51 protein-coding genes (2 of these 51 cut by a window edge) are annotated in these 57500 nt (G+C 70.9%); 14 read left to right on the forward strand and 37 right to left on the reverse strand.

From position 1 onward, the window contains the following. The 3 genes from ACFWW9_RS03845 to ACFWW9_RS03855 form a co-directional block, all read right to left on the reverse strand. Positions 1-30, reverse strand: the 5' end (the start) of a protein-coding gene (locus ACFWW9_RS03845) for an NACHT domain-containing protein (protein WP_390371065.1). 1848 nt of this gene lie to the left of the window's left edge; only the first 30 of its 1878 coding nucleotides appear in the window; the start codon lies at positions 28-30; its stop codon lies beyond the left edge, outside the window. Then, positions 27-338, reverse strand: a complete 312-nt coding sequence (locus ACFWW9_RS03850) for a hypothetical protein (RefSeq protein ID WP_390371066.1) — start codon at positions 336-338, stop codon at positions 27-29. The genes ACFWW9_RS03845 and ACFWW9_RS03850 overlap by 4 nt, the downstream gene beginning before the upstream one ends. A 121-nt stretch (positions 339-459) precedes the next feature. Beyond that, entirely contained in the window at positions 460-636 is a 177-nt protein-coding gene (locus ACFWW9_RS03855; protein ID WP_390371067.1) for a CsbD family protein, read from the reverse strand. 271 nt (positions 637-907) lie between these two features. On the opposite strand from ACFWW9_RS03855, the gene ACFWW9_RS03860 reads away from it, so the two are divergent. After that, positions 908-1408 carry an ANTAR domain-containing protein gene (locus tag ACFWW9_RS03860; RefSeq protein WP_390371068.1) on the forward strand — a complete coding sequence of 167 codons (501 nt, stop codon included), beginning with the start codon at positions 908-910 and terminating at the stop codon, positions 1406-1408. Here ACFWW9_RS03860 and treZ read toward each other — a convergent pair. From treZ to ACFWW9_RS03890, 6 genes are all read right to left on the reverse strand, one after another. Next, on the reverse strand, positions 1348-3108 hold the full coding sequence (gene treZ, locus ACFWW9_RS03865) for a malto-oligosyltrehalose trehalohydrolase (protein ID WP_390371069.1): 1761 nt from the start codon (positions 3106-3108) through the stop codon (positions 1348-1350). The two genes, ACFWW9_RS03860 and treZ, sit on opposite strands and share 61 nt — an antisense overlap. Continuing rightward, positions 3105-5309, reverse strand: a complete 2205-nt coding sequence (gene treY / locus ACFWW9_RS03870) for a malto-oligosyltrehalose synthase (protein WP_390371071.1) — start codon at positions 5307-5309, stop codon at positions 3105-3107. The genes treZ and treY overlap by 4 nt, the downstream gene beginning before the upstream one ends. After that, positions 5306-7429, reverse strand: a complete 2124-nt coding sequence (gene glgX / locus ACFWW9_RS03875; protein WP_390371072.1) for a glycogen debranching protein GlgX — start codon at positions 7427-7429, stop codon at positions 5306-5308. Before glgX ends, treY begins: the two co-directional genes overlap by 4 nt. Positions 7430-7532: 103 nt before the next feature. Continuing rightward, entirely contained in the window at positions 7533-7871 is a 339-nt protein-coding gene (locus ACFWW9_RS03880) for a hypothetical protein (RefSeq protein WP_390371073.1), read from the reverse strand. Positions 7872-7971: 100 nt separating this feature from the next. Then, positions 7972-9867 (reverse strand): 4-alpha-glucanotransferase, encoded by a 1896-nt coding sequence (gene malQ, locus ACFWW9_RS03885; protein WP_390371075.1) that lies wholly within the window; start codon positions 9865-9867, stop codon positions 7972-7974. Positions 9868-9993: 126 nt separating this feature from the next. After that, positions 9994-10911: a LacI family DNA-binding transcriptional regulator gene (locus ACFWW9_RS03890; RefSeq protein WP_390371220.1), complete on the reverse strand. Its 918-nt coding sequence runs from the start codon at positions 10909-10911 to the stop codon at positions 9994-9996. 102 nt (positions 10912-11013) lie between these two features. Between ACFWW9_RS03890 and ACFWW9_RS03895 the strand changes: the two genes are divergently transcribed. Together ACFWW9_RS03895 and ACFWW9_RS03900 are read left to right on the forward strand one after the other, a co-directional pair. Continuing rightward, the gene (locus ACFWW9_RS03895) at positions 11014-11472 is read left to right on the forward strand and encodes a peroxiredoxin (RefSeq protein WP_390371076.1); all 459 of its coding nucleotides are present in this window, start codon (positions 11014-11016) and stop codon (positions 11470-11472) included. An 18-nt stretch (positions 11473-11490) separates the two neighbouring features. Then, positions 11491-11850: a VOC family protein gene (locus tag ACFWW9_RS03900; RefSeq protein ID WP_390371077.1), complete on the forward strand. Its 360-nt coding sequence runs from the start codon at positions 11491-11493 to the stop codon at positions 11848-11850. Between the two features lie 6 nt (positions 11851-11856). On the opposite strand, the gene ACFWW9_RS03905 is transcribed toward ACFWW9_RS03900, so the two are convergent. Together ACFWW9_RS03905 and ACFWW9_RS03910 are read right to left on the reverse strand one after the other, a co-directional pair. Further along, positions 11857-12453: a TetR/AcrR family transcriptional regulator gene (locus tag ACFWW9_RS03905; protein WP_390371079.1), complete on the reverse strand. Its 597-nt coding sequence runs from the start codon at positions 12451-12453 to the stop codon at positions 11857-11859. 4 nt (positions 12454-12457) lie between these two features. Continuing rightward, positions 12458-13408 carry an LLM class F420-dependent oxidoreductase gene (locus ACFWW9_RS03910; RefSeq protein WP_390371080.1) on the reverse strand — a complete coding sequence of 317 codons (951 nt, stop codon included), beginning with the start codon at positions 13406-13408 and terminating at the stop codon, positions 12458-12460. A 1319-nt stretch (positions 13409-14727) separates the two neighbouring features. Between ACFWW9_RS03910 and ACFWW9_RS03915 the strand changes: the two genes are divergently transcribed. Both ACFWW9_RS03915 and ACFWW9_RS03920 read left to right on the forward strand, forming a co-directional pair. Further along, complete coding sequence (locus ACFWW9_RS03915; RefSeq protein WP_390371082.1) at positions 14728-16839, forward strand: transglycosylase domain-containing protein; 2112 nt, start codon at positions 14728-14730, stop codon at positions 16837-16839. Positions 16840-17273: 434 nt separating this feature from the next. Then, positions 17274-18095 (forward strand): M23 family metallopeptidase, encoded by an 822-nt coding sequence (locus tag ACFWW9_RS03920; protein ID WP_390371083.1) that lies wholly within the window; start codon positions 17274-17276, stop codon positions 18093-18095. A 21-nt stretch (positions 18096-18116) separates the two neighbouring features. On the opposite strand, the gene ACFWW9_RS03925 is transcribed toward ACFWW9_RS03920, so the two are convergent. The 6 genes from ACFWW9_RS03925 to ACFWW9_RS03950 form a co-directional block, all read right to left on the reverse strand. Next, entirely contained in the window at positions 18117-18557 is a 441-nt protein-coding gene (locus tag ACFWW9_RS03925) for a hypothetical protein (protein WP_390371085.1), read from the reverse strand. A gap of 877 nt (positions 18558-19434) precedes the next feature. Continuing rightward, on the reverse strand, positions 19435-21033 hold the full coding sequence (locus tag ACFWW9_RS03930; RefSeq protein ID WP_390371087.1) for an AMP-binding protein: 1599 nt from the start codon (positions 21031-21033) through the stop codon (positions 19435-19437). A gap of 69 nt (positions 21034-21102) precedes the next feature. Continuing rightward, positions 21103-21903, reverse strand: coding sequence for a metallophosphoesterase family protein (locus tag ACFWW9_RS03935; protein WP_390371088.1), 801 nt, complete (start codon positions 21901-21903; stop codon positions 21103-21105). A 76-nt stretch (positions 21904-21979) separates the two neighbouring features. Beyond that, complete coding sequence (locus tag ACFWW9_RS03940; protein ID WP_390371090.1) at positions 21980-22699, reverse strand: maleylpyruvate isomerase family mycothiol-dependent enzyme; 720 nt, start codon at positions 22697-22699, stop codon at positions 21980-21982. Positions 22700-22746: 47 nt separating this feature from the next. Next, positions 22747-23529: an HAD-IIA family hydrolase gene (locus ACFWW9_RS03945; protein ID WP_390371092.1), complete on the reverse strand. Its 783-nt coding sequence runs from the start codon at positions 23527-23529 to the stop codon at positions 22747-22749. A 33-nt stretch (positions 23530-23562) separates the two neighbouring features. Next, the gene (locus ACFWW9_RS03950; RefSeq protein WP_390371094.1) at positions 23563-24024 is read right to left on the reverse strand and encodes a MarR family winged helix-turn-helix transcriptional regulator; all 462 of its coding nucleotides are present in this window, start codon (positions 24022-24024) and stop codon (positions 23563-23565) included. Between the two features lie 146 nt (positions 24025-24170). Here ACFWW9_RS03950 and moaA point away from each other — a divergent pair, with 146 nt between their 5' ends. Both moaA and ACFWW9_RS03960 read left to right on the forward strand, forming a co-directional pair. After that, the gene (gene moaA, locus ACFWW9_RS03955) at positions 24171-25229 is read left to right on the forward strand and encodes a GTP 3',8-cyclase MoaA (RefSeq protein WP_390371095.1); all 1059 of its coding nucleotides are present in this window, start codon (positions 24171-24173) and stop codon (positions 25227-25229) included. A 1-nt stretch (position 25230) separates the two neighbouring features. After that, entirely contained in the window at positions 25231-25485 is a 255-nt protein-coding gene (locus tag ACFWW9_RS03960; RefSeq protein ID WP_390371097.1) for a MoaD/ThiS family protein, read from the forward strand. 361 nt (positions 25486-25846) lie between these two features. On the opposite strand, the gene ACFWW9_RS03965 is transcribed toward ACFWW9_RS03960, so the two are convergent. After that, positions 25847-28534 (reverse strand): ATP-binding protein, encoded by a 2688-nt coding sequence (locus ACFWW9_RS03965; RefSeq protein WP_390371099.1) that lies wholly within the window; start codon positions 28532-28534, stop codon positions 25847-25849. A 414-nt stretch (positions 28535-28948) separates the two neighbouring features. On the opposite strand from ACFWW9_RS03965, the gene ACFWW9_RS03970 reads away from it, so the two are divergent. Further along, positions 28949-29614 (forward strand): transglycosylase family protein, encoded by a 666-nt coding sequence (locus tag ACFWW9_RS03970; RefSeq protein WP_390371222.1) that lies wholly within the window; start codon positions 28949-28951, stop codon positions 29612-29614. Positions 29615-29734: 120 nt separating this feature from the next. Further along, positions 29735-32446: a BTAD domain-containing putative transcriptional regulator gene (locus tag ACFWW9_RS03975; protein ID WP_390371101.1), complete on the forward strand. Its 2712-nt coding sequence runs from the start codon at positions 29735-29737 to the stop codon at positions 32444-32446. Here ACFWW9_RS03975 and ACFWW9_RS03980 read toward each other — a convergent pair. The 4 genes from ACFWW9_RS03980 to ACFWW9_RS03995 all read right to left on the reverse strand — a co-directional run bounded on the left by ACFWW9_RS03980 (position 32433) and on the right by ACFWW9_RS03995 (position 35551). After that, positions 32433-33359, reverse strand: coding sequence for a molybdenum cofactor biosynthesis protein MoaE (locus ACFWW9_RS03980; protein WP_390371102.1), 927 nt, complete (start codon positions 33357-33359; stop codon positions 32433-32435). The genes ACFWW9_RS03975 and ACFWW9_RS03980 overlap by 14 nt on opposite strands. After that, positions 33356-33838: a cyclic pyranopterin monophosphate synthase MoaC gene (moaC, locus tag ACFWW9_RS03985; RefSeq protein WP_390371104.1), complete on the reverse strand. Its 483-nt coding sequence runs from the start codon at positions 33836-33838 to the stop codon at positions 33356-33358. The genes ACFWW9_RS03980 and moaC overlap by 4 nt, the downstream gene beginning before the upstream one ends. A 16-nt stretch (positions 33839-33854) precedes the next feature. Then, on the reverse strand, positions 33855-35246 hold the full coding sequence (locus tag ACFWW9_RS03990; protein ID WP_390371106.1) for an NAD-dependent malic enzyme: 1392 nt from the start codon (positions 35244-35246) through the stop codon (positions 33855-33857). 119 nt (positions 35247-35365) lie between these two features. Further along, the gene (locus ACFWW9_RS03995; RefSeq protein WP_390371107.1) at positions 35366-35551 is read right to left on the reverse strand and encodes a hypothetical protein; all 186 of its coding nucleotides are present in this window, start codon (positions 35549-35551) and stop codon (positions 35366-35368) included. A 73-nt stretch (positions 35552-35624) separates the two neighbouring features. Between ACFWW9_RS03995 and ACFWW9_RS04000 the strand changes: the two genes are divergently transcribed. Then, positions 35625-37880, forward strand: coding sequence for a helicase-associated domain-containing protein (locus tag ACFWW9_RS04000; RefSeq protein WP_390371109.1), 2256 nt, complete (start codon positions 35625-35627; stop codon positions 37878-37880). A gap of 118 nt (positions 37881-37998) precedes the next feature. On the opposite strand, the gene ACFWW9_RS04005 is transcribed toward ACFWW9_RS04000, so the two are convergent. The 4 genes from ACFWW9_RS04005 to ACFWW9_RS04020 are packed head-to-tail and all read right to left on the reverse strand — an operon-like array spanning position 37999 to position 43103. Next, positions 37999-38604: an ATP/GTP-binding protein gene (locus tag ACFWW9_RS04005; protein WP_106185428.1), complete on the reverse strand. Its 606-nt coding sequence runs from the start codon at positions 38602-38604 to the stop codon at positions 37999-38001. Next, a complete protein-coding gene (locus ACFWW9_RS04010) occupies positions 38585-39361 on the reverse strand; it encodes a DUF742 domain-containing protein (RefSeq protein ID WP_390371111.1) in 777 nt (258 codons plus the stop codon). The genes ACFWW9_RS04005 and ACFWW9_RS04010 overlap by 20 nt, the downstream gene beginning before the upstream one ends. Positions 39362-39390: 29 nt before the next feature. Further along, entirely contained in the window at positions 39391-39810 is a 420-nt protein-coding gene (locus ACFWW9_RS04015; RefSeq protein WP_106185427.1) for a roadblock/LC7 domain-containing protein, read from the reverse strand. Next, complete coding sequence (locus ACFWW9_RS04020) at positions 39807-43103, reverse strand: nitrate- and nitrite sensing domain-containing protein (RefSeq protein ID WP_390371112.1); 3297 nt, start codon at positions 43101-43103, stop codon at positions 39807-39809. Before ACFWW9_RS04020 ends, ACFWW9_RS04015 begins: the two co-directional genes overlap by 4 nt. A 520-nt stretch (positions 43104-43623) precedes the next feature. Between ACFWW9_RS04020 and ACFWW9_RS04025 the strand changes: the two genes are divergently transcribed. Then, positions 43624-44613 (forward strand): ABC transporter substrate-binding protein, encoded by a 990-nt coding sequence (locus tag ACFWW9_RS04025; protein ID WP_390371114.1) that lies wholly within the window; start codon positions 43624-43626, stop codon positions 44611-44613. Between the two features lie 194 nt (positions 44614-44807). Here ACFWW9_RS04025 and ACFWW9_RS04030 read toward each other — a convergent pair whose 3' ends face one another. The 3 genes from ACFWW9_RS04030 to ACFWW9_RS04040 all read right to left on the reverse strand — a co-directional run bounded on the left by ACFWW9_RS04030 (position 44808) and on the right by ACFWW9_RS04040 (position 48005). Then, positions 44808-45593: a hypothetical protein gene (locus ACFWW9_RS04030; RefSeq protein ID WP_390371115.1), complete on the reverse strand. Its 786-nt coding sequence runs from the start codon at positions 45591-45593 to the stop codon at positions 44808-44810. A gap of 78 nt (positions 45594-45671) precedes the next feature. Beyond that, entirely contained in the window at positions 45672-46172 is a 501-nt protein-coding gene (locus ACFWW9_RS04035) for a hypothetical protein (protein WP_390371117.1), read from the reverse strand. Between the two features lie 114 nt (positions 46173-46286). Further along, on the reverse strand, positions 46287-48005 hold the full coding sequence (locus ACFWW9_RS04040) for a hypothetical protein (protein WP_390371119.1): 1719 nt from the start codon (positions 48003-48005) through the stop codon (positions 46287-46289). 197 nt (positions 48006-48202) lie between these two features. On the opposite strand from ACFWW9_RS04040, the gene ACFWW9_RS04045 reads away from it, so the two are divergent. Together ACFWW9_RS04045 and ACFWW9_RS04050 are read left to right on the forward strand one after the other, a co-directional pair. Beyond that, positions 48203-49864, forward strand: a complete 1662-nt coding sequence (locus ACFWW9_RS04045; RefSeq protein ID WP_390371121.1) for a DNA repair helicase XPB — start codon at positions 48203-48205, stop codon at positions 49862-49864. Positions 49865-49916: 52 nt separating this feature from the next. Beyond that, on the forward strand, positions 49917-50852 hold the full coding sequence (locus ACFWW9_RS04050) for an o-succinylbenzoate synthase (protein WP_390371224.1): 936 nt from the start codon (positions 49917-49919) through the stop codon (positions 50850-50852). Here ACFWW9_RS04050 and ACFWW9_RS04055 read toward each other — a convergent pair. The 5 genes from ACFWW9_RS04055 to ACFWW9_RS04075 form a co-directional block, all read right to left on the reverse strand. Further along, positions 50836-51333, reverse strand: coding sequence for a GNAT family N-acetyltransferase (locus tag ACFWW9_RS04055; protein ID WP_390371123.1), 498 nt, complete (start codon positions 51331-51333; stop codon positions 50836-50838). The two genes, ACFWW9_RS04050 and ACFWW9_RS04055, sit on opposite strands and share 17 nt — an antisense overlap. A 49-nt stretch (positions 51334-51382) precedes the next feature. Beyond that, complete coding sequence (locus ACFWW9_RS04060) at positions 51383-51769, reverse strand: hypothetical protein (protein WP_390371125.1); 387 nt, start codon at positions 51767-51769, stop codon at positions 51383-51385. Beyond that, positions 51759-52409: a DUF433 domain-containing protein gene (locus tag ACFWW9_RS04065; RefSeq protein ID WP_390371127.1), complete on the reverse strand. Its 651-nt coding sequence runs from the start codon at positions 52407-52409 to the stop codon at positions 51759-51761. Before ACFWW9_RS04065 ends, ACFWW9_RS04060 begins: the two co-directional genes overlap by 11 nt. 121 nt (positions 52410-52530) lie before the next feature. Next, the gene (locus ACFWW9_RS04070) at positions 52531-54180 is read right to left on the reverse strand and encodes a hypothetical protein (protein ID WP_390371129.1); all 1650 of its coding nucleotides are present in this window, start codon (positions 54178-54180) and stop codon (positions 52531-52533) included. A gap of 155 nt (positions 54181-54335) precedes the next feature. Beyond that, positions 54336-55370: a CapA family protein gene (locus ACFWW9_RS04075; RefSeq protein WP_390371131.1), complete on the reverse strand. Its 1035-nt coding sequence runs from the start codon at positions 55368-55370 to the stop codon at positions 54336-54338. Between ACFWW9_RS04075 and ACFWW9_RS04080 the strand changes: the two genes are divergently transcribed. Then, positions 55279-55467: a hypothetical protein gene (locus tag ACFWW9_RS04080; RefSeq protein ID WP_390371233.1), complete on the forward strand. Its 189-nt coding sequence runs from the start codon at positions 55279-55281 to the stop codon at positions 55465-55467. The genes ACFWW9_RS04075 and ACFWW9_RS04080 overlap by 92 nt on opposite strands. Here ACFWW9_RS04080 and ACFWW9_RS04085 read toward each other — a convergent pair. The 3 genes in view from ACFWW9_RS04085 to ACFWW9_RS04095 are tightly spaced (each overlapping or abutting the next) and all read right to left on the reverse strand, a layout consistent with a single transcriptional unit that may run on beyond the window. Beyond that, positions 55451-56104, reverse strand: a complete 654-nt coding sequence (locus ACFWW9_RS04085) for an SRPBCC family protein (RefSeq protein ID WP_390371133.1) — start codon at positions 56102-56104, stop codon at positions 55451-55453. The genes ACFWW9_RS04080 and ACFWW9_RS04085 overlap by 17 nt on opposite strands. Then, positions 56101-56955 carry an FAD binding domain-containing protein gene (locus ACFWW9_RS04090; protein WP_390371135.1) on the reverse strand — a complete coding sequence of 285 codons (855 nt, stop codon included), beginning with the start codon at positions 56953-56955 and terminating at the stop codon, positions 56101-56103. The genes ACFWW9_RS04085 and ACFWW9_RS04090 overlap by 4 nt, the downstream gene beginning before the upstream one ends. Next, positions 56952-57500: the 3' end of a xanthine dehydrogenase family protein molybdopterin-binding subunit gene (locus ACFWW9_RS04095; RefSeq protein ID WP_390371137.1), read on the reverse strand. 1887 nt of this gene lie beyond the right edge of the window; 549 of the gene's 2436 nt are visible here — the last part of the coding sequence; the start codon falls outside the window, past its right edge; the stop codon is at positions 56952-56954. The genes ACFWW9_RS04090 and ACFWW9_RS04095 overlap by 4 nt, the downstream gene beginning before the upstream one ends.

A 57500-nucleotide genomic window follows, 5' to 3' on the forward strand; every position in this document is an offset into this window, starting at 1 on the left:
CCGGCCGGAGAACCACCGCGGCCCGCTCACTCCACACCGGTGTTCGCGTCGCCACCGGCCCGCGCGTTCCCGGTGCGCTTCACCCGCGCCGACGTGGCACCGCGCACCCCCGTGTTCGCCCGCCCACCGGGCCCGGCGGTCGCGTCACCGGTGTCGGACACCACGATCCGGCCTCCGGTGCGCAACCCGGCCCACACGGCCACCCCGACCGCGGCGACGGCGGCCAACGCCGACGCGATCACCGCCACCTTGTTCGCCGAGTCCCACGACGCCACCGCGAACCAGACACCCAGTCCCGCCGTCACCAGGCAGGTGATCACCACCACCGCACGACCCATGCCAGCTCATCGCGCGGCCGGCCCACGGCGTGACGGTCCGCGCCGAATGTTCCACCCCACCTGGAAACGCCACAACGCCGCCGAACCCGGTGAACGGGCTCGACGGCGTCGGAGTTGGCGGTCAGTCCTTGCGGAAGGCGTCCTTGACCTTCTCGGCGGCCTGCTTCAGGTCGCCCTTGGCGCGCTCGACGCGGCCCTCGGCCTGCCACTGCTCGTTGCCCGTGGCGTCGCCGACAGCTTCCTTGGCCCGACCCTTGAGCTCCTCGGCCTTGTTGCTGATCTTGTCGTCGGCACCCATGACGGTCCTCTCCGCTGGCAGTACGTCCGAGCTTCGGGTACCCGCGGCGACCGGAGGTAAACGGCGAACGGCCGGTGTACTACGGTGATCGTTAGCGGTTGAAAAGCCAGCCGCAAGCCATCGGGTGTCCTCCTCCGGAGGGCACCCGTGTCAGCGAGGGACGACGGCAGTGTGCCGTTGTCGCGCGGTGGGCTTGCCTGAGCTTTCCGCTGGCCGTCTCTCGCGCACTGGCATGGCTTTCCGTGTCCCGACGTGCGAGAGGAGCCCGACTGTGGTCGGGGACAACGGCCAGGCTGATCCGCTGAGCGTGCGGATAGCCGGCCTGGAGGCTGAGGTCGCGGGCCTGCGCAAGGCGTTGCAGACCCGCACGGTGATCGGGCAGGCCACGGGTCTGATCGCGGCCGTCCAGGGGCTCACCCCGCAGCAGGGCTTCCAGCTGCTCGTCCGGATGTCGCAGCACCACAACGTGAAGCTGCACTCGATCGCGGTGAAGCTCGTCGACCTCGCGGGGGAACTGGGGCCGCGCCAGGCCGTGCGGTCCGTGCACCTGCCCGTGGAGCCGCACGAGCGCGCCGAGGAGGCGCAGTGGCCCGGCGTCGACGTGGTCGAGGCTGCGCGGCAGCTCGTGGCCGCGCACGAGGCGGCGCACCGCGTGGACGGTGCGCCCGCCGACGTGCGAAGACAACTGGCCGACGAGTTGACGCTGGCCGGTCAGCTGTTGGCGGAACGGCTCGCGGACGTGGGCTGGTTGGACGACGAGCCGATCGCCTGAACGATCGCGAACGACTCGGCGGGCAGGCGGACGGCCTGCCCGACCAGTGCCACGTCGCCGGAGGCGAGCAGCACCCAGCCGCCGTCGGTGTCCAACGACTGGGTGACCGCGGTGGCGCCGAGGTTGCACACCAGCCGCAGGTCACCGCGGTGCAGGACGAGGACCGTGCCCAGCTGCTCGGCGTGGAACTCGTCCAACCGCGGGTCTGCCAGCTCGGGGTGGGCCTTGCGCAGCGCGATCAGCGAGCGGTACAGGTCGAGCACGTCGCGGTGCTCCGGCTTCTCGACCTCGGCCCACAGCAGCGTCGACCGCTCCACCGTCGCCGGGTCCATCGGGTCCGGGACCTCCGACTCGCCCCAGCCGTGCGCGCCGAACTCGCGGCGACGGCCCGTCCGGACCGCTTCCGCCAGCTCGGGATCGGGGAACGACGCGAAGAACTGCCACGGCGTGCTCGCGGCCCACTCCTCCCCCATGAAGACCATCGGGGTGTACGGCGAGCAGAACACGATCGCCGCGCCGCACGCGAGCAGGCCCGGCGACACCGAGGCGGACATCCGGTCGCCGGTGGCGCGGTTGCCGATCTGGTCGTGGTTCTGCAGGTACGCGAGGAAGCGGTAGCCGGGCAGGACGCGGGTGTCGACCGGCCGCCCGTGCGTGCGCTCGCGGAACGACGACCAGGTGCCCGCGTGGAAGAACACCTCGCGCAACGTCCGCGCCAACGCGCCGGGCTCGGCGAAATCGGCGTAGTAGCCGTGGGTCTCGCCGGTCAGCGCCACGTGCAGGCAGTGGTGCAGGTCGTCCGACCACTGCGCCTGCAACCCGTAGCCGCCGCCCTCGCGAGCGGTCACGAGCCTGGCGTCGTTGAGGTCCGACTCGGCGATCAGCGTCAACGGCCGCCCCAGCCCCGCCGAGAGCGCGTCGACCTCGACGGCCAACTCCTCCAGCAGGTGCGTGGCGCGGCGGTCCTGCAACGCGTGCACGGCGTCCAGGCGCAGGCCGTCGACGTGGAAGTCGCGCAGCCAGCCCAGTGCGTTGTCCAGCACGTACCGGCGGACCTCGTCCGAGCCGGGGCCGTCGAGGTTGAGGCCGGGGCCCCAGTCGTTGCGGCCCGCGAAGTACGGCCCGAACCGGTCGAGGTACGCGCCCGAGGGCCCGAGGTGGTTGTAGACCACGTCGAGCAGCACGCCCAAGCCCTTGGCGTGGCAGGCGTCGACGAACCGCTTGAACGCGTCCGGCCCGCCGTAGGGCTCGTGCACCGCGCCCCACAGGACGCCGTCGTAGCCCCAGCCCGCGGTGCCGTCGAAGGAGTTCATCGGCAGCACCTCGACGAGCGTGATGCCCAGGTCGACGAGGTGGTCGAGCTTGCCGATGGCCGCGTCGAGCGTGCGCTCGGGGGTGAACGTGCCGACGTGCAGCTCGTAGACCACCCCGCCCGCCAAAGCCCGACCGGTCCAGTCGCCGTCGGTCCACTCGAAGTCGCCGTGGTCGTAGCGCCGCGACGGCCCGTGCACGCCCGAGGGCTGCCGGAGCGACCGCGGGTCCGGCAGCGCGTCGGTGGAGTCGTCCAGCAGGAACGCGTAGTCCTCGCCGTCGACCGCCGCCGACCACCAGCCGCCGTCGCCCGCCGTCATCGCGTGCTCGACGCCGTCCACGCGCACGCGGACCCGCTCCGCCTTGGGAGCCCACACCCGGAAGGTCACGAGGCGTCCCGCACCAGCAGCGCGACCGGGTACCGCTTGAGCAGCCCGGCCACCGACGTGGTCGCCTGCCGCCCGTTCAGCACGTCCGTCCACTCCCCCGGCGGCAGCGGCAGCACGGTGTCGCGCCAGCCGCCCTCGGCCGCGAGCCCCACCGGCAGCCTCGTCGCCACGACCACCAGGTCCGGGGACCGGTGGTACGCCACGACGTGGTCCGCCGCGACGCCCTCGGCGGGCAGCGGGCGGTAGCCGTGGAACAGCTCCGGCCGGTTCCGCCGCAGCCGCAGTGCCCGCTGCACGACCAGGAGCTTGGCCGCGCCGGTGTCGTCGACCTCCGGCAGCCACCAGTCCTCGATCCGCGCCAGCAGCTCGCGCCGGACCGCGTAGTCGACCGGCCGCCGGTTGTCCGGGTCGACCAGCGACAGGTCCCACAGCTCGGTGCCCTGGTACACGTCCGGCACGCCCGGCGAGGTGAGCTGGACCAGCTTCTGGCCCAGCGCGTTCGACCAGCCCGCGGCGCGGATCCGGCCGACGAACGCCTCGATCTCGCCTCGGGTCACGGCGTCGCCGAGCACCTGCTCCGGCCACGCCGCCACGGCCGCCTCGAACTCCTCGTCGTGGTCGACCCACGTCGTGCGGAGCTTGGACTCCTTCGCGGCCTTGTCCAGGTAGTCGCGCAGCCGGTCGGGACCGATGGGCCACGCGCCCACGATCGTCTGCCACGCCAGCAGGTTCAGCGACGGCTCGTCGATGCCGTGCCGCTCGGTCCACCCGCGCACCAGCCGGGAGAACTCCTCCGGCAGCTCCGACAGCACGGCCAGCCGGGCCCGCACGTCCTCGGAGCGCTTGGTGTCGTGCGTCGACAGCGTCGTCATCGACTCAGGCAGCGCGGAATCCCGTTGCGCCGCGAGGGCGTGGAACTCCTCCACCGGCACGCCGAAGCGGTCCGGGGTGCCGCCGACCTCGTTGAGCGCGACGAACCGGGTGTACCGGTAGAACGCGGTGTCCTCGGTGCCCTTGGCGACGACCATGCCGGACGTCTGCTGGATCCGGGTGGCCAGTTCGCCGTCCGGGTCCGCGCGGACCTGCTCGTCCAGCGCCTCGGCGCCCTTGACCCGCGACACCGCCGCGGCCCAGTTCGCCTCGCCCTCGGGCAGGTAGGACCGGTACACCGGGAAGTTGACCATCACACCGGCCACGGCCACCTCGGCGTCGGCCTGGTCGACGCCCTCCACCAGTGCGCCGATCCGGCGGACCTCGGCCCGCAGGATCGAGTCGGTGACGAGCGTGCGGCACGTGTGCTCGACGGCCTCGAAGTCCGTCTCCTGGCCCAGGTCCGCGGCCAGCGCGGTGAAGTGCTCCTCGGCCCGCGGGTCCACGAAGATCCCGCAGACCTCGCGCAGCGCGTCGTAGCCGGTGGTGCCCTCGACCGGCCAACTGGTCGGCAGCGGCTCCCCGGCCCCGAGGATCTTCTCCGCCACGATCCACACGCCCGACCGCTCCTTGAGCCGCCGGAAGTACCCGCCGGGGTCGGCGAGGCCGTCCGGGTGGTCGACCCGCAGGCCGGTCACCTGGCCCGCCGCGACCCAGCGCAGCACCTCGTCGTGGGTGGCGTCGAACACCTCGGGGTCCTCGACGCGCACCGCGGCGAGCGTGGTGATGTCGAAGAACCGCCGGTAGTTCAGCTCTTCGTTGGCGCGCCGCCAGTGCACGAGCCGGTAGTGGTCCGACACCGGCAGCCGGTGGTCGAAGTACGTGACCACGTCGCCGTCGACCACGGGCTCGCCCTCGTCGCCGAGGATGGGCACGAGGACCGGGCCCGCGGCCCAGTCGATGTCGAAGTACCTGGCGTACCGGGACTCCTGGCCGTTCTTGAGCACGTCCCACCACCACGGGTCGGTCTCCGGGATGGCGACCGACATGTGGTTGGGCACGATGTCGAGCACGAACCCGAGCCCGGCGTCGGCGACCTTCTCGCTGAGCGCCAGCCGCCCCTCCTCCCCGCCCAGTTCCGGGCGGGCGCGGGTCGGGTCCACGACGTCGTAGCCGTGCGTGGAACCCGGTGCGGCGTCGAGGATCGGCGACGCGTAGACCGCGCCGACGCCGAGCCGCTCGAGGTAGTCGACCACCTCGGCGGCCTCGGCGAAGGCGAAGCCCGGTCGGAGCTGGAGCCGGTAGGTCGAGGACGGAGCGTCGCCGGTCATTCGCCGCCCGTCCGCTGGAGCACCACCAGTGAGCGCGCCACCAGCGTGAGCTTGCCGCCCGCGGGGATGACCTCGCCCAGTTCGGGGATCTGGACCGCGCCGGTGGCCGTGTCGACCACGACCGTCCACTGCGGACCGTAGCTCTCCTCGGGCAGCGTCGCCTCGATGTCCTCGTGGTGGGCGTTGAACGCCAGCAGGAACGAGTCGTCCACGACGCGCATCCCGCGCTGGTCGAGGTCCGGGATGCCCTCGCCGTTGAGGAACGCGATGACGCAGCGGCCGAAGTCGTCCTCCCAGTTGTGCTCGGTCATCTCCTCGCCCGCGGGCGTGAACCACGCGATGTCGCGGAGGTCGTCGCCGCTGCGGATCGGCTTGCCCGCGAAGAAGCGGCGGCGGCGCAGCACCGGGTGCTGCTTGCGGAACGCCGTCAGCGCGCCGGTGAACTCGATGAGGTCCGCGTTCTCCTCGGCGAGCTTCCAGTCCACCCAGGCGATCTCGCTGTCCTGGCAGTACACGTTGTTGTTGCCCTGCTGGGTGCGGCCGAACTCGTCGCCGTGCAGCAGCATCGGCACGCCCTGCGACAGCAGCGTCGTCGCGAGCAGGTTCCGCCGCTGGCGGGCCCGCAGCGCGAGGACCTCCTCGTCGTCGGTCGGGCCCTCGACACCGCAGTTCCACGAGCGGTTGTCGTCCGCGCCGTCGCGGCCGTCCTCGCCGTTGGCCTCGTTGTGCTTGTCGTTGTACGACACGAGGTCGTTCAGCGTGAAGCCGTCGTGGGCGGTGACGAAGTTGATCGACGCGTACGGCCTGCGGCCGTCCTGCTGGTACAGGTCCGACGAGCCGGTGACGCGCGAGGCGAACTCGCCCAGCGTCGCGGGCTCGCCGCGCCAGAAGTCGCGGACGGTGTCGCGGTACTTGCCGTTCCACTCCGTCCACAGGGGCGGGAAGTTGCCGACCTGGTAACCACCGGGGCCGACGTCCCACGGCTCCGCGATCAGCTTCACCTGGCTGACCACCGGGTCCTGCTGCACGAGGTCGAAGAACGTGGACAGCCGGTCCACGTCGTAGAACTCGCGCGCGAGCGTGGCCGCGAGGTCGAAGCGGAAGCCGTCCACGTGCATCTCGGTGACCCAGTACCGCAGCGAGTCCATGATCAGCTGCAACGTGTGCGGGCTGCGCACGTTCAGCGAGTTCCCGGTGCCCGTGTAGTCCATGTAGAACTGCTTGTCGTCCTCGACCAGGCGGTAGTACGCCTCGTTGTCGATGCCGCGCATGGACAGCGTCGGGCCCAGGTGGTTGCCCTCGGCGGTGTGGTTGTAGACCACGTCGAGGATGACCTCGATGTTCGCCTCGTGCAGGGCGCGGACCATGCCCTTGAACTCCTGGACCTGGTTCGCCTGGTCCGGCATCGCCGCGTACAGGTCGTGCGGGGCGAAGAACCCGATGGTGTTGTAGCCCCAGTAGTTGCGCAGGCCCTTCTCGGCCAGCCCGTGGTCGGTGATGAACTGGTGCACGGGCATCAGCTCGATCGCCGTCACGCCGAGCTTGGTGAGGTGGTCGATGACGACCGGGTGCGCGATGCCCGCGTACGTGCCGCGCAGGCGGTGCGGGATCTCCGGGTGGTTCATCGTCAGGCCGCGCACGTGGGCCTCGTAGATCACCGTCTCGTTGTACGGCGTCCTCGGCGCTCGGTCGTTCGACCAGTCGAAGAACGGGTTCACGACGACCGACTTCGGCACGTACGGGGCCGAGTCCTGGTCGTTGACCTGCTCCGGGTCGCCGAACTTGTAGCCGAACAGCGACTCGTCCCACTCGACGCCGTTCGAGATCGCCTTGGCGTAGGGGTCGATCAGCAGCTTGTTCGGGTTGGATCGCGGGCCGTGCTCCGGCTCGTAGCGGCCGTGCACCCGGTAGCCGTAGTGCTGGCCGGGGCCGACGCCGATCAGGTAGCCGTGGTGGACGAAGCCGTCCACCTCCGGCAGCCGGACGCGGGTCTCCTTGCCGTCGTCGTCGAAGAGGCACAGCTCGACCTCGTCGGCGACCTCGGAGAAGAGGGCGAAGTTGGTGCCGACGCCGTCGTACGTGGCGCCGAGCGGGTAGGGGGTTCCTGGCCAGGGCCGCAACTAGATCTCCTCAGCAGGCGACCCGGTCCGTCCACGTCGACGAGTCGAGGGGGCGGGCCGGGAGGCGTGGCGGTCTTGGTGGGGTCGACTACCCGAAGTCCGCTCAGGACCGCTGGGCGTTCGCGCGGACCAGTTGGCCCCGCGCGGCTACGAGGAGGATTCGCGCCTCCTGCAGTTCGCAGTACCGCAAGTGCTCGCACGCGGCTTCCGCGCAGGCCACGGCCTGCTCCAACGGCCCGTCAGCACCGTGCGGGGCGCCGCTCAGCGCCGTGCGCAGGCACTCCTCGGCCCGCAGCGCGCCGGACACCGGATCGGTCAGCACGGCGGGACGAACGGCGGCGAGCACCTGCTCGACCGCGATCTCCAGGGCTTCCGTGGGGTGCACGGCGGTGACCAGATCTCCGGGCAAGGTACCCGTGCGGGACACAACCTCGGTGTTCACTGGGGATTGCCACCTCCAACCATTGGGCGGAACGCTCCTCGGGTGACGACTCGACGATACTCCGCGGGCGCGTGACCCGCGGTAACACGCTTGTTTCGGCTCAACGGCCCGGTCCTTCCGCCAGCGCGGCGACGACGGCGCGCACGTGCTCGTCGGCGAAGAACTCCTCCAGCGTGACCGGAAGCGGGATGCGCCAGTTGGGGTACTGGTCGACGGTGCCCGGCAGGTTCGGCTGCCGGACCTCGCCGAGCGCGTCCTGCGGCGAGGTCAACCGGAGCACCGACGGCGCTTTCGCCAGCAGGGCGTGGAACGCGGCGACGAGGTCATCGGTGGGCACACCCTCCTGGGTCATCAGCTCGACGAGTTGGTGGCGTTCCAGCTCGGCAGCGCTGTATTCCCCGTCGACGGGACCGTCAAACAACCCGAGTTCGGCCCTGATGCGGACGTGCTCGCCCGCGAGGAACCCGGCGACGGTCGGCAGGTCGTGGGTGGAGATGCTGGCCATCGCCGACTCGGTCCACTTCTCCGGCGGCACGAGCGGGTGGCCGGGGGTGTCGTAGTCGCGCTGGAACCACAGCACGGCGGAGCTGAGCATCCCGCGTTCGTGCAGCGTGTCCGTGACCTGGTCCTCCACCGTGCCCAGGTCCTCCCCCACCACGACCGCGCCCGCGCGGTGCGCCTCCAGCGCGAGCACGCCGAGCATCGCCTCGGGGTCGTAGTGCACGTACGTGCCGCGACCGGCGGACTCGCCCGGCGGGATCCACCAGAGCCGCCACAGGCCCGCGACGTGGTCGACGCGGATGCCGTCCGCGTGGCGGAGGACACCCCGCAGCATCTCGCGGAACGGCGCGTAGCCCAGCGCGGCGAGCCGGTCCGGCCGCCACGGCGGCAGGTTCCAGTTCTGGCCCTGCTGGTTGAACGCGTCCGGCGGGGCGCCCACGGTCACGTTCGGCGCGAACGTGTCGCGCTGCGCCCACGTGTCCGCGCCGCCGGGGTGCACGCCGACCGGCAGGTCGTGGATGACGCCGACGGCCATGCCGGACTCGTGCGCGGCCAACCGCACGTCGTCGAGCTGGGCGCGGCAGAGCTGCTGGAGCCAGGCGTGGAAGGCGACCCGCTCGGGGTCCGCCAACGCCGTCTCCGGGTCGCGCAGCGCCTCGGGCCAGGTCCGCCAGTCCGGGCCGTGCCGCTCGGCGAGCGCGCAGAACGTGGCGAAGTCGCGCAGCGCCGGGTCCGCGTCCAGGTCGACCCGCTCCTGCTGGAACGGCCAGAGCAGCTCCAGCGCGGCGGCCTTCGCGGTCCACACGGCGTCGTAGTCGATCAGCTCGGTGCGGTTGTCCGGCCGCAGCGCGGCGATGGCCTCGCGGGTGCCGCGGTCGGCGTTCGCGTACGCGGCGGTGGCGGTGACCCGCAGGTAGATCGGGTTGCAGTAGCGGCGGCTCGACGGCGAGTACGGCGAGCGCTCCACCGGGTGCGTCGGGCTGATCGCCTGCACCGGGTTGACCAGCAGCACCCCGGCGCCCAGCTCGACGCTGGAGCGGCGGGCGATCGTGGCGAGGTCGGCGTAGTCGCCCAGCCCCCACGACTCCTCGGACCGCAGCGCGTAGAGCTGCACCATCCAGCCCCACGCCCTGGGCACGGCGGGCAACTCGTCCGGGGGCACGATGACGGTCGTGGCGCCGATCCGGTGGTAGCCCAGCGGCAGCGCCGCGGGCAGCTCCTCCTCGGAGCCGTCCTCCAGGACGACGGTCGCCGGGTGGCCCAAGTCGAGCACGCGGCCCTCGCGGACGACGATCGTCGCGGGCAGCGCGTCCGGGGCGTCGGTCACGGTCGCCAGCGCGGCGCGCACGGCCTCCGGGGTGGAGGCGTCGACGTCCAGTTGGGCGAGGACGGCCACGACGACGGCCGGGTCGACGTCCACCATCCGCTGGCCCGAGTCCTCGTAGCGGGTGGCCACGCCGTGCGCCTTCGCCAGTGCGGCCAGCTCGTCTTCCACGCGGTCAGCTTTCTCCCATGTGTGCCGCGGAAGCCAGGGCGGCACGTCCTGGTCACCCGAAGGTTGCAGGGAATTCAGTGCGTCGTGTCAGGCCGGACGGGTGATCGACTGCTCCGTGACGGTGCGTCATGCCCGACCGGTGGACTCCCGGACCACCAGCCGCCACGACAGCTCGTGCACCGATGATTCCCCATCACCGCGAATGCTGCCGAGCAACTCGGCCACCGCCTGCTCGCCCTCCTCACGCAGGGCGCCCTCGACGGCGGTGACGCCCACGGCCCGCACCAGGTCCTGGCCGTCCAGGCTGACCAGCGACAGGTCCGCCGGGATCGTGCGGCCGTCGCGGCGCAGGCGCATGAACAGGCCCAGCGCCACCTCGCCGCTCGCGCTGACCACGGCGGTCGGCAGCCGGTCGCCGTCCAGCAGCGCGTCCGCCACCTGCTCGCCGCCGACGACGGTCGGCGAGGACCACAGCGTCCACTCCGGCCGGATCTCCAGACCGGCCGCGACCAGCACCTCGTCGTACGACTCGTCCACGCCCACGGCCAGCACGAGCGCGATGTCGCGGTGGCCCAGCCCGATCAGGTGGTCGACCGCGACGCGCAGCGCGCTGCGCAGGTCGCCGTCGTCGACCGTGAGCACCGGCACGTCCAGCGCAGCCAGCGCGGCCGACTCGGCCTCGCTCAGGGTGATCGACAGGGCGAGCACGCCGTCGACCTTGCGGCCCAGCGGCACCTCGTCGAAGAACCCGGTCCGCGCGTCCTCGTCGCCCAGCACGTAGAGCAGCACGTCGAAGCCCGCCTGCCGCAGCGCGCCCTCGGCCCCGGCCAGCAGGTCGCCCCGGCCGACGTCGCCGGTCAGCACCGCGATGGCGTAGCGGCGACCGCCCGCGAGGCTGGAGGCGTCACGCGCGATGGCGTACCGCATCTTCTTCGCCACCTCGGTGACGTACCGGCGCGTCGCCTCGGACACGCCGGGCTCGCCCCGCAGCGCGCGGGACACCGTCGCGGCGGACACGCCTGCGGCGCGCGCCACGTCGGACATGCTGGTCACGTCCACCTCCCTGATCACGAGCCTACTGAGAACCGTACGACGGGCCCGAGCCGAACACCCCTACGACACCTGTCGCACCGGAAGGACACCTCCATGAAGCCCGGCGATCTCGTCCCCGACTTCACCCTCCCCGACCAGCACGGCGCCTCGCGCACGCTGTCGACCCTGCTGGAGGACGGGCCGGTCGTGCTGTTCTTCTACCCGGCCGCGCTCAGCGGCGGCTGCACCGTGGAGAGCTGCCACTTCCGCGACCTCGCCGCGGAGTTCGCCGAGGTCGGGGCGCAGCGCGTCGGCATCAGCACCGACTCCGTGTCGCGGCAGAAGCAGTTCTCCGACGTCAACTCGTTCGACTACCCGCTGCTGTCCGACGTGGAGGGCGAGGTCGCGCAGACCTTCGGCGTGAAGCGCCGGTTCGGCCCGCTGCCGGTGAAGCGGCACACGTTCGTGATCGGCGTGGACAGCCGGGTGATCGAGGTCGTGAAGAGCGAGTTCGGCATGACGAGCCACGCCGACAAGGCGCTGACCGCGCTCCGCGAGCATGCCAAGGCCTGATCCGGGTACCCCGGCCGCATGATCGGACAACTGAGGTCGGTCGTGGTCGACACCCGCGACCCACGCGCGCTGGCGGCGTTCTACGTCGAACTGCTCGGCGGGAAGATCACCGCGGCCGACGACGACTGGGTCGTGGTGACCGACGACCAGGGCGGACGGCTCGCGTTCCAGCTCTCGCCGGAGCACGAGCCGCCCGTCTTCCCGGACCCGAAGGGGTCGCAGCAGTTCCACCTGGACGTGCGGATCCCGCGCGGATCCCTCGACGAGGCCGCCCGCCGGATCGCCGAACTCGGCGGCCGCCGACTGGACGTGAGCGACGACGGCTTCCAGGTGTTCACCGACCCTGCCGGGCACACGTTCTGCCTGACCTGGGACTGATCCGCTCTAGACGCGCAGCGCGGCCAGGACGAAGTCGGCGATCTCGTTCCCCAGTCGGGTCGCCGACTTCGGCCCGTCCGGCCGGTACCAGGTGGGCAGCTGGTTGACGACGCCGAGCGCGATCAGCACGGCGGTCTCGGCGGGCGCGACGGCGCTGAACCGCCCGCTCGCCTGCGCCTGCTCGACGACCGCGCGGAACGTCTCGTGGTACCGCCTGCGCTCGGCGCGGAACGACGCCATCAGGTCGGCGTCCAGCCGGTGCATCTCCCGCATGAACACAGCGGCCTCGTCCACGCTCGCCGCCGTCGTCTCCACCAGGCTGACGACGATCTCGCGCACGGTCGTCGCCGGATCGAGGTCCAGCGCCACGATCCGGTCCAGCTCGGCCATCTGCCGCCCGATGAGCGACCGGTAGATCTCGAACAGCAGGTCGTCCTTCGACCCGAAGTAGTGGTAGAGCGCGCCCTTGGTGACCTCGGCGGCCTCCACGACCTCCTGCACGGTCGTCGCGTCGAAGCCCTTGGCGGCGAACAGCCGCACGGCGGCCGCCATGATCCGGTTCTCGGTCCGGCTCAGCTCCCCGACGCCACCGCGCCGCGCCACCCCGTCACACCCCCGGAGCGAGCGCGCGCACGAGGTCGGCCTGGTCCGCGCCGGTCGGGAGCAGCGCGATGATCGGCGTGTCCACCCCGTTGGCCTGGTACTTCGCGACCTTCTCCCGGCACTGCTCGACGCTGCCGTGCACGACCAGGTCGTCCACGACCTCGTCGGGCACCAGCTTGTTCGCGGCCTTCCGGTCCCCGGCCGCCCACGCCTCGTGCATCGGCGCCAGCGCTTCCCCGCGCCCGAGCCAGTCGTGGAACGCCGCGTACGCGGGCACGGTCAGGTAGCTGCTGATCAACATCCGCCCCAGCGCGCGAGCGGCGTCGGCGTCCTCGGTCGGGCACACGAAGATCCGCGCCGCCAGCTCCGAGTCCCCCAGCTCACCGCGCACCTTCGCCACGTCGCCCGCGCCGAGCCAGTTCGTGATGGCCCCGTCGGCTTCCTTGGCGGCGAGCCGGAGCATGTTGGGCCGCAAGGCGGCCAGCATGATCGGGACCTTCTGCTCCGGCTTCCGCTCCAGCCGGAACCCGCGGACGGTGAAGGTGTCGTACTGCTCGTCGACCTTCTCCCCGGCGAGGGCGGCCTTCAGGAACCGCAAGGTGTCGCGGGTGCGTTTGAAGGGCTCGCTGAACTCGGTGGCGTTCCACCGGTTGACGATCGCGGGTGACGAGGACCCGATGCCCAGGACGAACCGTCCGCCGGATACCTCGGCGGCGGTGGCGGCGCTCATGGCGAGGAGTGCGGGGCCACGGGTGTAGACGGGGGTGATGGCGGTGCCGAGCCTGATCGAGTCGGACCACTGCGCGGCGAGGGCCAAGGGGGTGAAGGCGTCGGTGCCGGTGGTCTCGGCGGACCACACGTCCGTGTACCCGAGATCGCCCAACTCGCCCACCAACTCCCGGTGCTGCAACACAGGGACCCCGGTCAACGGCAACGTGATTCCCCAACGCCCCACGAACGCCTCCTCAGCACACGGACCTCTGGTCGACCCACACCCTACCCTGGGTACCGACCAGTCGGTATGTTCTGGTGTCCTGGGGTTTGGCGGGTGGCTGCGACTTCCAGCGGGGTGTTCTTGGAGGCTTCGACTTCCAGCGTGCTGTGGCCGATTTGACTTGGGGACCCCTCATTTCGGCCTTTGTCGGGCTCAAAAGGCGGTCCAAAGAGAGTCCCGCCCGACTGCAATTTTAAGGCCGAAATCCCCAAGTAAAATCGGCCACGTTCCGTGGCAGCGACCGCGAGTCCCAGCGGGGTCACCACTCGACCGCCGGTCCCAGCGTGACCACGAGAGGTCCCCCGTCAGGTTGGACCCCCCAATACACAAGGTACGTGCGGGCACCGACAAAAACCGGACCACCCGATCGGGCGACAACCTCCAGCCCCCACCTCGACCACACCCCACACCACTTGGCGCACCCAAGCCCCACCCCTGCTTCACCCGCGCCTTCCCCTGCCCTCCTCTGCCCTCCCCTGCCCTCCCCTCTCCTTGCCGTCCTCTGCCTTCCTTACCTCCCCCGCCTCCCCTCCTTGCCTTGCCTTGCCTTGCCCTGCCCCGAACCTTCCCTGCCCCGCCTTGCCCTCCCCCGTCCTCTCAGCCCTTCCCTGCTCTCCCCGCCCTCCCCTGACCTTCTCTGCCTCTGACCTCCTCTGACCTCCCGACCCTCCCGACCCTCCCGACTCTCCCGGCCTTCCCCGTCTTCCCTGTCCTGCCTTCCCTGCCCTCTTCCGCCTTCCCGTCCCCTCCGCCTTCCCCGCCCCCTTTGCCCTTCCTTCCCCTGCCCCCTCCTTCTCCTCCCTCGCTGCCCTCCCCTCGCCGTCCTCCCTCGCCGTTCCCTGACCTCCCGGCCCTGTCCGCTCTCCCCACCCTCCCTGACCTGCTCTGCCCTCCCTGTCTCCTGCCTTCCCTGTCTCCTGCCTTCCCTGCCGTCCCTCCCTGCCTTTCCCGCCCTGCCTCCCTGCGCTCCTCCCTGCCCTGCCTGCCCTCCCTGTCCGCCCTCCCCTGTCCCTCCCCTGTCCCTCCCCTGTCCTTCCTCCTCCACCTCACTTGTCTTCTCGGCCAGGGTTCGGCTCGTACTCGACCGGGTACTAGCACCTTGACCTTCGTCGATCTCCAGGCCGCCCTCACAGGCGCCTCAACCCACCAGGAGTACGTTCACCACCAATCGCCGGTGTGATCGCGCAGAATTTGCCTCTTCCCGAGCAACCTGCACGCGGTCCCGTGCGACTTATAAGGACAAGGGGATCTCCGCCGGTTCGGAAGGGGTTGCGGGTTTCGTGTTCGCGCGTGCGACAGGGCTGGTCAAGTTGGTGGGGTTGTGCCTTGCGGCGGGCGTGTTGCTCGCGGCGGTCATGTTCCCCGTCGTCGGCGGGTTGGGCCTCGCGTCCAACCGGGCGGCCGACACGGTCGACCAGACCTCGGGTGAGTTGGCCAAGGGGGAGTTGCCCCTGGTCACCACCGTCCAGGACATGAACGGCGACCCCATCGCGTACCTGTACGACCAGTACCGGATCCCGGTCCAGTCCGACCAGATCGCGGACACCATGAAGGCCGCGATCATCGCGATCGAGGACAAGCGGTTCTTCCTGCACAAGGGCGTGGACTGGCAGGGCATCGCGCGGGCCGCCGCGAAGGCGGGCGCCGAGGGCGAGGTGTCGCAGGGCGCGTCGACGCTGACGCAGCAGTACGTGAAGAACTACACGGCGTTCGTGCTGGGCGGCGGGTCGAACGAGGCCTATGAGAAGGCCACCGAGGCGACCGCGGGGCGCAAGCTGCGCGAGGCGCGGGTGGCGTTGCAGCTCGAACAGGTGATGACGAAGGAAGAGATCCTCACCGCGTACCTGAACATCGTGCCGATGGGCAACGGGACCTACGGCGTGGGCGCGGCGGCGAAGGCGTACTTCGACACGACGCCGGACAAGCTGACCGTGCCGCAGGCCGCGATGCTCGCGGGCCTGGTCAACCAGCCCAGCGTGCTGAACCCCGGCAACGGCGTGGACGCCGCGATCAAGCGCCGCAACACGGTGATCGACCGGATGCGCGACAACGAGGCGTTCGGGCCGGACAAGGCCGTCGCCGAGGCGAAGGCGAACGAGTACAAGGCCGCCGAGGCCGGTGTCGTGCCGGACGTGCACGTGCTGCCCAACGGCTGCGTCGGCGCGGGTGACGGTCCGGTGTACGGCTTCTTCTGCCAGTACCTGATCGACTACCTGCAGAAGTACGGCATGAAGAAGGACGACCTGTTCCGCGGCGGGTACACGATCAAGACCACGATGGACCCGGTGGCGACCAAGGCGGCGAAGGAAGCGGCCGAGAGCCAGGTCCCGAAGGACACCGAGGGCGTCGCGAACGCCATGGCGGTCGTCGAACCCGGCACGGACAAGCACCGCGTGCGCGCGCTGGCCGCGAACCGCGACTTCGGCAACGACGCCGCGGCGGGCCAGAGCGCCTACTCGCTGCCCGCGGAGGTGACGCGCTTCGGCGCGGGCTCCATCTACAAGGTGTTCACCGCCGCCGCCGCGCTGGAGAAGGGCGTCACGGGCATCGACAAGGAGATCGACGTCCCGAACGTCTACACCTCGAAGGTCTACAAGGACGGCAGCAAGCCGTACACGGTGCGCAACTACTCCAACGGCGCCGACCAGAAGATGACGTTGACCAAGGCGTTGGCGACCTCGCCGAACACCGGGTTCATCATCCTGGAGGAGAAGGCCGGTCTCGACAACGTCGTGGACATGGCCACCCGGCTCGGGCTGCGCGAGACGATGAAGGAGGTCAACAACGCGGGCGACCCGTTGAAGGCCGACGGCTCGAACGGCCCGTCGCAGGGCGACCAGTTCAAGCAGGACAACAGCGGCTCGTTCACCCTCGGGCCGGGCGCGACGTCCGTGCTGGAGCTGTCGAACGTGGCCGCGACCATCGTCAGCCAGGGCACGTGGTGCCCGCCGACGCCGGTCGAGGAGATCCTGGACCGCGACGGCAAGCCCGTGAAGCTCGACGAGCCCGCGTGCGAGCAGGCCGTGACGCCGGACCTGGCCAACTCGCTGGCGCAGGGCATGAGCCAGGACGCGGTGTCCGGCACGGCCGCGGGCGCGGCGTCCGGCTTCGGCCGCCCGATGATCGGCAAGACCGGCACGACCGAGAACTACTGGTCCGTCGCGTTCATCGGCGCGACCCCGCAGTACGCGGGCGCGGTCATGACGTTCACCGACGGCGTGGCCCCGCAGATCATCTGCAACGCCCGGCAGCCACAGCTGTGCGGCAACGGCAGCACGGTCGGCCTGACCGGTGGTGAAGTGGCCGCTCCGACCTGGTTCAAGGCCATGAAGGTGATCCACGAGGGCAAGCCCGTGGTGCCCCTGCCGCCCGCCGCGCCGAAGTACAAGTAGTCACCTGACGTAGCCGTTCACCGACCGCCCCGCTGGCCATGTGCTAGCGGGGCGGTTTCTCGTTCGGGTGACTTGCACGATCAAGCTGGTGACCAGCGGTGATGCTTCCGCTCGACGATTGGTCTAGCGAATCGGTCAACGGTCAACTCCTGCGCCGGGTAACGGCGAAAACCTGGACTTGGCGGTCTATCGCTACGCAGAGTAGTAAACAGTGGGTTATCTCACCAATCGCCGCACTTCGCCGGATGAGGCTTGCCGCTGTTCGTCACCTCGGGTTACGTTCCCTGGCGCTTGTCACGGTTCGGTAACTAGCAGGACACGGCGACGTCCCCGAAACGTCGCCGCCTGGATCCCCCGCCAGGTGTCCTCCACCGAGCTCCCCGAGGTAGAAAGGCACACTCTTGGCCAGGCACAGCACTGCGCGAGGCCGGAGCGTGTTCACGGCACCCCCGAAGGCCGAAGGCCGCCGTGGCGCGCACCGCGTGGAGATCACCAAACCGACCCTCGGCGGCCGCGCCGTGGCGGCCGCCGTCGTCGCCGGAGCGCTCGCGACGACCGCCGGGGTCGTGAACGGCTGGGGCTCCACCGACCAGCCGCTCGTGGGAGGCACGGACCTGGCCGCCAGGCTGGCGGCGGGAACGTTCGCCCCCCAGGCCCCTCCCGGCCCGCAGACGGTGCACGTGGTGAAGCCGGGCCTTGAAGCGGCCAAGATGATGCGCGCCCAGCAGTTGGACGCGGGCCAGCACGTCGACCAGGCGATCAAGTTCGCCCAGGACGGGTACGCGAACCGCCAGGCCGCGCTGAAGCAGCAGGCCGACGCAGACGCGGCGGCAGCGGCGAAGGCCGCGGCCGAGGAAGCCGCCCGCCGCCCGAAGGTCGTGAAGCCCGCGGAAGGGTCGTTCACGTCCGGGTTCGGCGGCCGATGGGGCACCACCCACTACGGCGTGGACATCGCCAACGCCATCGGCACGCCGATCGTGTCGGCCATGGACGGCGTCGTGATCGAGGCCGGACCGGCGAGCGGGTTCGGGCTGTGGGTGCGCGTGCAGCACACCGACGGGACCGTGACGGTCTACGGGCACGTGAACGAGATCATCGCCGGCACCGGCACGCAGGTGAAGGCGGGCGACCTGATCGCCACCATCGGCAACCGGGGTCAGTCCACCGGACCGCACCTGCACTTCGAGGTGTGGCTCAACGGCGGCCAGAAGATCGACCCGCAGAGCTGGTTGGCCGAGCGCGGGATCTCGCTGTAGGTCCTCGGTTTTGCTGCTCGGTCAGCGGCGGCCGGTGGCCAGGATGACGAGGAACTGGCCGCCGCCCGGTTCGATGGCGGCGGTCACCGGTAGGCCCGGTGCCAGGCGGGAGAACCGGTCCACGAGCCAGTCCGCTGCCTGCTGGGCGTCCTGTTTGGTGGGACAGCGGGCGACCATTTCACGGCCGCCCTTGCGCTCGAGCCTGCCTGCCACGGTGATCAGCGGGGCGGGTTCGACGACGTGCAGGTGGTCCGGCCAGGCGATGACCACCTTGACCGCGCCCTTGCGGGTGTTGCAGCCGCGGTGCGCGAGCCGCTCGGCGATCTTGGCCTTGCGGTCGGTGGTCCGACTGTCGACGCTGGGGCCGCGGGAGTCGTTCACCGACATGTCCGGGTCCACCGGTTCATCGCACACCCAGCAGCGCCAGCCGTCACGTTCGGCCACATCATCGAGGAGACTCACCCGCGCAAACTAGCCTGCCGGGGTGGTGAGGTGGGCATCGCGGGCCTTCTGGGTGAGTGGGGGCTCGGTCTGTTGTCGGGTGGGGCTGGGATTTCGGTCAGTAGTCGGCGTTGTCGCCTGATCGAGTGATCCGGTTTTTGTCGGTGTTCGCTTGTACCTTGTGTATTGGGGGGTCTTGCTCGATGGGGGACCTCCTTGTGTGGTGCCCTGGGGTTGGGTGGTCTTCGGGTGGCTGCCGGTTCCGATGTGGTCGGGTTTGCGGCTGCCGGTTCCAGCCGGGGCGGTCAGCGGCTGAAACTTTCCAGCCGGGCCGGTCCGTGGCTGCGATTTCCAGCGTGCTGTGGCCGATTTGACATGGGGCCCCTCATTTTGGCCTTTATCGGGCCAAAAGGCAGTGCCCCAAAGCCCTGCCCGATCCACAAGTTTAAGGCCAAAATCCCCATGTCAAATCGGCCACGTTCCGTGGCCCGCACCCGCCGATTCCAGCCTGGTCACCAGTCCCACCTGGGACCATCGTGGCTCACCAGTCCGGCCCCAGTTCGCCGTGAGTCACCAGTCCGGCCCTAGGCCGCCGTTGGTTACCAGTCCCACCTAGGACCGCCGTGGCCCACCAGTCCGATCCCTGTCCGCCGTGGGCCACCAATCTGCCCCCGGTTCGCCGTGGCCCAGCAAGCCGACCCCAGGCCGCCGCGAGTCACCAGTCCGCCCCTTGGCCGCCGTGGGTTTCCAGTCCGGCTCTGCACTGTCGTGGGTTACCAGTCCGGCCTCGGCCTCAGTTCGTCTTGGGTTGGCAGTTTGTCGTGGGTTGGCAGTTGGCCGATCGTTTGGTGGTGGTTGCCGGTCGGCCGGGGCTTATGGGTGTTGGCTCATGGGTGTTTCAGAGGCCCAGCAGGGTTACTGCTTCCTCGCGCATCTGGATCTTGCGGACCTTTCCTGTCACGGTCATCGGGAACTCGTCGACCACGTGCACGTAGCGCGGGATCTTGTAGTGGGCGAGTTTGCCCGTGCAGAACTCGCGCAGCGCTTCGGCGGTGATGGGTTCCGCGCCGGGGCGGAGGCGGAGCCAGGCCATCAGCTCCTCGCCGTAGCGGGCGTCCGGGACGCCGATCACCTGCGCGTCCAGGATGTCCGGGTGGGTGTAGAGGAACTCCTCGATCTCGCGCGGGTACACGTTCTCCCCGCCGCGGATCACCATGTCCTTGATGCGGCCGGTGATCATCACGTAGTCGTCGGCGTCCATGACCGCGAGGTCGCCGGTGTGCATCCAGCGGGCGGCGTCGATCGACTCCGCCGTTTTGTCCGGCTGCTCCCAGTAGCCGAGCATCACCGAGTAGCCGCGTGTGCACAGCTCGCCGGGCTCGCCGCGTGGCACTGTCTTGCCCGTCACGGGGTCGACGACCTTGACCTCCAGGTGCGGGCCCACGCGGCCGACGGTCGACACGCGGCGGTCCAGCGAGTCGTCGACGCGGGTCTGCGTCGACACCGGTGACGTCTCCGTCATGCCGTAGCAGATGGACACCTCGCGCATGCCCATCCGGTCGATGACCTGCTTCATCACCTCGACTGGGCACGGCGAACCGGCCATGATGCCGGTCCGCAGCGACGACAGGTCGTAGGTGTCGAAGTCCGGTTCGGCCAGTTCGGCGATGAACATCGTCGGCACGCCGTAGAGCGAGGTGCAGCGCTCCTCGGCCACGGCCCGCAGCGTCGCGGCGGGCGCGAAGCCCTGCGCCGGGATGACCATGCACGCGCCGTGCGAGGTGGCCGCGAGGTTGCCCATGACCATGCCGAAGCAGTGGTAGAAGGGCACGGGGATGCAGATCCGGTCGACCTCGGTGTAGCCGACCAGCTCGCCGACGGAGTAGCCGTTGTTCAGGATGTTGTGGTGCGACAGGGTCGCGCCCTTCGGGAACCCCGTGGTGCCCGACGTGTACTGGACGTTGATCGGGTCGTCAGCCGACAGCTCCGGGAGGTCCGGCCGGTCCTCGGTGGCCAGCAGCGCCTCCCACTCGGGGCTGCCGAGCAGCACGACCTGCTTGAGGCCCGAGCACTTCGGTCGGACCTGCTCGATCATCCCGGCGTAGTCCGACGTCTTGAAGTCGCGGGCCGCGATCAGCGTGCGCACCCCGGACTGGTTGAGCACGTACTCCAGCTCGTGCACCCGGTAGGCGGGGTTCACGTTGACCAGGATCGCGCCGATCTTGGCCGTCGCGTACTGGGTGAACACCCACTCGGCCCGGTTCGGGGCCCAGATCCCGACCCGGTCGCCCACCCGCACGCCCGACGCGATGAGCCCGGCCGCGAGCGCGTCGACCACGGCGGCCAGCTCGCGGTAGGTCCACCGCCAGCCGGTCTCGCACTCGACGAGCGCCTCCCGGTCGCCGAAGCGCGCGACGGCCCGGTCGAAGTTGTCGCCGATCGTGTCCCCGAGCAGGGGAACGGTCGAGGTACCGGAGGAATAGCTGACCGTGGACACGACGACCTCCCGCGACGACGTTGAGCGCTACCCCAACCTTCGCACGTCAGCGGGCCGAAGGCACCGCCCTCAGCTGTACGGCAGCTCCACGACCAGGCACGGCCCGCCGCTGTACAGGCCCGCGTCGATCGCCAGCACCCGGTTGTCCGCGTACCGCAGCGGACCGTCGATCTGCTCCGGCGGCACGCCCAGCTGGTCCGCGATGACGCTGTGCCCGTGCACGACGACCTTGCCGCCGAGCTGCTCCAGCATCTGGTCCGCGGTCTCCGCGCCCTGCGTGCCGCGGAACGCGTACCGCGTGGTCATCTTGCGCCAGCACTCCCACCAGTCGGTCAGGTCGTCGTCGCCCACGACCTCGCGCACGGCGTCGTTGACCTCGTCGATCGTGTCGCCCCACTCCAGGTACGCCACCGTGTCGGAGTGCATGAGCAGGTGGTCGTCGACCAGCGTCATCACCGGCCTGCTGGTCAACCACTGGATGTGCTTGTCCGTCAACCGGTCCTGGTCGCTGCGCAGGCCGCCGTTCATCAGCCAGCTGCGCTCGAAGCTCCGGGAACTGGGCGCGCCGGGCACGGTCGTGTTGCCGAACCGGTGCATGCCCAGCAGCAGGACCTCGTGGTTGCCCAGCAGGGCGTTCACGCTGCCCCCGGCCTCGGCCGCCTCGTCGGACAGCCGCATGACCAGCTCGATCACCCCGATGCCGTCCGGTCCCCGGTCGACGAAGTCACCGAGGAACCACAGCTCGGACTCCCCACCGCACCAGTCGCCGTCGGAGTCGATCAGGTCGGCGAGGTGCAGGGAGCGAGCGAGTTCCGCGAGGTGCCCGTGCACGTCGCCGACCACGAAGAGCTTTCGCTGGTCGGTGTCCACACGCGCGACGATAGGCGACGCGCGGTGGTGCCGCCGAAAAGTCGATCAGACCGTCATCACGTTGTCAGATGTCGACCTAGCCCAGACCGGGCCACGCGAGGAACGCGCTCGCCTGCTCATCCCCCTCTCCCAGGGGGAGTTCGCGCCGCCGCCACAGCGCGAGGTACAGCTCCTCGGCAGTGCCGCTGATCACGTTCCGGGCCTCCCCGACCGCGACGACGTGCGGCTTCCCGCCGTCGGTCGCGACCGCCCACGAGCGCTCGACGTCGGTGGCCCGCAGCTCAAGGGCCAGCGGCGGGTGCGTCCAGTCCTTGCCGTGCAGGAAGTGGGTGAGGAACTCGGTCACGCCGTCCGCCGCCAAGGCGGGGTCGATCGGCCGCACGTCGCCGACCGCGTTCTCCGCGTCCCAGTTGTGCACGACGGCCTCGTGCGCCTGTCTCCACCCGACGATGCTCGCGGTGGTCCGGCCCTCGGCGTTCCACCACGTCCACGCCTCGGTGTCCGCCGGGGTCTCCCGCTGCACGGCCAGGTACCGGGTGTTGATGGCCCGCCAGCCCGCGACCCGGTCCGGCCCGGTCTTCGCGGCCAGCGCCCCCTCGGCCTCGTCCGGCATCGGTCCGCCCGCCAGCAGTACCAGTTCCCACCAGGACTGGACGTCGGCGAGGTGCTCCACCAGATCCCCCACCGTCCACCCCGGACAGCTGGGGACCTCGGCCTCCAGCACCCCCGGACGGCTCACCACGTCGGCGAACCGCCGGGAGTACTGGTCGAGCACCGCGTCGTAGTCGATCGTCATGGTCCAGAAGGTACGACCGACCACCGACAATTTTGCGTACTACCAGGTCAGAAGGGGTTTGCCGAGTTCCCCACCAGGTCCGCGATGGACGTGATCACCTTGGTCGGGCGGAACGGGTACATCTCGGCCGTCGAGTCGGCGGAGATGCCGGAGAGCACGAGGATGGTCTGCAAGCCCGCCTCCAAGCCCGCGCGGATGTCGGTGTCCATGCGGTCGCCGATCATCAGCGTGTTCGCCGAGTGCGTGCCCAGCGCGCGCAGCGCGGACCGCATCATCAGCGGGTTCGGCTTGCCCACGAAGTACGGCTCGCGGCCGGTCGCCCGTGCGATCAGCGCGGCGACGGCACCGGTCGCGGGCAGCGAGCCCTCGCGGCTCGGGCCGGTCGCGTCGGGGTTGGTGGCGATGAACTTCGCGCCCTCCTCGACGAGCCGGATGGCCTTGGTGATCGCGGTGAAGCTGTAGGTCCGGGTCTCGCCGAGCACCACGTAGTCGGGGTCGCGGTCGGTCAGCACGTAGCCGATCTCGTGCAGCGCGGTGGTCAGGCCCGCCTCGCCGATGACGAACGCGGACCCGTTCGGGCGCTGCGAGTCGAGGAACTTGGCCGTGGCCAGCGCGGACGTCCAGATCGCCGACTCGGGCATGTCCAGCCCGGTCCGCGCCAGGCGGGCGCGCAGGTCGCGCGGCGTGTAGATCGAGTTGTTGGTCAGCACGAGGAACGGGATGTCGTTGCCGGTGAGTTCGGCCACGAACTCGCTCGCACCGGGGATCGGGTGCTCCTCGTGCACCAACACGCCGTCCATGTCCATGAGGTAGTTCCAGCGCTCCGGCATGCGGCACATGATTCACCCGAGCGTGGGCGCGAGCTACTCCAGGCCGTCGAACATCCGCTGTCGAAACGTGTCGATCGACAGCCGGTTGTACCGCTCGAGCAACTCGCGCTCCTCGGGGGTGAACTGCCGGAGCACCTGCTCGACGCTCGCCATCGCGCCCTCGAAGAGGTGCGAGAACTTCTCCGCGTTCTGCGGCGTGACCTCGACCAGCACCTTGCGGCGGTCGTGCGGGTCGCGCACGCGGCGGACGTACCCGGCGCGCTCCAGCCGGTCGATGACGCCCGTGACGGCCCCTGTGGACAGCCCCGACAGCTCGGCGATGCGCCCCGCCGTGAGGGCTCCCTCGGCGCGCATGGCCAGGTCGAGGCACTTCTCGTCGGTGGCGGAGAGGCCCATCTCCTCGGCCACCCTGCTGTGGAACATCACCGTCAGTGCGCTCATCTCACGGCCGTACCAGGCGAAACGCTCCAGCACGTCGGGCGGCACCTCGGCCATGACCACACTCCTCTTGGCTTGTTCAACATCTTAGCCACTAAGACACGGTGCTTCACTTCGGCCTTGTGGGTGATGACAACTAACACGTCCGTCACAGCGGGTCCGCTGTGGCCACCCACAAGGGTTTCCGCATTACCCTGGCGGAGGTGACAGCAGTCGAACTCGGGTTGCCAGTCGTGCGCGGCACGCCGGACGCTTCCACGCGTCCGAACAAGCCGGAGCTGGTCGACCGCTTCGGCCGGGTCGCGACGGACCTCCGGGTGTCGCTGACCGATCGCTGCAACCTCCGGTGCACCTACTGCATGCCCGCGGAGGGCCTGGACTGGCTGCCGAAGTCCGAGGTGCTCAGCGACGACGAACTCGCCAGGCTCCTCGCGATCGCGGTGACCAGGCTCGGCATCACCGACGTCCGCTTCACCGGCGGCGAACCGCTGCTGCGGCGCGGGCTGGAGAACGTGATCGCGGCCACGGCGGCGCTCGCACCCCGACCGAAGATCAGCATGACCACCAACGGCCTGTCACTGGCCCGGCGAGCCGCCGGACTGGTCGAAGCCGGGCTGAACAGGGTGAACGTGTCGCTGGACACGCTCGACCGGGCCCGGTTCGCCGAACTGACCCGACGCGACCGGATCGAGGACGTGATCGAGGGCATGGCGGCCGCGGCCGCCGCCGGACTCCAGCCAGTGAAGATCAACTCCGTGCTGCTGCGCGGGGTGAACGAGGACGAGGCCGTGCCGCTGCTGCGGTTCGCGGTGGAGCACGGGTACCAGCTGAGGTTCATCGAGCAGATGCCGCTGGACCCGCAGCACGGGTGGGACCGTTCGAGCATGGTGACGGCCGCCGAGATCCTGGCGTCGTTGAGCGAGTCGTTCGGGTTGACGCCGGAACCGGTCGCCCGTGGCGGCGCGCCTGCCGAACGGTGGCTCGTCGACGGCGGGCCCGCGGTGGTCGGCGTGATCGCATCGGTGACGCGGCCGTTCTGCGCGGCGTGCGACCGGACCCGGTTGACGGCGGACGGGCAGTTGCGGAACTGCCTGTTCAGCCAGTCGGAGACCGACCTGAGGGCACCGCTGCGGGACGGGGCGTCCGACGAGGAGATCGCGGAGATGTGGCGGGCGACCATGTGGGTCAAGGCCGCCGGGCACGGGATCAACGACGCGGGCTTCCACCAGCCCGACCGGCCCATGAGCGCAATCGGAGGATGAGTTGCCGGAGTTGACGGTGCGGTACTTCGCCGGAGCGCGTGCGGCGGCCGGGGTGCCGGACGAGCGGTTCGAAGTGGTGGGGTCGCCGACGGTGGCGGACGTGTTGACCGTGGTGCACGAGCGGCACGGGGAGCCGTTGGCGAAGGTGTTGGCGGCGGCGTCGTTCCTGTTGGACGGGGTCGCGGTGAGGGATCGGGGGGTGGCGGTGCGGTCCGGGGCTCTGCTGGACGTGCTGCCGCCGTTCGCCGGGGGGTGATCTTGGGCTGCGGGGGGGCTGCGGGGTTTCTTTGCGGCTTCGATTTCCAGCGGGGTTTGTTGGCGGCTGCGGCTTCCAGCGGGGTTTCTTGGCGGCTGCGGCTTCCAGCGGGGTTTCTTGGCGGCTGCGGCTTCCAGCGTGCTGTGGCCGATTTTACTTGGGTCCCCTCATTTTGACCTTGATCGGGCCAAAAGGCAGTGCCCCAAAGCCCTGCCCGATCTCCAATTTTAAGGCCAAAATCCCCAAGTAAAATCGGCCACGTTCCGTGGCCTGCGCCTGCCGGTTCCAGCGGGGTCACCAGTCCGCCGCTGGACCGTTGGGGGTCTCCAGTCGGTTGCTCGGACTGTGTGGGCCGTGTGGTTCAGGTGTTGCTGGCTGTGGGTTCTGGGGTGCCTAGGGCCTGGAAGATCGTTGTTGCTGTTTGCTGACACTCCATTGCGGACTGGGTGTCATTGGTTGCTTGGTGGATCTTGGCCAGGCAGGTCAGCGCGTGGGCTTCGCCGATTCGTCTTCCTGTCGTGCGGCTCAGGGTGAGGGCTTCTTCTCCTACCTGTCTTGCCTCTGCCAGGGTGCCGCGCGCGAGGTGGATTTCGGCCTTCTCCGTCAGTACTCGGGTGCGGCGGACGTGGAGTTGGCCTGTGGTGGCTGCGTCTTCCGCTGACCTCGCGTGGGTGAGGGCCTGGTCGAGGTCGCCCAGTAGGCGGTGGGTGGTGGCGAGGCCCAGGTGGGCGTCCACTTGGCCTCTGCGGTAGCCGGTGGAGGTGCTGGTGGCCAGGGCTGTTTGGTGGTGGTGCAGTGATTGCTCCAGGTCGCCCAGTCCACGGTGGACTCGGCCCAGGGTGTTCCTGGAGTCGACCTCGCCCTTGCTGTCCGCCGCTTGGACAGCCAGGTCCATTCCTTGTATTGCGCGCGCGAGGGCGGCGGTGGGTCTGCCCAGGTCCAGTTCGACGTTGGCCATGCTGTCGATGCCGCCCGCGCGGAACACGAGGCCGACGCTGACCGTCTCGTGCAGGGCCAGTGCTGCCGCGAGGTGCTTCTCGGCTTGGGGCAGGTCGCCCATCAAGTAGTAGGTGTCGCCGATGTGGGCGGTCGAGAAGGCGATGCCGAAGGCCAGGTCGTGGTCTTCCGAGATCCTCAGCACTTCCCGGACGTGGTCCATGCTGCGGTCGAGCGGGCCCAGGTCCAGGTGGACGCCTGCCAGGTTGAACAGCGTCGGTGCGCGTTGGACCGGTGGCTCGTCCTGTTTGAGGGTCAGCGATTCGCGGAGTTGGGCTGCGGCCGCGTCCAGTTTGCCCAGGTCCCAGTGGACGATCGCGGAGTTGGACAGCACCGCGCTCACGTCCAGGGCGGTGCCGAACCGGCGGGCCAGGGTCAGGGCTCTCGTGAACTCGTCCACGGCCGGGGAGAGGCGGCCGCCGCGCCAGTGGGCCAGGGCCAGGCCGCGGCGGGCGACGAACTCGCCGTAGGTGTTCGGTTCGGCGGCCGCGAGGGCCGCGTCCAAAGCGGTGAGCCAGTCGGAGAGGTGGCCGTGGAAGTAGAAGTAGCCGCGGGCCAGGTCGGTGAGGAGCCAGGCGACTTCCGGTCGGTCGAAGCGGGACGCGCGGACCGCCGTGGCCACGAGGGTGGCGCGTTCGGTGTCGAACCACGCCAGCGCGTCCTCCGGTTCGGCGACCACCGGGATGTCCGCGGGCACGGTGGCGCGGTGGAACTCCGGGTTGAGCGCACGGCCCGCCGCCAAGGTCGCACCCAAGAGGTGGTCGAGCAGGCCGCCGAGCGGGTCGGGTTCCGGCATGCCCGCGGCGTAGAGGCGGAGCAGGTCGTGCAGGAGGTAGCGGCCGTGTCCCGACTGCTGGACGAGGCTCGCGCCGACCAGCACGTCGAGCAGCGGTGCGGCGTCCGTGCCGAGGACCGCGCACGCCGTCGCCAGGCCGAAGTCCGGGCCTGGCACGTGGCCCAGGCGGCGGAACAGGCGTTGGGCGTCCGGCGGCAGGGCGCGGTAGGAGAGGTCGAACGCGCGGCGCACGGCCACGTCGCCGTCGACCGACAGGGCGGCCAGGCGGTCGGTGTCGCGGAGTTCGGCGGCGTAGTCGACCACGTCGTCGGCGTAGCGGCCCGCGAGGTTCGCGCCCGCGATGCGCAGCGCGAGGGGCAGGCACCCGCACAGCGCCACCAGCTCGTCGACGGCGGCGGGAACCTCGGCGGCCAGCTCCTCGCCGAGCATCCCGCCCAGCAGGTCGCGGGCGTCCTCGGCGGCCAGCTCGCCGAGTTCGACCTGGTGGGCGCCCGGCACCGCGGCGAGGTCGTGCCTGCTGGTGACCAGCGCGACGCACCCCGGCGCGGTGGGGAGCAGCGGGCGCAGGACCTCCTCGGTCGCGTTGTCCAGCAGCACGAGGACGCGTTTGCCCTCCAACGCGGCCCGGTAGGCCTCGACCTGGTCGTCCAGCCGGACCGGGATCGCGTCCGGCGGGGTGCCCAGCGCGCGCAGGAACCGCGACAGCACGCGTTCGGGCGCGACCGGCTCGCCCGGCGCGTACGCGCGCAGGTCGCCGTAGAGGGACCCGTCGGGGAACCGGGAGCGCAGCCGGTGGGCCGTGTGCACGGCCAGCGCGGTCTTGCCGATGCCCGGCGGGCCGGACAGCACGAGCAGCGGGGCGGTCGCGCGGGTGAGTTCGGCCACCTGCTCCTGCCTGCCGACGAAGTCCGGCAGGTCCGACGGCAGCTGGCGCGGGCCGGGCGGACGGGCCTCGGCGAGCGCGTCGACGTCCGCGCGGGACACCCGCAGCCGGTAGCCGCTCGGCTCGGTGGTGATCAGATCCGGCGCGTCGAGGAGGCCGCGCAGGCGCGCGACGATCGCCTGCACGGCGCGGCGCGGGTTCGACGGCGGTCCGTCCGGCCACATCCGCTCGATCAGCTCGGCCATCGGGACCGGGTCTCCCGCGGCCGTCGCGAGGGCCGTGACGAACGCCGTCTGCCGGTCGCCGACGATCGGGATCCGGCGACCGTCGACGACGATCTCGGTCCCTCCGACGATCTTCACCTCGACGCTCACGGCATGATCGTAAGCACGTCTCGACTGGGTCGCAGGTCTTGCCCGAGTGGAGCAGCGCTGTGGGACACGCCTCACCCTGGGTGATCCATCTCGATTGATCTCGGAACGGAAACGACCGGATAACGGCCCTCCCATCTGCGGAAATAGCGCGATATCACCCCCCTTCCCGATGTTAGGGTGACGTGAGTCACACATCGAATCGTTTGGGGATCCGCCGCCGGTTACGTACGGTCGCTAATCGACTGCCCCCGAAGCAGTCACGAGCACTACCGGGAGACCGAGCACCGAGCCCTGTCCAGCGGTCCCCCGGCACACAACCCCGAGCGAGAAATCCCGCCGGACAGGGGCTGAGGAACGCACCGGGCCCGAACCCCGAGTTCCCCGTGCAGGTGCTGGTGGACCGTGAGGAAAATGATTTCTAACCGAGGCAAGCACCGCCAGCTGTCCAGTACCGCTCGCAGCATCGCCAAGGTGGCAGTGGCAGGCATCATCGTCGGTGCGCCGCTCAGCATCGCCGCAGGACAAGCCCAAGCCCAGGGCAGCGTGAACTGGGACGCCGTCGCGCAGTGCGAGAGCGGCGGCAACTGGGGGATCGCCACCGGCAACGGCTACGAGGGCGGTCTCCAGTTCTCGCCGAGCACGTGGGCCGCCAACGGCGGTTCCGGTTCGGCCGCCAACGCCTCGCGTGAAGAGCAGATCCGCGTGGCCGAGAACGTCCTCCAGTCGCAGGGCATCACCGCGTGGCCGGTGTGCGGCCCGAAGGGCCTCGGTGGCGGCGGCAGCGCCCCCGTCGCGGCGGCCCCGGCGCCCGCCCAGAAGCAGGCGACCCCGGCCCCGTCCCAGCAGCGGGCCGCTCAGGCGCCCGTGCGCCAGGCGCAGCCGGCCCCCGCGCCGGTCCTGCTCCAACTGCCGACGAACAACCCCGACGGCGGGTACGAGGTCAAGCCGGGCGACAGCCTGTCGAAGATCGCCGACGAGCAGAAGGTCGAGGGCGGCTGGCAGAAGCTGGCCGAGCTCAACAAGAACTTCATCCCCTCGCCGGACCTGATCACGCCGGGTCTGAAGATCGCCATCAAGTAAGACCTGCCCGACCTCGGTCGGGTGACGGACCAGGAAGCCCCCGAACCGCTATCCCCCCAGCGGCTCGGGGGCTCCTGCCGTCGGCGGGCAGTGGATCTTCGCGGCGTAGATGATGAAGTCATGAAGTTCCGCCTGCTCGGCCCGCTCGAGGTGGTGCACGGCGGCAGGCCGCTGTCCATCCGGGCGGCCCGGCAGCGCGCGGTGCTGGCGGCGCTGCTGGTGGACGCCAACCGGGTCGTGCCGCTGGAGGTGCTGGTCGCCCGCGTCTGGGACGACGACCCGCCCAGTCGCACCGCGCTGCACAACCTCGTCATGCGCCTGCGCCACGCGCTCGGCCCGGACGTGATCGAGACCCGCGCCGAGGGCTACCTGGTCGAGGCCTCCGACGAGGACCTCGACGTGCGGCTGTTCGACGACCTGGTCCGGCGGGCCAGGACCGCCGATCCGCGCCAGGCCTCGGCGCTGCTGACCGAGGCGTTGGCGCTGTGGCGCGGCGAACCACTGGCCGACGTGCCGTCCGAGGTGCTGCACCGCGAGGTGGTCCCCGGTCTGGTCGAACGGCGGCTGGCCGCCGTGGAGCTGCGGATCGAGGCCGACCTGGCGCTCGGCGGGCACTCCGACCTGGTGCCCGAGCTGCGGGAGCTGACCGACCGCCACCCGCTGCGCGAGCACTTCTGGCACCAGCGGATGCGGGCCCTGCACCTGGCCGGTCGCCAGGCGGAGGCGCTCGACTGCTTCCGGCAGGTCCGCGAGGTCCTGCGGGACGAGCTGGGCGTCGACCCCGGCCCGGAGCTGCGGGCCCTGCACCAGCGGATCCTGGTGGGCGAGCACCGGCGGCCGACGACGACCCCCGTCCCCCGCCAGCTCCCCACCCGCACCCCGCACTTCGTCGGCCGCGCCACCGAACTGCGCCACCTCGGCCGCCTGCTGGACGTGGCGGCCGAGACCGTGGTGATCTCGGCGGTGAACGGCTCCGCGGGCATCGGCAAGACGACCCTGGCCGTGCACTGGGCCCACCAGGCCGCGGACCGCTTCCCCGACGGGCAGCTCTACGTGGACCTGCGCGGGTTCGACGCCGACAACGCGCCGACTCCCCCGAGCCACGCCGTCCGCGGGTTCCTCACCGCGCTGGACGTGCCGTCGGAACGCGTGCCCGCCACCCTGGACTCCCAGACCGCGCTCTACCGCAGCCTGCTCGCCGACCGCCGGGTGCTCGTCCTGCTGGACAACGCCCGCGACGCCGACCAGGTCCGCCCGCTGCTCCCGGCCAGCCCGACGTGCCTGGTGCTGATCACCAGCCGCAACCAGCTCACCGGGCTCGTGGCCCGCGAAGGGGCTCGGCCGATCCCGCTCGACCTGCTGGACGAGGCCGACGCGCTCGCGCTGCTGCGCGGGCACCTCGGCGCGCGCCGGGTCGACGCGGACCCGGAGGCGGCCGCGGAACTGGTCGAGCACTGCGCGGGCGTGCCGCTCGCGGTGGCGCTGATGGCCGCGCGGGCGGCGGTGAACGCCCGGTTGAGCCTGCGCGACCTCGCCGACGACCTGCGGGACGAGCACACCCGCCTCGACACCCTGGACGACGACGACCCGGCCAACGGCGTCCGCGCGGTCTTCTCCTACTCCTACCGCCAGGTGAGCCCCGGAGCCGCGCGGCTGTTCCGCCTGCTGGGCTCCCACCCCGGACCGGACGTGTCGGTCGCCGCGGCCGCGAGCCTCGCGGGCGTGCCGATCACCGAGGCGAACGGGCTGGTCGACGAGCTGGCCGCGGCCCACCTGCTGCACGCGCCCACGCCCGGCCGCTTCGCCCTGCACGACCTGCTGCGCGCGTACGCGGTCGAGCAGCCGGACGACGGCCGTCGGGACGCGGTGCGCCGCCTGCTCGACCACTACCGGTACGCGGCGGCGGAGGCGAACCGGTTGGTGCACGTCGCCCGTTCCCCGGTCGACCTCGACGCCCCCGGCCCGGACGTCCACCGGGAGTCGTTCGCCGGGATCGAGGCGGCGGCCCGCTGGTGGGACGCCGAGCACCGGGTGCTGGTGGCGGCGGTCTCCCTCGCGGCGAAGCAGGGGTTCGACCGGCACGCCTGGCAGATCGCGTGGGCCATCGCCGTCGACCTCGACCGCGGCGGCCACTGGGTGGAGTGGATCGACACGCAGTCCACCGCGCTCGCCGCCGCGGAACGGCTGGGCGACCTCCGGCCGCAGGAACGCGCGCACGCGGCGCTCGGCCACGCCCACGGCAGGTTGCGGGACCTCGAGTCCGCGCGGAAGCACTTCACCCACGCGCTAGCGCTCGGCGAGTCGCTCGGCGACCCGCGCACCCAGGCGGGCGCGCACAACAACCTGGGGTGGATGGCCGAGCAGGACGGCCGGTTCGACGTCGCGCTCGACCACGCGCTGCGCTCGTTGGCGCTCTACGAGGAGGTCGGCGACCGGAGCGCGCAGGGCCGGGCCCACGGCGCGGCGGGGTGGGACTACGCGCGGCTCGGCGAACTCGACCTGGCGCTGGTGCACGCCGAGGCGGCGCGCGAGGTGTTCCGCGACCTGGAGGAACCCCGGTACCTGGCGGCCGCGCTGGACACCATCGGGTTCGCGCACCTCGGCGCGGGCCGGTACGACCTGGCCGTCGAGCACCTGCGGGAGGCCGCCGCGCTCGCCGTCGGCGACCGGCTCCACGAGTCCACGATCCTCACCCACCTCGGCGACGCGCTGGCCGCCTCCGGGGACCCCTCGGCCGCCCGCGATGTGTGGCGGAAGGCGTTGGGGCACCTGGAAGAGCTGGGGATCACCGACGAGGCGGAGGACCTGCGGGCGAAGCTCAGGGGCAGTTGACCCACTCGTCGGTGCCGTCGGTGAAGACCTGGCGCTTCCACACCGGCAGCCGTCGCTTCACCTCGTCCACCAGTTCCGAGCACACCGCGAACGCCTCCTTGCGGTGCTCGGCGGCGACCGCGACGGCCAGCGCCACGTCGCCGATGGCCAGTGGGCCGACCCGGTGCGACACGGCGAGGGCTCGGACGCCCGAGTAGCGGGTGGCGATGTCCGCCGCGACCTCGGCGACGATGTCGGCCGCGCTGGGGTGGCCGACGTACTCCAGTTCGCGGACGGACCGGCCGCCGTCGTGGTCGCGGACGACGCCCGCGAACGTGACGACCGCGCCCGCGCCCGCGTCCTCGACCAGGGCGGCGTGCTCCTCGACCGACAGCGGGAACTCGCTGACGGTCGCGCGCAGCACCGCGGCGGGTCCGGTGTGGAGGTTCGCGTGGGCGTGCACGTGGTCGCCGCCGCGGAGCTGGTCGACGGCGTGGTCGAGGACCAGGCCGAGGATCTCCAGGCCGTCGCGGACGCCGCCGGTGGAGCCGGGCAGGTTGACCACGAGCGTGCGGCCCGCCACCCCGGCGAGACCGCGGGACAGCACGGCCGTGGGGATGGTCGGCCAGCCGGACTGGCGGATGGCGTCCGCGAGGCCCGGCACCTCGTAGTCGAGGACCTCGCGCGTCGCCTCGGGGGTGCGGTCGGTGGGGTTGATGCCGGTGCCGCCGGTCGTGACGACGACGTTCACCTCGGCCGCCACGGCCTGCCGCAGGGCGTCCGCCACCGGCTCGCCGTCCGGGACGACGAGCGCGTCGGGCACCTCGAAACCCTTGCCGCGCAACCACTCGACGATGATCGGACCACCGCGGTCCTCGTACACGCCCGAGGCGGCGCGGTTGGACGCGGTGATGACGCGAGCCGTGGTGCTCATCTGCCCTCCGGGCGGATCCAGGTACCGGACTTGCCGCCGTCCTTGCGCTCGACGCGGACGGCGTCGATGGACGCGCACGGGTCGACGGCCTTCACCATGTCGTGCAGGGTGAGCCCGGCGACGGAGACGGCGGTCAACGCCTCCATCTCCACGCCGGTCCGGTCGGTCGTGCGGACGATCGCGGAGATGCGGATCTCCGCGTCGCCCAGCACGAACTCGACCTTCACGCTCGACAGCGCGAGCGGGTGGCACAACGGCACCAGTTCCGACGTGCGCTTCGCCGCCATGATGCCCGCGATGCGGGCCGTGGCGAGCGCGTCGCCCTTCGGCAGGTCGTCGTCGGCGAGCAGTGCCACGACCTCGGCCGTCGTGTGCACCACCCCGGTCGCCACCGCCGTCCGGGTGGTGACCTCCTTGCCGGAGACGTCGACCATGCGCGCCGCGCCGCTGGAATCGAGGTGGGTGAACTGCTTGGTCATGCCACTGACCTTATTCCTAGACCTTCGCGGCGGCCGCTTCCTTCCGGACCGCTTCCGCGACGGCGCCCGCGACCGTGGCGTCGAAGACGCTCGGCACGATGAACGACGCGTTCAGCTGGGTCTCCGCGACGACGTCGGCGATGGCGTTGGCGGCGGCCAGCAGCATCGCGTCGGTGATCGTCCTGGCGTGCGCGTCGAGCAGGCCGCGGAACACGCCGGGGAACGCCAGCACGTTGTTGATCTGGTTCGGGAAGTCGCTGCGCCCGGTGGCCACGACGGCGGCGTGCTTCTGCGCCTCCATCGGGTCGATCTCGGGGTCCGGGTTGGCCAGCGCGAACACGATGGCGTCGGAGTTCATCGTCGCGACCTGCTCGGCGCCGAACAGGTTCGGGGCCGAGACGCCGATGAACACGTCCGCCTCGACGAGCGCGTCGTGCAGACGGCCCTTCACGTTCTTCTTGTTCGTGCGCTCCGCGATGGACTTGAGGTTGACGTCCATGTTCTCGCGGTCGCGGTGCACGATGCCGTCGACGTCCACGGCGATCACGTCGCCGGGCGTCTGCTGGAGCAGCAGGCGGATGATGGCCGACCCGGCCGCACCCGCGCCGCAGACGACGATCTTGCAGTTCTTGATGTCCTTGTCCACCACGCGCAGGGCGTTGCGCAGCGCGGCGACGACCACGATCGCGGTGCCGTGCTGGTCGTCGTGGAACACCGGGATGTCCAGGAGGTCGCGCAGCCGGGCCTCGATCTCGAAGCAGCGCGGCGCGGCGATGTCCTCCAGGTTGATGCCGCCGTAGACCGGCGCGAGGATCTGCACCGTGCGGATGATCTCCTCGGTGTCCTGCGTGTCGAGGCAGATCGGCCACGCGTCGACGCCCGCGAACTTCTTGAACAGCGCGGCCTTGCCCTCCATCACGGGCAGCGCGGCGGCCGGGCCGATGTTGCCCAGGCCGAGCACGGCGGACCCGTCGGTGACGACGGCCACGGTGTTGCGCTTGATGGTCAGGCGGCGCGCGTCCTCGGGGTTCTCCGCGATCGCCTGGCACACGCGGGCGACGCCTGGCGTGTAGGCGCGGGAGAGGTCGTCGCGGTTGCGCAGCGGCACCTTGGACGTGACCTCGATCTTGCCGCCGAGGTGCACGAGGAACGTGCGGTCCGACACCTTGCGGACGACGATGCCGGGCAGCGTCTCCAGGGTGTCGGTGATGTCCTTCGCGTGGTTCGCCGAGAGGGCGTTGCACGTGAGGTCGATGACGACGCGGTCGCCGTGCGACTCCACGACGTCGAACGCGGTGATCACACCGCCCGCTCGCCCAACCGCGCTGGTCAGGTCGCCCGCGGCGCTGGCCGACGGCGGTGCCTCCAGTCGAACGGTGATCGAGTAACCAGGGCCGGGGACCGGCATCGTTCCTCCCACATCAGTACTGCCCACGCGGGAGTCGAGGGTAGTCGCCCGGCAATAACGGAACTCGCGCGACTCGGCGTTGGGGCCGCCACTCGGGTGAACGGCGGCCCCCGCCGGGACTACCTGTTGATCTCGGTCACCGGGTGCCGGTACGGCAGCTCGTCGGCCGCCAGCGGGAAGGGCATGTGCCCGAAGGGCGACTGCGCGCCCTGGCTGTCGCTGGCGAGTTCGCTGACCACGTGCTCGCCCTCGGGCACGACGGGCCAGTGCGGGTCGATGCGCTCAGGGCGTGCGGCCTTCGCCACGGTGTCCTCCTCGGTGATGCCTACGTCGGGACAAGTGTGCCCGATCGACCCCCGCACATATACCGTGGTGCAGATGTCCGGCACCACTCTGGCCGACTGGCTGCGCGCACAGGACGACACCGTGCTCGTGGCGCTGCTGCGCGCCCGGCCGGACCTGGCGACCCCCGTCCCCGCCGACACGGCCGTCCTCGCGGCGCGGATCGCGACCCGCGCGTCGGTGTCGCGGGCGTGCGAGGACCTGGACACCTTCACGCTGACCGTCCTGGAAGCGCTGCTCGTGCTGGACGCCGACCTGCGGCCGGTCCCGTTGCCCTCGCTGGCGAAGCTGTTCGGCAAGGAGGTCAAGGCGAAGCCGCTGAAGCAGGCGGTCGCCGCCCTGCGCGCCCGAGCCCTGCTGTGGGGGCCGGACGACGCCCTCTCCACGCCGCCCGCGAGCCGCGACGCCGTGGCCGCGTTCCCCGGCGGTCTCGGCCGCTCGGTGCCGGAGCTGGCGGACGCCGACCTGTCCGACCTCGGCGAGGACGAGCGCCGGGTGCTGCGGACGCTGGCCGACGGCCCGCCGATCGGCCAGACCAAGGACGCCGCGCTCGTCGTGCCCCTGGCGCAGGCCAGGACGCCGATCCAGAAGCTGCTCGCCAGGGGCCTGCTGCTGCGCCGCGACGGCAAGACCGTGGAACTGCCGCGCGAGGTGGGCCTCCTCGTGCGCGGCGACCGGCCGCTCGGGTCGGTCCAGGTGACCGAGCCGTCGTTGCGGACGATCGCGCTGGACGCGTCCGTCGTGGACGAGACGGGCGGCGGTGAGGCCCTGGAGCTGTTGCGGCACACCGAATCCCTCGTCAACGCCTGGTCGGAGGACCCGCCGTCGGTGCTGCGCACCGGCGGTCTCGGCGTGCGGGACATGCGCCGCGTCGCCAAGGACCTGGAGGTCGACGAGACCCGAGCGTCGCTGCTGATCGAGGTCGCCGTGTCGGCCGGGCTGATCGCCGACAGCGAGGGCACCGAGCCCGAGTGGGTGCCGACCGCGCTGGCCGACAGCTGGCTGACCGCGACCCCCGAGGTCCGCTGGTCGACGCTGGCGCAGGCGTGGCTCGAACTCCCCCGCCTGCCCGGCCTCATCGGGCAGCGCGACGAGAAGGAACGGCTGCTGAACCCGTTGTCCGCGGAGCTGAACCGCCCCGCGGCCCCGCGCGACCGCCGCCGCATCCTGGAGGCGCTCGCCGGACTCGCCCCCGGCACGACCGTGGCCGACGCGGGCGAGCTGGCGACCGTGCTGGCGTGGCGCGCGCCCCGCCGCGGCGGCAGGCTGCGCGACGACCTCGTGCGCTGGACGATGGCCGAGGGCACCGCGCTGGCCGTGCTGTCCCGAGGGGCCATCACCAGCGCGGGCCGGGTGCTGCTCACCGAGGGCCCGGCGCTGGCGTCCAAGCAGCTGACGGACTCGCTGCCCGCGCCGGTCGACCACTTCCTGGTGCAGGCCGACCTGACCGTGATCGCGCCGGGCCGGTTGGAGCCGGAACTGGCCGACGACCTGGCGCTGGTGGCCGACGTCGAGTCGGCGGGCGGCGCGACCGTCTACCGGGTCGGCGACAACTCGGTGCGGCGCGCGTTCGACGCGGGCAAGACAGCCTCCGACCTGCACGAGCTGTTCCGCAAGGGCTCGCGCACGCCGATCCCCCAGTCGTTGACCTACCTGATCGACGACGCGGCCCGCAAGCACGGCAGGCTGCGCGGCGGCGCGGCGGGCTCGTTCCTGCGCTGCGACGACCCGGTGCTGCTCACCGAGGTCCTCGCCCACCCCGCGGCGGACGCGCTGGAGCTGCGCAAGATCGCCCCGACCGTCCTGGTGAGCCCGCTGGCCCTGTCCGACGTCCTGGACGGCCTGCGCGCGGCCGGGTTCGCCCCCGCGGCCGAGGGCCCGGACGGGCGCGTGCTGGACCTGCGGGTCAGCGGCCGCCGCATCCCCGGCAAGGCCCGCACGGCCCGGCGAGCGGTCCACGTGCCGACGCCGAGCGAGGACCAGCTCGTGGAACTGGTCCGGCTGGTCAAGGCTGGCGACCGGGCCCGGTCGACCCAGCGCGGCGAGCGCGTGACCGTGCCCGCCAACCACGGCAACGGCCCGTCGGCCACGCTCGACCTGCTCCAGCGGGCGGCGAGGGACGGCCGGAGCGTGCTGGTCGACCTCGTCGACTCGCACGGCACGGCCGCGACGCGGGTCATCAAGCCGCAGGTCGTCGGCGGCGGCGTGCTGGAGGGCTACGACCTCAGCTACGGCGAGGTCCGCCGCTTCCCGCTGCACCGCATCACGTCGGCGGCGCTCGTCGAGGACTGATCCTCGCTCGGCGTCCGAACGGTGGAGAAGCGGCGTTCACCGCGTACGCCAAAAGCCCGGTGCGGCCTCCCACCACGAGTGGGAGGCCGCACCAGGCGTTGGTCTTGCAGCGTTGGAATCAGCCCGCGCGGACGGACATCCACTGGCGCATGGCGTGCTCGACCAGCGTGATCAACGTCTGCTTGGTCGACTGCCGGTTGCGCGCGTCACAAGTCACTATCGGCACGGACTGGTCGATCGTCAGCGCCTCCCGCACGTCTTCGATGCGGTGGTGCAGCAACCCGTCGAAGCAGTTCACGCCGACGACGTACGGCAGCTGCCGGTCGTCGAAGAAGTCGATCGACGCGAACGCGTCGGCCAACCTCCTGGTGTCGACCAGGACGATGGCGCCGATGGCGCCACGGACCAGGTCGTCCCACATGAACCAGAACCGGTGCTGACCCGGCGTACCGAACAGGTACAGGATCAGGTCGCTGTCCAGGGAGACGCGGCCGAAGTCCATCGCGACGGTGGTGGTGACCTTGTTCGGCGTTGCCGACAGGTCGTCCACACCCGCGCTGGCTTCGGTCATCACCGCCTCGGTGGTCAACGGCACGATCTCGGACACCGAGCCGACGAAGGTCGTCTTGCCCACGCCGAAGCCGCCCGCGACCACGATCTTCGCGGAGGTCGTCGGCTTCCGTGCGCCCTCGGCGCCCTGGGGACTAGAGCCTGCGAAGCCCACTGAGCACCCTCTCAAGGAAGTCAATGGAAGGTCGGTCTCCCACGACCAGACCACCCTGGTGAATCAAAACCAAACCCATGCTCGCCATGTCACCGATCAGCACCCGCACGACGCCCAAGGGGAGTCGGAGGTGTGCGGCGACTTCGGCGACGGACCGGGTGTCCGTGCAAATCCCGCAAATCGACCGGTGTTCCGGAAGCACTGCCGCGTCTCGTTCCAGCCCGCGATCACTGGTGGACACCAGTGCCTCGATGGCCAGATCGTAGTCGGGTCTGGTGCGGCCACCGGTCCGGGTGTACGGACGGACCAGCGAACCCGATTCGGCCGCCGGGTTCTCCTCCCGGCGCACGATCGGCTGCTGGCCGGTCGTGTACGGGAGTTGTTCCGGAACGCTGTCCGGCAGGTTGTGGGCACCGAAGAGATCCGCGCCCGGCCCGCCGAACAGACCACTTCCGTACCCGTCGATGTCGAAACGGTTCGGCACGTCGTCGTAGTCGTACGACGAATCGTCAACCTCACGCTGAGACATGTCGTCTAGCCCCTGCCCTGTGCCATCGATCTCCGCGCTCTCGCGTTTCGGTCGCCCGCGTTTCCGCCGGACCACCGGTTTGACGCTGGGCACTGCTTCGTCGGTTTCCTCATCCGGCGCGGGGTCGGCGGCGTCCGGATCCGAGAACTGGAATCCCCCGACCGCCCACTCCTGGTAGTTGAAGTTGCTACCGAAGCGACGTCCGTGGGCGCCCGATCTCTCAGCCATCTCCGCTCACCCCCACGCTCTCATGAGGTCTACCGCCTTACCACGCCCTGGAGCTGAGCGCGCAGCTCCGGGGTGAGTTGCTGTCCGACTCGTTCGACCAACAAGGTCATCTCGTAGGCCACGAGACCGATGTCGCAGTTGGGCGCGGCGAGAACGGCGAGGCACGAACCGTCGCTGATGGACATCAGGAACAGGTAACCCCGTTCCATCTCGACCACGGTCTGGTTCACGCCACCGGCCTCGAAGCAGCGAGCCGCGCCAGCGGTGAGGCTGACCAGACCGGATGCCACCGCCGAAAGCTGTTCGGCCCGATCCCGCGGCAGGCCCTGCGAGCCGGCGAGCAGAAGCCCGTCCGCCGACACGACTACGGCGTGCGCAACGCCGGGTACCCGGCGCACGAAGTCGGTGATTAGCCAACCAAAGCTGCCTGGCTGAGCTGCGGTCGTCACTCCTGCTCCTCGTCTTGCCGGCTCGACTGGTCACCAGCGTAAGCGTCGATCAACGCGTGTCGCCCTCGTCGGACGCCCTGCTGAAGACTCGACATCCGTCCACGGATCGCGTCAGGCGACCGTGGTGGCAGCGGGGGCCGCTGCGATTGCCCCGCCGAAGGAATCTTCGGCGCGGCTGACCCTGGCACAAGCTGAGCCTTGGGCACCCGCTTGGGCAACCCCGCTTGTGTCTTGGCGTCTGGCGTCTTGCTGAGCAGAGCCTGGGCAGCCGACCAACCTTCGTCGGCCGGGGACTGCCAGGCGCTTTCGGCGGTCGGTTCCGCCTGCATCTGTGGGGCCTCCTGCTCCTCTACCTGCTCGACCTCGACCTCGGCCACCGGCTCCGGTTCCAGGACGGGTGCGGCTTCAGGCCTCGGAGCCCGCTTCGGGAGACCCGATGCGGACAAACCGTCAAGCCTTGAGGGTACGGAAACCTCGGTGGTGGTGGGAGCCACAGCCGGAACGGGTTTCGGCTTGCGGGTCGGGAGCGCCACTTCCTCGCGGTCCGACAGGGGGGGTTCGGACTCCGGCTCCGGCGTCCGGACCAGTTCGGTCTTCTCCACGGCGGGCACGGCTTGCGCCTTGGCCGCCGAGGTCTCGCTGCCGACCGCCTGGAACCACTGCGACAGGACCGCCTCGTAGATCGGCAGCCGCTCGGTCGGGGCGTCCAGGTCGTGGTCGGCCTCCTTGCGCGCGGGCGTGTTGCCGTTGCGCCGCTCCGGCTCGGGCTCCGCGACCGCGGCGCGGGGCACCACGGGCTCGAAGCGGGTCGTCTCGTAGCCCGCCTGGATGGGCGCGGAGGCGTCCTCGTGGCGGTCCTCGTACGCGGTGAACAGGGTCTGCTCGCCGGTGGAGGGGCCGGGGTCGTGCGCGTTGGCGTGCTCCGGCCAGACCTTCTCCGGCTGCGCCTGGTCGCCGCCCGACATCGGCAGCCACACGTTGGAGTCGTCGTCGGCCCGCGTGACGCCGAACGCGGGGACCGCGTTGGGCTCGGGGACGGACTCGCCCCGCACGAAGCTGACGGGCATGTTCAGGTCCGGCTGCGCGAAGCTGCCGGTCGGGCTGAACTCCTGCGACGGGAAGTCGCCGGTGAGGCTGCCCGACGAGTGGTACCCGGTGTCGCCCGCCCCGCCCTGCGACGGGAAGCCGCCGGTCTGGGAGGGGAAGCCGCCGCCCTGCGACGGGAAGCCCTCGTCACCGCGCGGGGAGCCGCTGAAGGCCCCCGCGATGCCGCTGGCCCGCTGAGCCGGGTTGAAGTCCGTGAGGGACTCCGTCGGGCCGCCCATGGGGGCCGCCTGGCCGGGCTGCTGGACGAGCGTGCCGGGGACGACGACGAGCGCCGTGGTGCCGCCCTCGATGTCCTCGTTGACCCGCAGCCGGACCTTGATGTCGTGCCGCTTGGCCAGCCGGGCGACCACGTACAGGCCCATCCGGCGGGACACCGCGACGTCGACGTCCGGCGGGTCCGCCAGTCGCTCGTTCGCGTCGATGATGTCCTGCTCGGCCATGCCCACGCCGCGGTCCTGGATCTCGATCGCCAGCTCGCCCTTGCGGGTGCGGGCGGTACGGACCGTGACCTTCGTCACCGGGTCGGAGAACGCAGTGGCGTTGTCCAGCAGCTCGGCGATGAGGTGCACGAGGTCGTTGACCGCGCGGCCCTGCACCGTGAGCTCCGGGGTCTGGCCGACCTGGACCCTGGCGTACTGCTCGACCTCGGACACCGCCGCGCCCAGCACCTCGGCCGCGGGAACGGGCCGGGTGAGGCGGCGCGAGAGGTCCGTGCCCGAGAGGACCAGGAGGTTCTCCGAGTTGCGGCGCATGCGGGTCGCGAGGTGGTCGAGCTCGAACAGGCTGGCGAGCTGGTCCGGGTCCTGCTCGTCCTGCTCCAGCCGGTCGATCAGGTTGAGCTGGCGTTCGACCAGCGCCTGGGACCGGCGGGACAGGTTGACGAACATCGCGTTGACGTTGTCGCGCAGCAGGGCCTGCTGGGCCGCCAGGCGGACCGCCTCGCCGTGCACCGCGTCGAACGCCCGCGCCACCTGGCCGACCTCTTCCCGCGTGGTGATCGGCACCGGCGCGATGGCGTTCTGCGCCGCGAGCTGCGGGTTCGGGTCGGCGAGGATCTTCTCGACCGCCTCCGGCAGACCGTGGTCCGCCACCGCGAGGGCCGTGCGGCGCAGGACGCGCAGCGGGTTGAGGATCGAGCGGGCGACGAACAGGGCCATGGCCAGCGCGAGCAGCAGCGCGGCGAGCACGAGGCCCGAGTCGCGGAACGCGTCGGCGCGGGCCGAGCCGGTCAGCTCGTCCGTGCGGTTCTGGAGCTGTTCGAGGAGCAGGTTCTCCACGTCGCGGGTCAGGTTGACCGTCAGCGTGGACGCGATGTCCCACTTCTCCGGGCGCAGCGTGGCGAGGCTCTGGTTGGCCGCCGCCAGGTTCAGCGCGGACTCCTGCATGTCGTTCGCCGTGTCGACGATCAGACCCGTGACGGTGTCGTCGTAGATCTTCGCCTGGTCCGGCGATGCGGACTTGCGGAAGTCGTTCCGGGCGGCCTCGAGCTCGGCGTTGGCCGCCAGCAGCACGCGCTGCTGGCTCGCGGGGAAGTCCCCGCGCTGGAACACGTCGAGCATGATGCCGCGCTTGCGGGACTCCTGCTCCTTGATGCGCGCGATCGCGTTGGTCGCGAGGTGCAACCGCACCAGCTCGGGGTCGTTGATGCCCGCGATGGCCTGCTCGCCGAGGTCGAGGAGGCTCTCCACGGACTCGGAGTAGGTGCGCAGGACGGCGTCCGAGGGGTACGCGGTGTCGCGCACGGCGTTTCGGAGGCTGTTGAGGCGCTTGAGCTGCTCGGCGGCGCGGCGGAAGCGGTCGGCCACTTCCGGGTCCAGGTCGCCGCTGAGTTCGGTGATCTTGGTCTGCAGAGCGTCGGAGGTGTCGTTCACCCGGCGCAGCTGGCGGTCGAGCACGACGCGGTCGACCTGCTTGCCCGAGGCCACGTGGCTCGCGCTCAGGTCGCGTTCGCGCTGGAGCTGCTGCACCAGGTCGGCGACGGAGCTCTCGAGCTGGACCTCGTTCGCCAGCTGGTTGAACTCCGTCGCGCTCTGCAGGTCCGTCTGCACCCGGAGGCCACCGAGCGCGAGCGCCGCGATGGTCGGGATGAGCAGGACGGCGAACAGCTTGGTCCGGAGGCGCCAGTTGCGCAGCCGAAAGCTCGACGTACGAGCGCTCTGCGCATCTGTTGCGCTGTTCTGCGGCACGTCGGTTTTTCCAGATCCCGTCGACTCGGTCACAGTTGCATCACTCGGCGCAGCCAGTCCGTCACCCGTATCGGGCCTATCGGAGCGGGGTGCGGTCCCCGCGCCGGACTGGCTGGGACCTCTCTCTCGTCGGGCCACCCTGGGCTTCCTCTTCCGGCAGCAGTGTCCCCGGCCTCTCCCCCGGACCGAAGTATGGACTCGCAAAATCGGGCCAAAAAGCAGTACGGGAACCCAGCGCCGACCAAGCGCTCCATTCTGCTCCACGAACCGGATGGTCCGCCAGAGAACCTGTACCACTCGGCCGGGAGCGTAATGGTCTGCCCCTACTTGATGGAAGCCTCTAGGAGCACGCACCGTATCGAGTTGGGCTGTCGCTTCATACGTCCGGGTGGTTAACATCCCCGAACGTCGATACCTAGCTGCCTCTGCGCCACCTTCCAGGGTGACCCGACGGACAGTATGGCGTGTGTCGACGAACACTGATCAACTCGACTTCCCGAGTCACCAGGCGAGAGGTGCCATGCCTACCCGAGCGCATGTACTGCGACGCGCGGCAGCGCTGGTCGCGTGTGCCCTGACCGTCGTCTCCACGACCGCGGGGTGCAGCCTGCTGCCCGGCGGCGGCGACAGCGGAGCCACCGACATCGAGCGCAACACGCTCCGGATCGGCGTCATGCCGGTCGTGGACGTCGCCCCGCTCCGCATCGCGATCAACGACAAGCTGTTCGAAAAAGCCGGTCTCCAGGTGCAGCTCGTGCCCCAGACCAGCGAGGACGAGGGCATCAAGCAGCTCGACACCACGCTGGACATCACCTGGGCGAGCCACGTGACCCTGTTCCGCAAGGTCGCGGAGGGCACGCAGCTCCAGCTCCAGGGCGAGGCGTACCAGGCGGGCGCGAACTCGATGGCGCTGGTCACCACGGACCCGAACTACGACGGCCCGGCGAAGATCGCCTCGCCGCGGATCGCGGTCAACAACAACAACGACATCGGCGAGCTGACCACCAAGGCCGTGCTCGACACCGCGGGCATCGAGAAGGACCGGATCACCTTCAAGGAGATCCCGTTCGACCAGATGGTGCAGGCGATGCAGTCGAAGACCGTCGACGGCGCGTGGATGACGGAGCCCTTCATCACGAAGGCCCAGAAGGACATCGGCGCCCGGATCGTGACCGACACGGCGATCGGCCCGACCAAGGACTTCCCGATGTCGGGGTACGCCGCGAGCAAGAAGTTCGCCGACGGGAACCCCAAGACGCTGGCCCTGTTCCGGTCGGTCCTGCGCGAGGCGCAGCAGACCGCGTCGAACAACAAGCTGAGCGTCCAGGACGTCCTGAGCAGCTACGTAGACGTCGACCAGCAGACCGCGGCGCTGGTCTCGGTCGGCACCTTCCCGCTGTCGCTCAACCCGATCCGCCTCCAGCGGGTCGCGGACATGATGGACACCGAGAACGTGCTGCCGGGCAGGCTCGACGTGCAGCAGCTGCTGCCACCGGGTACCACCAGCTGACAGCTGGAGACGGGGCGGTCACCGGTGGTGACCGCCCCGTTCCCGTTCCTCCCGCACACGTCAACCGCGGTCCCCGGAACGGCCTACCGCGGACACCGCCCGATCAGCGGTACCGGGCTCCACTTCCGTGGTTCCGTCCCTGGCGAACTGGCCGCCGGAACCCCCAGTGGTCTAGCCCACTGGCAGCACCGGCGTCACGGTTCCACGCGGCAGATCGTGGTCGCGGGCTGCGAGTAGACGAGCTCGTTGCCGTCCGACCCGCACGCGGCCTTGTCGACGCTGCCGGTCACGATCTTCGACACCTTGTAGCTGGCGTCCGCGCCGCAGGTCACCTTGGTGGTCTTGCCCGAGACGAAGTTGCCCTCGGTCTTGAAGCAGTCGCCCTCGGCGGCGTTGAGCATCAGGCAGAGCGTGAACCCGCTGCTGCGACGACCGGACTCCGAGTACGACCCGTAGTCGCCCTCGGGGCACTTGTCCGACGCGCTGTCGAGGTTCACCGCGACCTTGTACGCCGCGTTCTGCGCGCCGCAGTCGACCTTCTCGATCTTCGGGTCGACGATGCTGGCCGACACGATGTTGATGCAGTCGCCGGGGTTCGCGCTGGCAGGCGAGCTCTTGTTGAGGAAGTAGCCGCCGACGATCGCGCCCACGACGACCAGCAGCGTGACGACCAGCTTGACCTTGCCGCCGCCCTTCTTGGCGGGTGGCATCGGGGGCATCGGCTGGCCGGGCTGCCCGAACGCGGGCTGCTGGCCGTACGGCGGCTGCTGCCCGAATCCGGGCTGTTGGGGCGGTGCCCAGCCCTGCGGGATCGGCTGCTGCTGGCCCCACGCCTGCTGCGGAGCGGGCTGCCCGTAGGGCTGAGGCTGCTGTGGCGCGCCGTACGGCGCCTGCTGGGGTGGTGCGCCGTACGGCGGCGGGACCGCGCCCTGGGGTGGGCCGTACGGCCCCGCGGGCGTCGGGTGGTCGGGCGTGGTCACGGGTGGTCCTCTCGCATCACGGGAGGCCGAAACGTAGCCGGCGGCGTCGGGCCGCGCAGCGAAGTGACCACATCGTTGTCAGCCGGCGCTGTCCTCGAGGCAGAAGGTCACCGCGGGTTCCGGGTAGGCCACCGCGCGCTGCTCACCGCAGGCCGCCCCGCCGCCCAGCACCTTCACGACCTTGACGGCCTTGGCGGTGCCGCAGGGCACCTTCGCCAGCCCGGCCGCCCGGCTCTCGCCGTAGCAGGAGCCCTCGACGAGGTTCGGCATCAGGCACAGGGTGTTCGTGGAGGTGAACGTCGAGTAGGCGGCCCCGCCGGTCGGGCACGGCGCCCACGCCTGGTCCAGGACCTTCGCGACCTTGACGTTCGCCTGGTCGGAACCGCAGTCCGCTGGCGTGAAGCGCGGCTCGTTCACCACGCGGGACACGGTGGCGCACTGGCCGACGGTCACCTTCGGCGGCCCGCCCGCGGCGGCTCGGGGTTGCTCGCTGTCGAAGAAGCCGAGGGTGTAGGCCCCGACGAGGAGCAGGGCGACCACGCCGAGGACGGTGAGGATCTTGCGCATGGTGCAGGACATCGACACCGGCGCACCGCACGTTGACGGTATTCACCGAAAAGTGGCAAAAAGAAGTCCCCGAAGTCCCACCATGCAAGCGTCAACGCTCACATGGTGGGACGAATCGGGCCTTGATCAGCTCTCTGCGGGAGCGAAGCAGTACGTCAGCTTCGGCTCCGGGTACGACTCCCCGGCACCGTCCGGGCACGCTCCCGTGTCGTCGGAACCGTTGATGACCTTGACGACCTTGAGGGTGTCGAGGCCCTTGCACTCGCCCTTGAGGTAGTTCTCGCCCTGGTCGTCGAGCTTGTAGCAGGACCCCTCGGTCAGGTTGGGCAGCAGGCACAGCCGGAAGCCCGTAGGGGGCTTGCCGTCGACCGGGTACTGCTGGTAAAAGCCCGCGTCGGGGCACAGGTCGGTGTCGTTGCCGATCACCTTGCCGACCTTGAGCAGCGCCTTGTCGTCCTTGCAGTCGACCGTCTGGACCTTGTCGGAGTCCTTGAGCGACGGCGCCGAGAGGCTCACGCAGTCACCCGCGGACGCGTCTTTTGGGTCGCTGCCGCCCAGCGTCGTGATGGCGTAGACGATGGCGAGGACCACGACGACGGCCACCGCGACGATCGCGATGAGCCTGCCCTTGCCGCGGGCCGGGCCCTCGTCGTCCTCCTCGTCCTCCGCCTTGGGCTTGCGGTAGAGGACGTTGCCCGAGTCGCCCGCGGCGGGCTGCGGGGGCACTGGGGCCTCCTCCTGGGCCGCCGGGGCGATCGGGGCGGCGGGGGCCTCGACGGGCTCCTCGGCCTTGGGGGCCTCGACGGCCACCGGGGTCACGACGGGCTCCTCGACCTTGGCGGGCTCGGCCTTGGCGGCCTCGACCTCGGCCTTGGCGGGCTCGGTCTTCTCGGGCTCGTCCGACAGCAGGGCGGGCTCGGCGGGCACGTCGACCGGCTTGCCCGGCTCCTCGGCCGTCGCGGGCGCGACCTCGGTGGGGTTCGCCTCGGCCGACTCGGCCTTCGCCTTCTCCTCCGCGGCCACGGCGGCCTCGTCGCGGCCGTCCTCGCGGTCCTCCACGACCTCGGGCTCCGCCTTGGTGAGGTCGACGCCCGCGGGCTCGTCCGCGACGGCGGACACGGGCTCGACGGGCGCCTGGACCGGGACGGGCTCGGTGACCGGCTCGGACGCCTTGAGGTCGGCGGGCGTGATCACCGGGATGGCCTCGGTCACCGGCTCGGTGTCCACCGGGGTCTGCGGGGCGGCGGGCTCACCGGTGGGCGTGAGCACCGGCAACGCCTCCGTCACCGGCTCGGCGTCGACGGGTTCCGCCACCGGCAGGTCCTGGGTCACGGCCTCGGACGCCGTGGGCTGGGCAGGCTCGGCGGGCGCGGCCACCGGGATGGCCTCGGTCACCGGCTCCGACACCACCGCGGCGGCGGGTGCGGCCTTCTTCGCGGCCGCGGTCCGGCGGACGGGCTTCTTGACCACGGGCACGGGCGCGGTCTCCGCCTCGGACGCCGTCGGCTCGGCGGCCACCGGGGCGTCGGCAGCGGGCTTGACCGGGGCCTTCCTCGTCCTCGGGGCCCGCTTGGCGACGGGCTTGACCGGGGTTTCGGCGGTCTCCGCGGGTTGGTCCGCCGCGGGGTCCGCCGCGGGGTCCGCCGCGGGGTCGACGGCGGGCTTGGCCGCCGTCTTGCGCGGCCGCGGCGCGCGCTTCGCGGCCGGCTTGGCCGGAGCGGCGGCGGGCGCCTCGTCCGACGCGGGCGCTGGTGTCGCGGCGGCTTCAGGGGCGGCTTCCGAAACCGCGGGCGCGGTCTTCGGCGCGTCGTCGGCCTTGGGGTCGGGAGTCGACTCGTTGCTCATGATCACCTTTGCTGGAGGTCCCGTGGGTGTCCGGACCTAGCAGAACGTAGGCACCCGATTGCGGATTTCCGAGAGTTTTACCAAACCGTCGCCAAGTGCACAGCGTCGCCTCAGCGGCACGGCGAGCCACGGGACTGCCCGCGACTTGCGCGTTGTTGTGACAATGGAAGAACGCCAACCGACAGGAGCCGGCACCCGTGACCGACGGCCCGTTGATCGTCCAGTCAGACAAGACCTTGCTGCTGGAGGTCGACCACCCGCTCGCTGACGAGGCGCGCACCTCCATCGCCCCGTTCGCGGAACTCGAACGCGCTCCCGAGCACGTGCACACCTACCGGGTCACCCCACTCGCGTTGTGGAACGCCCGCGCCGCCGGACACGACGCGGAACAGGTCGTCGACGCGCTGGTGCGGTTCTCGCGCTACCCCGTGCCGCAGCCGCTGCTCGTCGACGTCGTCGACACGATGAGCCGGTTCGGCAGGTTGCAACTGGCCAACAACCCCGTGCACGGTCTGGTGTTGAGCACTGTGGACCGAGCGGTCCTCGAAGAGGTGCTGCGGCACAAGAAGATCGCACCGATGCTGGGCGACCGCATCGACCAGGACACCATAGCGGTGCACCCGAGCGAGCGCGGCAGGCTCAAGCAGATGCTGCTCAAGATCGGCTGGCCCGCCGAGGACCTGGCCGGGTACGTCGACGGCGAGGCCCACCCGATCGCGCTGGCCGAGGACGGCTGGAAGCTCCGCGACTACCAGCGGCACGCCGCGCAGGCGTTCTGGGCGGGCGGCTCCGGCGTCGTCGTGCTTCCTTGCGGCGCGGGCAAAACGCTGGTCGGCGCGGCCGCCATGGCGGAGGCGCAGGCGACCACGCTGATCCTCGTGACGAACACCGTCGCGGGCAGGCAGTGGAAGCGCGAGCTGATCGCGCGGACGTCGTTGACCGAGGAGGAGATCGGCGAGTACTCGGGCGAGCGCAAGGAGATCCGCCCGGTCACGATCGCGACCTACCAGGTGATCACCCGCAAGTCGAAGGGCGAGTACAAGCACCTGGAGCTGTTCGACTCGCGCGACTGGGGCCTGATCGTCTACGACGAGGTGCACCTGCTGCCCGCCCCGGTCTTCCGGATGACGGCCGACCTCCAGTCGCGGCGCAGGCTCGGCCTGACGGCGACGCTGGTGCGCGAGGACGGCCAGGAGGGCGACGTGTTCTCGCTCATCGGGCCGAAGCGCTTCGACGTGCCGTGGCGCGACATCGAGGCGCAGGGCTGGATCGCCCCGGCCGAGTGCACCGAGGTGCGCGTGACCCTGACCGACAACGAGCGGCTGCTGTACGCGACGGCCGAACCGGAGGAGCGGTACAAGCTCTGCTCCACGGCGCACACCAAGATGCCGGTCGTGCAGGCCATCCTGGACAAGCACCCGGACGAGCCGACGCTGGTCATCGGCGCGTACCTCGACCAGCTCGACGACCTCGGGGCGGCGTTGAACGCGCCGGTCATCCAGGGGTCCACGAAGAACAAGGAGCGCGAGGTCCTGTTCGACGCGTTCCGCAAGGGCGAGATCCGCGTGCTCGTGGTGTCGAAGGTCGCGAACTTCTCCATCGACCTGCCGGAGGCCTCGGTGGCGGTGCAGGTGTCGGGGACGTTCGGGTCGCGGCAGGAGGAGGCGCAGCGGCTCGGCAGGTTGTTGCGCCCCAAGGGTGACGGCCGCCAGGCGCACTTCTACTCGGTGGTCTCGCGGGACACTTTGGACACCGACTACGCGGCGCACCGCCAGCGCTTCCTCGCGGAGCAGGGCTACGCGTACAAGATCGTCGACGCCGACGACCTGCTCGGCCCGAAGCTGCCCGAGATCGGCTGACGAGGCGTCCACGCCGCCGCTTTGGTTGGATGGCGGCGTGGACGTCTCCTCGATCCGGGTGTACGCGATCCCGATGCGCAACCGCTTCCGGGGCATCACCGTGCGCGAAGGCGTGCTGGTCGAGGGGCCCTCGGGCTGGGGCGAGTTCTGCCCGTTCCTGGACTACTCCGACGCCGAGTGCGTGCCGTGGCTGGAGTGCGCGGAGGAGGCGGCGGGCCTCGGCTGGCCCGCCCCGCTGCGCGCGACGATCCCGGTCAACTGCACCGTGCCGGTGGTGTCCGCCGCTCAGGCTTTCGAGATCGTGGCGGCCTCCGGGTGCACGACCGCGAAGGTGAAGGTCGCCGATCCGGGCGCCCCGCTGTCGTCGGACCTGGAGCGGGTCGCCGCCGTCCGCGACGCGCTGGGACCGGGCGGCAAGGTCAGGGTGGACGCGAACATGGCGTGGGACGTCGACACCGCGGTCAAGGCCATCGTCGCGTTGGACCGCGCCGCGGGCGGCCTGGAGTACGTCGAACAGCCGTGCCGCACGATCGAGGAACTGGCCGCGGTCCGGCGTCGGGTGTCGGTCCCGATCGCCGCCGACGAGTCCATCCGCCGCGCCGAGGACCCGCTGAAGGTCGCGGTGGCGGGCGCGGCCGACATCGCCGTGATCAAGGTCGCCCCCCTGGGCGGCGTCCGCCGTGCCCTGAAGGTCGCCGAGGCCTCCGGCCTCCCGTGCGTCATCTCCTCCGCCGTCGAGACCTCCGTCGGCCTGGCGGCGGGCCTGGCCCTCGCCGCGGCCCTCCCGACGCTGGACCACGCCTGCGGCCTGGCGACGCTGTCCCTCATGACCGGCGACGTGTCCACGGCTTCCCTGCGCGCGGTGGACGGCCACCTCCCCGTCCCCCCACGCGCCCCGGTGCCGGACCTCTACGACCGCTACGCCGCCGACGAACCCACCACGGCCCGCTGGCTGGACCGCCTGGCCCGCGTCACCGCCCTGCGCTGACCCACCGCACCTCCCCGTCGACCACCACGCCGGTTCTCACCAACCCCACCCGCTTGGCCACCGCGGCCGACGCGTGGTGCTCGGGGTGCACGTACGCCGCCACTTCCCGAATCCCGTTGCGCCACAACCACTCCACCATCCCGAGCGCGGCCTCCCCCGCGTACCCGCGCCCTTGAAACCCGGTCCCCACCACCCAAGCCACGTCCGCGGTCTCCCCCACCACGGTCGCCTGCACCGTCCCCACAACCCGCCCCTGACACCGCGCGACCCAGTTCAACCACCCCTGGGCAACCCCCGCGACCTGCCGCCGATACCGCTCCCGAAGCACCTCGACCGACGGCGGCCCACCCCCGATGAACCCGTACAACCCCACGTCCCCGAGCACCCCGACCATCTCCTCGGCGTGCTCGACCCGCAACGGCTCCAGCCCGAGCCGGTCGGTGGTGATCGGCTCGGGCTGGAGGAACGCGGGTGAGGTCATCGGCCCACGGTAGGAACGTTCGACGATGCCGCCAACCGCATCCCGTCCGTCACGGCCACGTGCGCCGGATTCCGAAGACAGTCACGGCGTACGTCGCGGGCTTCCGGCGATCGATCGCGCGGTGGATCGCGTCGCGCGCGCCGTGGAACCTGTCGACCATCTCGTCGCGCCGGAGTTGCTGGTTGTCGAGGTAGAACAGGGCGGCCGTGTGCTCCTCGAGCGGCTGCCGCTCGCTCGAACGGCCCTTGATGCGGCCGTCCTTGCACAGAGGGGTCCACCCTCGACGGAGACCGTAGGTCAACCACTCCTCGTCGGGAGTGTGCTGCGCGTCATCCGGGAAGTGCGCGGTGATGCGGTGGACCACCCATCCGCGCTCGACGAGACCTTCGGCGACCCCGCGGCCGAGGCTGCGGTCGAGGAAGAATTCAGGCGGCACGCCAGACCCGGCAGATCGACTCGACTTGGACGGGGTCCAACTCGTACTCGTAGGCGACTTCCTCGATCGTCTCCCCCGCCTGCCACATGGTCACGATCGCCTCGACCGGGACGTTGTTCTCCGCCACGACGGGCGATCCCCGGCCGAAGCGGGGATCGATGACCACGGGAACGACGGCGGGGTACTGCCGGAGCTTCAACCGGGAGGCGAAGTTGTCGTCGGCGTCCCACTCGATGTAGTGCAGGTAGCCGTCGAGCACCTCGCGGATCGGCCGCTGCCGATCACCGACGCGGGCGATGTCGTCCGGCGCGTAGTCGAGGAAGATGTCGATGCCGTCGGTGGCGATCTTCCGGGTGGCCAGGCCGAACTCCGTGCCGAAGGCGTTGCGGACCTCCGCTGCCGCGTCCCTGATCTTGTTCATGCTCAGGCCCAGGTCGCGCAGCGAGCGCAGCACGTACGCCTCGACCACGGCGACGAAGGGCACCGAGGGCCAGCCCACGTGCTCCGGTTCGACACCGTGCACCAGGGGTGATCCCGCAGCCTCCTCCCCGAGCCACCGGTTGAGCGTCGACGACGGGATGACGAGGTGCCGGGCGGTGTCCTTGCGGCTGAGCAGCGGATCCAGGAACTTGTCGACCACAGTGCACCTCCCTCGCGATCACGTCGCCCGATCGTACCCGCGGGAAGTCGACCACGATCGGGTGATCACCCGGTGGAAATTGACTATCGGTCCAGGTCAGCCGGGTGATCACCCCGATGGGTCACCCCACCAGTGAAGCGCTGCGGAGGTGGGTGAGGGGGATGTCGCGGCGGGACGGTTCCGGGAACTCGACGTTGACGGAGACCTCGTCGCCGCCGATCTCGCGGGTGATCCACGGGCCCGTCTCGACCATCACCTTGAGGGTCTTCACGTGCAAGCCGTTGATCTTGTTGAGGTACCAGTCGTCGCTGGGCAGGGGGCCCATGCGGGGGGCGAGGCGGTTCTTGATCGTGCGCATGCGGGTCCACAGCTCCGCTGTCAGGGCCTGGCGGTCGAACGGGCCTTCGAGGCCGTCGCGGACGCGGTCCTCGATTCCCCGTGGCATTCCGCTCTCGTCCGGCATGACCATCGTGGTCCACGCGCGGGACTTCTCGCGGTACTGGAGCTGCTGCATGATGCCCTCGTGGCCGGAGAAGTCGGCCGAGCGGAACGGGGTGCCCTGCCAGCGCTGGCGCAGCGTGGTGGCGAGGGACTGGGCGCTCTTGACGCCGGTGTTGAGGCCGCGGCCCGGCCAGAAGTGCAGGGAGTTGGCGGCGTCGCCGAGCAGGAAGCCGAACGTCGCGGGCGCCAACTGGGCGGTGAAGCGGGAGTGCTGCTGCATGCCCAGCGTGAACGCGGTGAGGCTGAGGAAGTCCGACGGCTGGGCGCCGAAGAAGCGGATGCCGTCCATGATCCGCGGCCACAGGAACGAGAGGGAGTCGATCGACGGCTTGAACGTGGCCTTGTGGCGGTCGCAGACGAACCGGCCGATCTCGGGCCGCATGGTGCACGCGTAGCGCTGGATGCACTCGACCGGACCGTTCTCGCCGAGCGCGACGAGCTCGGAGGCCTCCTCGGCGGTGAGGCGCATGTTGATGAAGCCGCCGCCCAGCGAGTTGAACAGGAACCGGTTCTGGCTCACGGTCAACGGGACCGTGTGCTCGTCCGGGATGTGCGACTTGACCCGGATGCCGAGCACGGTCTCCTCCAGCGGAGCGCCGTTGATCGAGTAGAACTCGCGGTCCGGGGTGCCGAACTTGTCCTTCAGGCCTTCACGGGTGCGCGACTTCGCGCCGTCGGCGATGGCCAGGATGTGCAGGCCGTCCCACGTCTCGGGCCGCTCGTACGCCTCGTTGTGCAGTTCGATGCCGTAGACGTCCTGCGCCATGTCCAGCAGGCAGTCCTCGATCCAGCGGATCTTGAGGTTGCGGGGCCTGCCGCGGTCGGCCGGGGAGTCCGGGCCCAGCGGCCACATCTCGCCGTACCGGCCCTGGGTGAACAGGCGCTGCTTCACCTTCTCCGGGAAGTTGGACCACACGTTGCTCTGCAAGGTCACGACCTGCTCGCGGCGGGTGTTGCCCTCGGCGCGCTCGCGCCACAGGACGCGGCCGTTGCGGCGGTGCCAGCGGGCGTCGTAGACGCGGATCGTGACCTGGTCGCCCATCATGGCGCGCAGCGTGCACGCGAACGTGAGGCCGACCGGGCCGCCGCCGACGACGTCGACGCGCAGCGGCGGACGACCGGCGGGGCGCGGGGGCAGCGGCGTGACCGTGGCCAGGTCCGGTTCCGGCACCGGGCCGACGGCGGGGGTGCTCGGCAGCAGGCCCGAGGTGTTGTTGGGCCTCGGGAGTCGCAGCAGCTTCGTCTGGGCGACAAAGGGGTTCCCGGTCATGAGCGGCCAGCCTCCGGTGCGTCAAGCGGTGATCTTCGCGGTACAGCTACATCACGCATGGCGGCGGGGTTCGGTTCACTCATTTTTCGAAGCGGAATAACGGCAGGTCAACGGCTCATCACAGGGGTACTCGCGTAGGGGGTTGATCGGCGAAACTATCGTCCGAGGCCCGCTTCGGCCGCGCCGAGCCGTCCGACGATCTCGTCGGTGCGCGCCAGCGCCTCGGTGCGGCGCGGCGTCGGGGGGAACGAGGCGAGGTCGATCACCCGGATCGGCGGCCCCAGCTCGACCAGCGTCGGGCGGTACCTGGCCTCGTCGACGTGCCACCCCTGCGGCCCCTGCACGAACCGGAACCGGGCGATCAGGCCTTCCTCGGTGGTGCCGCGCGGCTCCTCGTGCTTCGCGGCCTCGTTGCCCATCCCGTAGACGACCCACTTGCCCGCGATCTGCTCCATCGGCTGCACGGTGTGCACGTGCGTGCCGATGATCAGGTCGATCGCCGGGTCGGCCAGGATCGTGGCCGCCATGGTCCGCTGCTCCAGCGTCGGGTCGGCCTCGTACTCGGCGCCCCAGTGCAGGCTCGCGACCACGACTTCCGCGCCCGCCGCCTTGGCCGCCCGGCCCGCCTCGATCACCTTCTGCGGGTCCAGCGGGTTCGCCATCCACGGCTCGGGCAGCGGGATCCCGTTGAAGCCGAAGGTGAACGAGACCTGCGCGACCTTCACGCCGTTGGCGTCGAGGATCAGCGGTTTCGCGGCTTCCTCGGGGGTGCGGGCCGAGCCGGTGTGCTTCATCCCGACCGAGTCCAGGACGTCCAACGTCGTCCGCACGCCCCGCACGTCGCGGTCCAGCGTGTGGTTGGACGCGGTCGAGCAGCTGTCGTACCCGAGGTCGACGAGCGCTTTCGCGACCTCCGGCGGCGCGCTGAACGCCGGGTAGCCGAACGTCGGCTCGCCGGGCGCGGACAGCGGCGTCTCCAGGTGGCAGATCGACAGGTCCGCCGCCACGGCCGGGCGCAGGCCCTCCAGCAGCGGCCCGAAGTCGAGCTTGCCGCCGCCGTCGGCCTTGGCCTGCTCGGTCAACGCCGGGTGGATGAGGATGTCGCCGCCCGCGGCCAGCGTGAACGACCGGGGCGGTGGCGCGGCCGGAACCCCCGGTGGCGGCGCGGTCGAGGACGACGGCACGGCCACCGGGGTGCCGGACGTGCTGGTGCACGCCCCCAGGACGGCGCAGGCGGCCAGTACCGCCGTCAGCCGCCCGCGCCGGTCCTTCAGCGGTGCCGCCTGAGCCGGGACACCACGAGCGCGACCACGGCGAGGCCCAGCACCAGCGGCAGCGCCCGCTTGAGCACGGGAACGCCCGCGGTGCCGAGCAGGTCGATCGCCTCGACCTCCTCGGCCTGGTCCGGAACGGCTCTGAGGTGCTGCTGGCTCACGGCGGTGTCCTCGGGGGCCTCGGGGGCGGTGTCCCCGCCAGCCTCCTCCGTTCCGAGCCCGCTCGCCAGGCAATCGGCGAACTGGTCGATGATCTTGCCCCCGACCTCGGCGATCAGGCCCCTGCCGAACTGCGCCGGCCTGCCGGTGATGCTCAGGTCCGTCACGACCTCGCAGCGCGTGCCGCCGTCGACCTCGCTCAGCACGGCGGTGACCGTCGCCGCGGCCGTGCCGTTGCCGCGGACGTCCTTGCCGGACGCCTTCATCACCATCCGGCGGGAGTCCTCGTCGGTCTCCAGGAACTCGCCCGATCCCTTGTACATCAAGGTGATCGGGCCGAGCCTCACCTTCACGGTCCCGGTGAACTTCTCCCCGTCGACCCCGGTCAGGGTGGCGCCGGGCATGCACGGCGCCACCCTTTCCGGATCGACGAGCGCGGTCCACACGGTCCCGACCGGGGCCGGGACCGTGAACTCGTGCTCCAACCTCATGCGCCCACCGCTGCGGTCAGGGCCCGCCCGGTCAGGACGCGCGCCAGGTGCGAGCGGAACTCGGCGTCGGCGTTGCCGTCCGTCGTCGGGTTCGTGCCCTCCGCCGCGCGGGCCGCGGCGGCGGTGATCGACTCGGCGGTGGCGGGCCGCCCGACGAGGGCCTCCTCCACGCCGTGCGCGCGCACCGGGGTCGGCCCCATGTTGGTGAGCGCCACCCTGGCCTCGGCGATGGCGCCGTCGGCCACCCGGACGGCCGCCGCGACCGCGACGATCGACCACGCCTGCGCGACCCGGTTGAACTTCTCGTAGTGCGCGCTCCAGCCGGTCAGCTTCGGCACCCTGATGTCGACGAGGACCTCGTTCGGCTCCAGCACGGTGGTGAAGTAGTCGACGAAGAACTCCGCCGCGGGCACCTCCCGCCGCCCGCCCGGCCCGATGATGATCATCGTGGCGTCCATCGCCAGCGCGGGCGCGGGCAGGTCGCCCGCCGGGTCGGCGTGCGCCAGCGCCCCGCCGAACGTGCCGCGGTGCCGCACCTGCGGGTCCGCGACCTCGTCGGTGGCCAGCGCCAGCAGCCGGGCGTGGTCGCGCACCAGGTGGTCGCGCTGGACCTCGTAGTGCGTGGTCATCGCCCCGATGAGCAGCGAGTCGCCGTCGTCGCGGACGCCGGTCAGCTCGCTCAGGTTCGACAGGTCCACGACCACGTTCGGCGCGGCCAGCCTCATCCGCAGCACCGGGATCAGGCTCTGGCCACCGGCCATCACCTTGGCGTCCTCACCGGCCTCGGTGAGCGCCCGCACCGCCTCCTCGACCGAGGACGGCGCCACGTACTCGAACTCCGCGGGGATCACTCCGCACCTCCCTGCGCGTCGATGGAGCCGAGGCCGCCCGCCGCGACGGGTGTCGTCGGCACGCCTCGCTGCTTGCCCTCGTGCACGGCCTTCCACACCCGCATGGGCGTGCAGGGCATCTCGACGTCGTCCACGCCGAAGTGCCGCACGGCGTCGATCACCGCGTTGACCACGGCCGGGGTCGAGGCGATCGTGCCCGCCTCGCCGACCCCCTTGACGCCGAGCGGGTTCGAGTCCGCCGGGGTCACGGTCCGGTCCGTCGTGAAGTGCGGCAGGTCCGCCGCGGACGGGAGCAGGTAGTCCGCGAGCGTCGCCGTCGTGAGGGTGCCCGACTCGTCGTGCACGGCCTCCTCGAACAGCGCCTGCGCGATGCCCTGCGCCAGGCCGCCGTGCACCTGGCCCTCGACGATCAGCGGGTTCACCACCTCGCCGATGTCGTCGACGCAGACGTACGAGCGGATCCTCACCGCGCCGGTCTCGGTGTCGACCTCCGCCGCGCACAGGTGGGTGCCGTGCGGGAACGAGAAGTTCGTCGGGTCGAACGT

It is taken from the genome of Umezawaea sp. NPDC059074 (assembly GCF_042738955.1).
Classification (GTDB): Bacteria; Actinomycetota; Actinomycetes; order Mycobacteriales; family Pseudonocardiaceae; genus Umezawaea.

Excerpts from the sequence above, each read along its gene's own strand:
- ACFWW9_RS03850 (WP_390371066.1), bottom strand. The coding sequence starts at position 338 with ATGGGTCGTGCGGTGGTGGTGATCACCTGCCTGGTGACGGCGGGACTG.
- ACFWW9_RS03855 (WP_390371067.1), bottom strand. The coding sequence starts at position 636 with ATGGGTGCCGACGACAAGATCAGCAACAAGGCCGAGGAGCTCAAGGGT.
- treY (WP_390371071.1), bottom strand. The coding sequence starts at position 5,309 with ATGACCGGCGACGCTCCGTCCTCGACCTACCGGCTCCAGCTCCGACCG.
- ACFWW9_RS03890 (WP_390371220.1), bottom strand. The coding sequence starts at position 10,911 with ATGTCCGACGTGGCGCGCGCCGCAGGCGTGTCCGCCGCGACGGTGTCC.
- ACFWW9_RS03895 (WP_390371076.1), top strand. The coding sequence starts at position 11,014 with ATGAAGCCCGGCGATCTCGTCCCCGACTTCACCCTCCCCGACCAGCAC.
- ACFWW9_RS03900 (WP_390371077.1), top strand. The coding sequence starts at position 11,491 with ATGATCGGACAACTGAGGTCGGTCGTGGTCGACACCCGCGACCCACGC.
- ACFWW9_RS03940 (WP_390371090.1), bottom strand. The coding sequence starts at position 22,699 with ATGACGATCGACTACGACGCGGTGCTCGACCAGTACTCCCGGCGGTTC.
- ACFWW9_RS03945 (WP_390371092.1), bottom strand. The coding sequence starts at position 23,529 with ATGCCGGAGCGCTGGAACTACCTCATGGACATGGACGGCGTGTTGGTG.
- ACFWW9_RS03950 (WP_390371094.1), bottom strand. The coding sequence starts at position 24,024 with ATGGCCGAGGTGCCGCCCGACGTGCTGGAGCGTTTCGCCTGGTACGGC.
- ACFWW9_RS03975 (WP_390371101.1), top strand. The coding sequence starts at position 29,735 with ATGAAGTTCCGCCTGCTCGGCCCGCTCGAGGTGGTGCACGGCGGCAGG.
- ACFWW9_RS03980 (WP_390371102.1), bottom strand. The coding sequence starts at position 33,359 with ATGAGCACCACGGCTCGCGTCATCACCGCGTCCAACCGCGCCGCCTCG.
- moaC (WP_390371104.1), bottom strand. The coding sequence starts at position 33,838 with ATGACCAAGCAGTTCACCCACCTCGATTCCAGCGGCGCGGCGCGCATG.
- ACFWW9_RS03990 (WP_390371106.1), bottom strand. The coding sequence starts at position 35,246 with ATGCCGGTCCCCGGCCCTGGTTACTCGATCACCGTTCGACTGGAGGCA.
- ACFWW9_RS04000 (WP_390371109.1), top strand. The coding sequence starts at position 35,625 with ATGTCCGGCACCACTCTGGCCGACTGGCTGCGCGCACAGGACGACACC.
- ACFWW9_RS04010 (WP_390371111.1), bottom strand. The coding sequence starts at position 39,361 with ATGGCTGAGAGATCGGGCGCCCACGGACGTCGCTTCGGTAGCAACTTC.
- ACFWW9_RS04025 (WP_390371114.1), top strand. The coding sequence starts at position 43,624 with ATGCCTACCCGAGCGCATGTACTGCGACGCGCGGCAGCGCTGGTCGCG.
- ACFWW9_RS04035 (WP_390371117.1), bottom strand. The coding sequence starts at position 46,172 with ATGTCCTGCACCATGCGCAAGATCCTCACCGTCCTCGGCGTGGTCGCC.
- ACFWW9_RS04040 (WP_390371119.1), bottom strand. The coding sequence starts at position 48,005 with ATGAGCAACGAGTCGACTCCCGACCCCAAGGCCGACGACGCGCCGAAG.
- ACFWW9_RS04055 (WP_390371123.1), bottom strand. The coding sequence starts at position 51,333 with ATGACCTCACCCGCGTTCCTCCAGCCCGAGCCGATCACCACCGACCGG.
- ACFWW9_RS04070 (WP_390371129.1), bottom strand. The coding sequence starts at position 54,180 with ATGACCGGGAACCCCTTTGTCGCCCAGACGAAGCTGCTGCGACTCCCG.
- ACFWW9_RS04080 (WP_390371233.1), top strand. The coding sequence starts at position 55,279 with ATGTCGCCGCCCGCGGCCAGCGTGAACGACCGGGGCGGTGGCGCGGCC.
- ACFWW9_RS04085 (WP_390371133.1), bottom strand. The coding sequence starts at position 56,104 with ATGAGGTTGGAGCACGAGTTCACGGTCCCGGCCCCGGTCGGGACCGTG.